This is a genomic window from Dethiothermospora halolimnae (assembly GCF_037577855.1).
Lineage (GTDB): Bacteria > Bacillota > Clostridia > Tissierellales > VENL01 > Dethiothermospora > Dethiothermospora halolimnae.
In genome coordinates this window covers 1-54,212 of record NZ_JBAKFX010000020.1, presented here as the reverse complement: position 1 = coordinate 54,212, position 54,212 = coordinate 1, and the positions used below count along the sequence as shown (strand labels likewise).

At 30.6% G+C, this 54,212-nt stretch carries 87 protein-coding genes and 1 pseudogene (1 of these 88 running past the window's edge); 78 read left to right on the top strand and 10 right to left on the bottom strand.

Features of this window, described 5'->3' with window-relative positions:
* Together V6137_RS10035 and V6137_RS10030 are read right to left on the bottom strand one after the other, a co-directional pair.
* On the bottom strand, positions 1-255 hold the 5' portion of the coding sequence (locus V6137_RS10035; RefSeq protein ID WP_425447791.1) for a calcium/sodium antiporter. Its footprint begins 702 nt before the window's first position; the window shows 255 of its 957 coding nt (coding positions 1-255); the start codon lies at positions 253-255; its stop codon lies beyond the left edge, outside the window.
* A gap of 151 nt (positions 256-406) precedes the next feature.
* Complete coding sequence (locus V6137_RS10030) at positions 407-841, bottom strand: C40 family peptidase (protein WP_425447790.1); 435 nt, start codon at positions 839-841, stop codon at positions 407-409.
* Positions 842-1,316: 475 nt separating this feature from the next.
* Here V6137_RS10030 and V6137_RS10025 point away from each other — a divergent pair, with 475 nt between their 5' ends.
* The 4 genes from V6137_RS10025 to V6137_RS10010 all read left to right on the top strand — a co-directional run bounded on the left by V6137_RS10025 (position 1,317) and on the right by V6137_RS10010 (position 4,151).
* Positions 1,317-1,577: an SHOCT domain-containing protein gene (locus V6137_RS10025; protein WP_425447789.1), complete on the top strand. Its 261-nt coding sequence runs from the start codon at positions 1,317-1,319 to the stop codon at positions 1,575-1,577.
* Between the two features lie 64 nt (positions 1,578-1,641).
* The gene (locus V6137_RS10020; protein ID WP_425447788.1) at positions 1,642-2,319 is read left to right on the top strand and encodes a response regulator transcription factor; all 678 of its coding nucleotides are present in this window, start codon (positions 1,642-1,644) and stop codon (positions 2,317-2,319) included.
* 2 nt (positions 2,320-2,321) lie between these two features.
* Entirely contained in the window at positions 2,322-3,728 is a 1,407-nt protein-coding gene (locus V6137_RS10015; RefSeq protein WP_425447787.1) for a sensor histidine kinase, read from the top strand.
* A 75-nt stretch (positions 3,729-3,803) separates the two neighbouring features.
* On the top strand, positions 3,804-4,151 hold the full coding sequence (locus tag V6137_RS10010) for a DUF2680 domain-containing protein (RefSeq protein WP_425447786.1): 348 nt from the start codon (positions 3,804-3,806) through the stop codon (positions 4,149-4,151).
* A gap of 146 nt (positions 4,152-4,297) precedes the next feature.
* Here V6137_RS10010 and V6137_RS10005 read toward each other — a convergent pair.
* The 5 genes and pseudogenes from V6137_RS10005 to V6137_RS09985 form a co-directional block, all read right to left on the bottom strand.
* Positions 4,298-4,675 (bottom strand): annotated as a pseudogene (locus tag V6137_RS10005) (manganese catalase family protein); the annotation flags it as partial.
* A gap of 60 nt (positions 4,676-4,735) precedes the next feature.
* Positions 4,736-6,295, bottom strand: coding sequence for a recombinase family protein (locus V6137_RS10000; RefSeq protein WP_425447785.1), 1,560 nt, complete (start codon positions 6,293-6,295; stop codon positions 4,736-4,738).
* Between the two features lie 42 nt (positions 6,296-6,337).
* On the bottom strand, positions 6,338-6,481 hold the full coding sequence (locus V6137_RS09995; protein ID WP_425447784.1) for a hypothetical protein: 144 nt from the start codon (positions 6,479-6,481) through the stop codon (positions 6,338-6,340).
* Positions 6,482-6,600: 119 nt separating this feature from the next.
* Positions 6,601-7,752, bottom strand: coding sequence for a hypothetical protein (locus tag V6137_RS09990; RefSeq protein WP_425447783.1), 1,152 nt, complete (start codon positions 7,750-7,752; stop codon positions 6,601-6,603).
* Between the two features lie 439 nt (positions 7,753-8,191).
* Positions 8,192-8,635 (bottom strand): helix-turn-helix domain-containing protein, encoded by a 444-nt coding sequence (locus V6137_RS09985; RefSeq protein WP_425447782.1) that lies wholly within the window; start codon positions 8,633-8,635, stop codon positions 8,192-8,194.
* Positions 8,636-8,778: 143 nt separating this feature from the next.
* Here V6137_RS09985 and V6137_RS09980 point away from each other — a divergent pair, with 143 nt between their 5' ends.
* The 6 genes from V6137_RS09980 (at position 8,779) to V6137_RS09955 (ending at position 11,114) form a co-directional block, all read left to right on the top strand.
* Positions 8,779-9,015 (top strand): helix-turn-helix transcriptional regulator, encoded by a 237-nt coding sequence (locus V6137_RS09980; RefSeq protein WP_425447781.1) that lies wholly within the window; start codon positions 8,779-8,781, stop codon positions 9,013-9,015.
* A 62-nt stretch (positions 9,016-9,077) separates the two neighbouring features.
* A complete protein-coding gene (locus V6137_RS09975; protein WP_425447780.1) occupies positions 9,078-9,224 on the top strand; it encodes a helix-turn-helix domain-containing protein in 147 nt (48 codons plus the stop codon).
* A gap of 75 nt (positions 9,225-9,299) precedes the next feature.
* On the top strand, positions 9,300-9,914 hold the full coding sequence (locus V6137_RS09970; protein WP_425447779.1) for a hypothetical protein: 615 nt from the start codon (positions 9,300-9,302) through the stop codon (positions 9,912-9,914).
* A 1-nt stretch (position 9,915) separates the two neighbouring features.
* The gene (locus V6137_RS09965; RefSeq protein WP_425447778.1) at positions 9,916-10,773 is read left to right on the top strand and encodes a phage antirepressor KilAC domain-containing protein; all 858 of its coding nucleotides are present in this window, start codon (positions 9,916-9,918) and stop codon (positions 10,771-10,773) included.
* A 44-nt stretch (positions 10,774-10,817) separates the two neighbouring features.
* A complete protein-coding gene (locus V6137_RS09960) occupies positions 10,818-10,979 on the top strand; it encodes a hypothetical protein (protein WP_425447777.1) in 162 nt (53 codons plus the stop codon).
* A complete protein-coding gene (locus V6137_RS09955) occupies positions 10,980-11,114 on the top strand; it encodes a hypothetical protein (RefSeq protein WP_425447776.1) in 135 nt (44 codons plus the stop codon).
* Here the strand turns inward: V6137_RS09955 and V6137_RS09950 are convergent.
* Positions 11,098-11,307, bottom strand: coding sequence for a hypothetical protein (locus tag V6137_RS09950; RefSeq protein ID WP_425447775.1), 210 nt, complete (start codon positions 11,305-11,307; stop codon positions 11,098-11,100). The genes V6137_RS09955 and V6137_RS09950 overlap by 17 nt on opposite strands.
* A 106-nt stretch (positions 11,308-11,413) precedes the next feature.
* On the opposite strand from V6137_RS09950, the gene V6137_RS09945 reads away from it, so the two are divergent.
* The 41 genes from V6137_RS09945 to V6137_RS09745 all read left to right on the top strand — a co-directional run bounded on the left by V6137_RS09945 (position 11,414) and on the right by V6137_RS09745 (position 37,464).
* Complete coding sequence (locus tag V6137_RS09945; protein WP_425447774.1) at positions 11,414-11,611, top strand: hypothetical protein; 198 nt, start codon at positions 11,414-11,416, stop codon at positions 11,609-11,611.
* Positions 11,612-11,810: 199 nt separating this feature from the next.
* On the top strand, positions 11,811-12,116 hold the full coding sequence (locus V6137_RS09940) for a hypothetical protein (RefSeq protein WP_425447773.1): 306 nt from the start codon (positions 11,811-11,813) through the stop codon (positions 12,114-12,116).
* Positions 12,106-12,276, top strand: a complete 171-nt coding sequence (locus tag V6137_RS09935; RefSeq protein WP_425447772.1) for a hypothetical protein — start codon at positions 12,106-12,108, stop codon at positions 12,274-12,276. Before V6137_RS09940 ends, V6137_RS09935 begins: the two co-directional genes overlap by 11 nt.
* A gap of 22 nt (positions 12,277-12,298) precedes the next feature.
* Entirely contained in the window at positions 12,299-12,847 is a 549-nt protein-coding gene (locus V6137_RS09930) for a host-nuclease inhibitor Gam family protein (RefSeq protein ID WP_425447771.1), read from the top strand.
* Positions 12,848-12,860: 13 nt separating this feature from the next.
* Entirely contained in the window at positions 12,861-13,487 is a 627-nt protein-coding gene (locus V6137_RS09925; protein ID WP_425447770.1) for an ERF family protein, read from the top strand.
* Positions 13,488-13,697: 210 nt separating this feature from the next.
* Positions 13,698-14,531, top strand: coding sequence for a DnaD domain-containing protein (locus V6137_RS09920; protein ID WP_425447769.1), 834 nt, complete (start codon positions 13,698-13,700; stop codon positions 14,529-14,531).
* 8 nt (positions 14,532-14,539) lie between these two features.
* Complete coding sequence (dnaB, locus tag V6137_RS09915; RefSeq protein ID WP_425447768.1) at positions 14,540-15,811, top strand: replicative DNA helicase; 1,272 nt, start codon at positions 14,540-14,542, stop codon at positions 15,809-15,811.
* Between the two features lie 3 nt (positions 15,812-15,814).
* A complete protein-coding gene (locus tag V6137_RS09910) occupies positions 15,815-15,964 on the top strand; it encodes a hypothetical protein (RefSeq protein WP_425447767.1) in 150 nt (49 codons plus the stop codon).
* Between the two features lie 43 nt (positions 15,965-16,007).
* Positions 16,008-16,391 (top strand): hypothetical protein, encoded by a 384-nt coding sequence (locus tag V6137_RS09905; protein WP_425447766.1) that lies wholly within the window; start codon positions 16,008-16,010, stop codon positions 16,389-16,391.
* 24 nt (positions 16,392-16,415) lie between these two features.
* Positions 16,416-17,129 carry a hypothetical protein gene (locus V6137_RS09900; RefSeq protein WP_425447765.1) on the top strand — a complete coding sequence of 238 codons (714 nt, stop codon included), beginning with the start codon at positions 16,416-16,418 and terminating at the stop codon, positions 17,127-17,129.
* A 122-nt stretch (positions 17,130-17,251) separates the two neighbouring features.
* A complete protein-coding gene (locus V6137_RS09895; protein ID WP_425447764.1) occupies positions 17,252-17,710 on the top strand; it encodes a hypothetical protein in 459 nt (152 codons plus the stop codon).
* A gap of 103 nt (positions 17,711-17,813) precedes the next feature.
* The gene (locus V6137_RS09890; protein WP_425447763.1) at positions 17,814-18,029 is read left to right on the top strand and encodes a hypothetical protein; all 216 of its coding nucleotides are present in this window, start codon (positions 17,814-17,816) and stop codon (positions 18,027-18,029) included.
* Positions 18,023-18,316, top strand: coding sequence for a hypothetical protein (locus V6137_RS09885; RefSeq protein WP_425447762.1), 294 nt, complete (start codon positions 18,023-18,025; stop codon positions 18,314-18,316). Before V6137_RS09890 ends, V6137_RS09885 begins: the two co-directional genes overlap by 7 nt.
* A gap of 89 nt (positions 18,317-18,405) precedes the next feature.
* The gene (locus V6137_RS09880) at positions 18,406-18,768 is read left to right on the top strand and encodes a RusA family crossover junction endodeoxyribonuclease (protein WP_425447761.1); all 363 of its coding nucleotides are present in this window, start codon (positions 18,406-18,408) and stop codon (positions 18,766-18,768) included.
* Positions 18,768-19,424: a putative HNHc nuclease gene (locus V6137_RS09875; RefSeq protein ID WP_425447760.1), complete on the top strand. Its 657-nt coding sequence runs from the start codon at positions 18,768-18,770 to the stop codon at positions 19,422-19,424. Before V6137_RS09880 ends, V6137_RS09875 begins: the two co-directional genes overlap by 1 nt.
* Positions 19,425-19,429: 5 nt before the next feature.
* Positions 19,430-19,765, top strand: a complete 336-nt coding sequence (locus tag V6137_RS09870) for a hypothetical protein (RefSeq protein ID WP_425447759.1) — start codon at positions 19,430-19,432, stop codon at positions 19,763-19,765.
* Positions 19,762-19,932, top strand: a complete 171-nt coding sequence (locus V6137_RS09865; protein WP_425447758.1) for a hypothetical protein — start codon at positions 19,762-19,764, stop codon at positions 19,930-19,932. Before V6137_RS09870 ends, V6137_RS09865 begins: the two co-directional genes overlap by 4 nt.
* A 4-nt stretch (positions 19,933-19,936) precedes the next feature.
* Positions 19,937-20,311, top strand: a complete 375-nt coding sequence (locus tag V6137_RS09860) for a hypothetical protein (protein WP_425447757.1) — start codon at positions 19,937-19,939, stop codon at positions 20,309-20,311.
* A gap of 142 nt (positions 20,312-20,453) precedes the next feature.
* Entirely contained in the window at positions 20,454-20,576 is a 123-nt protein-coding gene (locus V6137_RS09855; protein WP_425447756.1) for a hypothetical protein, read from the top strand.
* Between the two features lie 90 nt (positions 20,577-20,666).
* On the top strand, positions 20,667-20,825 hold the full coding sequence (locus V6137_RS09850) for a hypothetical protein (RefSeq protein ID WP_425447755.1): 159 nt from the start codon (positions 20,667-20,669) through the stop codon (positions 20,823-20,825).
* A gap of 647 nt (positions 20,826-21,472) precedes the next feature.
* The gene (locus tag V6137_RS09845) at positions 21,473-22,048 is read left to right on the top strand and encodes a hypothetical protein (protein WP_425447754.1); all 576 of its coding nucleotides are present in this window, start codon (positions 21,473-21,475) and stop codon (positions 22,046-22,048) included.
* 15 nt (positions 22,049-22,063) lie between these two features.
* Positions 22,064-22,786, top strand: a complete 723-nt coding sequence (gene terS / locus V6137_RS09840) for a phage terminase small subunit (protein WP_425447753.1) — start codon at positions 22,064-22,066, stop codon at positions 22,784-22,786.
* Entirely contained in the window at positions 22,776-24,035 is a 1,260-nt protein-coding gene (locus V6137_RS09835) for a PBSX family phage terminase large subunit (protein WP_425447752.1), read from the top strand. The genes terS and V6137_RS09835 overlap by 11 nt, the downstream gene beginning before the upstream one ends.
* A gap of 11 nt (positions 24,036-24,046) precedes the next feature.
* Positions 24,047-25,432 carry a phage portal protein gene (locus tag V6137_RS09830; protein WP_425447751.1) on the top strand — a complete coding sequence of 462 codons (1,386 nt, stop codon included), beginning with the start codon at positions 24,047-24,049 and terminating at the stop codon, positions 25,430-25,432.
* The gene (locus V6137_RS09825) at positions 25,416-26,717 is read left to right on the top strand and encodes a phage minor head protein (protein WP_425447750.1); all 1,302 of its coding nucleotides are present in this window, start codon (positions 25,416-25,418) and stop codon (positions 26,715-26,717) included. The genes V6137_RS09830 and V6137_RS09825 overlap by 17 nt, the downstream gene beginning before the upstream one ends.
* The gene (locus V6137_RS09820) at positions 26,701-26,955 is read left to right on the top strand and encodes a hypothetical protein (RefSeq protein ID WP_425447749.1); all 255 of its coding nucleotides are present in this window, start codon (positions 26,701-26,703) and stop codon (positions 26,953-26,955) included. Before V6137_RS09825 ends, V6137_RS09820 begins: the two co-directional genes overlap by 17 nt.
* A gap of 66 nt (positions 26,956-27,021) precedes the next feature.
* Positions 27,022-27,720: a DUF4355 domain-containing protein gene (locus V6137_RS09815; protein ID WP_425447748.1), complete on the top strand. Its 699-nt coding sequence runs from the start codon at positions 27,022-27,024 to the stop codon at positions 27,718-27,720.
* Between the two features lie 16 nt (positions 27,721-27,736).
* Positions 27,737-28,831 (top strand): SU10 major capsid protein, encoded by a 1,095-nt coding sequence (locus V6137_RS09810; protein ID WP_425447747.1) that lies wholly within the window; start codon positions 27,737-27,739, stop codon positions 28,829-28,831.
* Positions 28,832-28,892: 61 nt separating this feature from the next.
* On the top strand, positions 28,893-29,168 hold the full coding sequence (locus V6137_RS09805) for a Rho termination factor N-terminal domain-containing protein (RefSeq protein WP_425447746.1): 276 nt from the start codon (positions 28,893-28,895) through the stop codon (positions 29,166-29,168).
* A gap of 1 nt (position 29,169) precedes the next feature.
* A complete protein-coding gene (locus tag V6137_RS09800) occupies positions 29,170-29,472 on the top strand; it encodes a phage head-tail connector protein (protein WP_425447745.1) in 303 nt (100 codons plus the stop codon).
* The gene (locus V6137_RS09795; RefSeq protein ID WP_425447744.1) at positions 29,469-30,083 is read left to right on the top strand and encodes a phage virion morphogenesis protein; all 615 of its coding nucleotides are present in this window, start codon (positions 29,469-29,471) and stop codon (positions 30,081-30,083) included. Before V6137_RS09800 ends, V6137_RS09795 begins: the two co-directional genes overlap by 4 nt.
* Complete coding sequence (locus tag V6137_RS09790) at positions 30,083-30,439, top strand: hypothetical protein (protein WP_425447743.1); 357 nt, start codon at positions 30,083-30,085, stop codon at positions 30,437-30,439. Before V6137_RS09795 ends, V6137_RS09790 begins: the two co-directional genes overlap by 1 nt.
* Complete coding sequence (locus tag V6137_RS09785; RefSeq protein WP_425447742.1) at positions 30,432-30,929, top strand: phage neck terminator protein; 498 nt, start codon at positions 30,432-30,434, stop codon at positions 30,927-30,929. The genes V6137_RS09790 and V6137_RS09785 overlap by 8 nt, the downstream gene beginning before the upstream one ends.
* Positions 30,930-30,933: 4 nt before the next feature.
* Positions 30,934-31,953 carry a DUF3383 family protein gene (locus V6137_RS09780; RefSeq protein ID WP_425447741.1) on the top strand — a complete coding sequence of 340 codons (1,020 nt, stop codon included), beginning with the start codon at positions 30,934-30,936 and terminating at the stop codon, positions 31,951-31,953.
* A 3-nt stretch (positions 31,954-31,956) separates the two neighbouring features.
* Positions 31,957-32,358: a phage structural protein gene (locus V6137_RS09775; protein ID WP_425447740.1), complete on the top strand. Its 402-nt coding sequence runs from the start codon at positions 31,957-31,959 to the stop codon at positions 32,356-32,358.
* A gap of 53 nt (positions 32,359-32,411) precedes the next feature.
* On the top strand, positions 32,412-32,660 hold the full coding sequence (locus tag V6137_RS09770; RefSeq protein WP_425447739.1) for a hypothetical protein: 249 nt from the start codon (positions 32,412-32,414) through the stop codon (positions 32,658-32,660).
* Between the two features lie 165 nt (positions 32,661-32,825).
* On the top strand, positions 32,826-33,425 hold the full coding sequence (locus V6137_RS09765) for a hypothetical protein (RefSeq protein ID WP_425447738.1): 600 nt from the start codon (positions 32,826-32,828) through the stop codon (positions 33,423-33,425).
* Between the two features lie 146 nt (positions 33,426-33,571).
* A complete protein-coding gene (locus V6137_RS09760) occupies positions 33,572-34,678 on the top strand; it encodes a GIY-YIG nuclease family protein (protein WP_425447737.1) in 1,107 nt (368 codons plus the stop codon).
* A 294-nt stretch (positions 34,679-34,972) separates the two neighbouring features.
* On the top strand, positions 34,973-36,427 hold the full coding sequence (locus V6137_RS09755) for a tape measure protein (protein ID WP_425447736.1): 1,455 nt from the start codon (positions 34,973-34,975) through the stop codon (positions 36,425-36,427).
* Between the two features lie 58 nt (positions 36,428-36,485).
* A complete protein-coding gene (locus V6137_RS09750; RefSeq protein WP_425447735.1) occupies positions 36,486-36,833 on the top strand; it encodes an FxLYD domain-containing protein in 348 nt (115 codons plus the stop codon).
* A 16-nt stretch (positions 36,834-36,849) separates the two neighbouring features.
* Positions 36,850-37,464, top strand: coding sequence for a hypothetical protein (locus V6137_RS09745; protein ID WP_425447734.1), 615 nt, complete (start codon positions 36,850-36,852; stop codon positions 37,462-37,464).
* Positions 37,465-37,482: 18 nt separating this feature from the next.
* Here V6137_RS09745 and V6137_RS09740 read toward each other — a convergent pair whose 3' ends face one another.
* On the bottom strand, positions 37,483-37,833 hold the full coding sequence (locus V6137_RS09740; protein ID WP_425447733.1) for a helix-turn-helix domain-containing protein: 351 nt from the start codon (positions 37,831-37,833) through the stop codon (positions 37,483-37,485).
* Between the two features lie 146 nt (positions 37,834-37,979).
* On the opposite strand from V6137_RS09740, the gene V6137_RS09735 reads away from it, so the two are divergent.
* The 20 genes from V6137_RS09735 (at position 37,980) to V6137_RS09640 (ending at position 48,794) form a co-directional block, all read left to right on the top strand.
* Positions 37,980-38,180, top strand: coding sequence for a helix-turn-helix domain-containing protein (locus V6137_RS09735; protein ID WP_425447732.1), 201 nt, complete (start codon positions 37,980-37,982; stop codon positions 38,178-38,180).
* Positions 38,181-38,314: 134 nt separating this feature from the next.
* Complete coding sequence (locus tag V6137_RS09730) at positions 38,315-39,232, top strand: ORF6N domain-containing protein (protein ID WP_425447731.1); 918 nt, start codon at positions 38,315-38,317, stop codon at positions 39,230-39,232.
* A complete protein-coding gene (locus V6137_RS09725) occupies positions 39,229-39,360 on the top strand; it encodes a hypothetical protein (protein ID WP_425447730.1) in 132 nt (43 codons plus the stop codon). Before V6137_RS09730 ends, V6137_RS09725 begins: the two co-directional genes overlap by 4 nt.
* A 97-nt stretch (positions 39,361-39,457) precedes the next feature.
* Complete coding sequence (locus V6137_RS09720) at positions 39,458-40,060, top strand: phage baseplate protein (RefSeq protein ID WP_425447729.1); 603 nt, start codon at positions 39,458-39,460, stop codon at positions 40,058-40,060.
* Between the two features lie 5 nt (positions 40,061-40,065).
* A complete protein-coding gene (locus tag V6137_RS09715) occupies positions 40,066-40,386 on the top strand; it encodes a phage baseplate plug family protein (protein WP_425447728.1) in 321 nt (106 codons plus the stop codon).
* On the top strand, positions 40,383-41,162 hold the full coding sequence (locus tag V6137_RS09710; protein ID WP_425447727.1) for a phage protein: 780 nt from the start codon (positions 40,383-40,385) through the stop codon (positions 41,160-41,162). Before V6137_RS09715 ends, V6137_RS09710 begins: the two co-directional genes overlap by 4 nt.
* 11 nt (positions 41,163-41,173) lie before the next feature.
* Positions 41,174-41,830 (top strand): Gp138 family membrane-puncturing spike protein, encoded by a 657-nt coding sequence (locus tag V6137_RS09705; protein WP_425447726.1) that lies wholly within the window; start codon positions 41,174-41,176, stop codon positions 41,828-41,830.
* The gene (locus V6137_RS09700) at positions 41,827-42,189 is read left to right on the top strand and encodes a contractile injection system sheath initiator (protein WP_425447725.1); all 363 of its coding nucleotides are present in this window, start codon (positions 41,827-41,829) and stop codon (positions 42,187-42,189) included. The genes V6137_RS09705 and V6137_RS09700 overlap by 4 nt, the downstream gene beginning before the upstream one ends.
* Positions 42,182-43,366 carry a baseplate J/gp47 family protein gene (locus V6137_RS09695; protein ID WP_425447724.1) on the top strand — a complete coding sequence of 395 codons (1,185 nt, stop codon included), beginning with the start codon at positions 42,182-42,184 and terminating at the stop codon, positions 43,364-43,366. The genes V6137_RS09700 and V6137_RS09695 overlap by 8 nt, the downstream gene beginning before the upstream one ends.
* Entirely contained in the window at positions 43,363-44,070 is a 708-nt protein-coding gene (locus V6137_RS09690; RefSeq protein ID WP_425447723.1) for a hypothetical protein, read from the top strand. The genes V6137_RS09695 and V6137_RS09690 overlap by 4 nt, the downstream gene beginning before the upstream one ends.
* 8 nt (positions 44,071-44,078) lie before the next feature.
* Complete coding sequence (locus V6137_RS09685) at positions 44,079-44,366, top strand: hypothetical protein (protein WP_425447722.1); 288 nt, start codon at positions 44,079-44,081, stop codon at positions 44,364-44,366.
* 1 nt (position 44,367) lies between these two features.
* The gene (locus tag V6137_RS09680; RefSeq protein WP_425447721.1) at positions 44,368-45,489 is read left to right on the top strand and encodes a hypothetical protein; all 1,122 of its coding nucleotides are present in this window, start codon (positions 44,368-44,370) and stop codon (positions 45,487-45,489) included.
* 15 nt (positions 45,490-45,504) lie between these two features.
* Entirely contained in the window at positions 45,505-45,846 is a 342-nt protein-coding gene (locus V6137_RS09675) for a hypothetical protein (protein ID WP_425447720.1), read from the top strand.
* Complete coding sequence (locus tag V6137_RS09670; protein ID WP_425447719.1) at positions 45,846-46,007, top strand: hypothetical protein; 162 nt, start codon at positions 45,846-45,848, stop codon at positions 46,005-46,007. Before V6137_RS09675 ends, V6137_RS09670 begins: the two co-directional genes overlap by 1 nt.
* A gap of 94 nt (positions 46,008-46,101) precedes the next feature.
* Positions 46,102-46,326, top strand: a complete 225-nt coding sequence (locus V6137_RS09665) for a hemolysin XhlA family protein (protein WP_425447718.1) — start codon at positions 46,102-46,104, stop codon at positions 46,324-46,326.
* 18 nt (positions 46,327-46,344) lie between these two features.
* Positions 46,345-46,668 carry a hypothetical protein gene (locus tag V6137_RS09660; protein WP_425447717.1) on the top strand — a complete coding sequence of 108 codons (324 nt, stop codon included), beginning with the start codon at positions 46,345-46,347 and terminating at the stop codon, positions 46,666-46,668.
* Positions 46,669-46,678: 10 nt separating this feature from the next.
* The gene (locus tag V6137_RS09655; protein WP_425447716.1) at positions 46,679-47,347 is read left to right on the top strand and encodes a M23 family metallopeptidase; all 669 of its coding nucleotides are present in this window, start codon (positions 46,679-46,681) and stop codon (positions 47,345-47,347) included.
* A gap of 20 nt (positions 47,348-47,367) precedes the next feature.
* Positions 47,368-47,658 (top strand): phage holin, LLH family, encoded by a 291-nt coding sequence (locus V6137_RS09650; RefSeq protein ID WP_425447715.1) that lies wholly within the window; start codon positions 47,368-47,370, stop codon positions 47,656-47,658.
* Positions 47,659-47,719: 61 nt separating this feature from the next.
* Complete coding sequence (locus tag V6137_RS09645; protein WP_425447714.1) at positions 47,720-47,965, top strand: DUF5659 domain-containing protein; 246 nt, start codon at positions 47,720-47,722, stop codon at positions 47,963-47,965.
* Positions 47,966-48,038: 73 nt separating this feature from the next.
* Positions 48,039-48,794, top strand: coding sequence for a DNA adenine methylase (locus V6137_RS09640; RefSeq protein WP_425447713.1), 756 nt, complete (start codon positions 48,039-48,041; stop codon positions 48,792-48,794).
* A gap of 258 nt (positions 48,795-49,052) precedes the next feature.
* On the opposite strand, the gene V6137_RS09635 is transcribed toward V6137_RS09640, so the two are convergent.
* Entirely contained in the window at positions 49,053-49,652 is a 600-nt protein-coding gene (locus V6137_RS09635; protein WP_425447712.1) for a hypothetical protein, read from the bottom strand.
* Between the two features lie 179 nt (positions 49,653-49,831).
* On the opposite strand from V6137_RS09635, the gene V6137_RS09630 reads away from it, so the two are divergent.
* The 7 genes from V6137_RS09630 to V6137_RS09600 all read left to right on the top strand — a co-directional run bounded on the left by V6137_RS09630 (position 49,832) and on the right by V6137_RS09600 (position 53,960).
* Positions 49,832-50,266 (top strand): hypothetical protein, encoded by a 435-nt coding sequence (locus V6137_RS09630; protein ID WP_425447711.1) that lies wholly within the window; start codon positions 49,832-49,834, stop codon positions 50,264-50,266.
* A 13-nt stretch (positions 50,267-50,279) separates the two neighbouring features.
* Positions 50,280-50,516: a hypothetical protein gene (locus tag V6137_RS09625; protein ID WP_425447710.1), complete on the top strand. Its 237-nt coding sequence runs from the start codon at positions 50,280-50,282 to the stop codon at positions 50,514-50,516.
* 532 nt (positions 50,517-51,048) lie between these two features.
* Positions 51,049-51,918, top strand: coding sequence for a ParA family protein (locus V6137_RS09620; protein WP_425447709.1), 870 nt, complete (start codon positions 51,049-51,051; stop codon positions 51,916-51,918).
* Positions 51,902-52,297 carry a hypothetical protein gene (locus tag V6137_RS09615; protein WP_425447708.1) on the top strand — a complete coding sequence of 132 codons (396 nt, stop codon included), beginning with the start codon at positions 51,902-51,904 and terminating at the stop codon, positions 52,295-52,297. Before V6137_RS09620 ends, V6137_RS09615 begins: the two co-directional genes overlap by 17 nt.
* A 3-nt stretch (positions 52,298-52,300) precedes the next feature.
* Positions 52,301-53,002 (top strand): hypothetical protein, encoded by a 702-nt coding sequence (locus V6137_RS09610; RefSeq protein WP_425447707.1) that lies wholly within the window; start codon positions 52,301-52,303, stop codon positions 53,000-53,002.
* A gap of 244 nt (positions 53,003-53,246) precedes the next feature.
* Positions 53,247-53,675, top strand: coding sequence for a hypothetical protein (locus tag V6137_RS09605; RefSeq protein WP_425447706.1), 429 nt, complete (start codon positions 53,247-53,249; stop codon positions 53,673-53,675).
* Positions 53,676-53,789: 114 nt separating this feature from the next.
* Positions 53,790-53,960, top strand: a complete 171-nt coding sequence (locus V6137_RS09600; protein ID WP_425447705.1) for a hypothetical protein — start codon at positions 53,790-53,792, stop codon at positions 53,958-53,960.
* Positions 53,961-54,212 lie beyond the last annotated feature (252 nt).

Sequence of the window (54,212 nt, the reverse complement as noted above, 5' to 3'; positions counted from 1 at the left end):
TATCCCTATAACTAAAAGTAAATTAAAAATACAAGAGCCTACTATATTTCCCACAGCTATTTCACTGGAATCCTGTAAAGCAGCATTTATACTTACTGCGGCCTCTGGAGCGCTGGTACCAAAGGCAACTATGGTAAGTCCTATAAGTATGGTAGGGACTTTAAATATTTTAGCTATTGATGATGCACCATCAACAAAGTAATCAGCTCCTTTGATTAATAAGGCAAAACCTACAATTAATATAATATAATCCATTATGATAACTCCTTTTTCTAAAGTTTCCATTTAAGGTCTATTACTTATTTTAACATAAAATATTATTATACTTAATAGCTAATATTATTTTTTTACCGGGTAGTATATATTATATTTTAGCCTTTAAGGAGTTGTTTTATAATGAGATATCTTATTCTATAATTCTCATAGCACCCCTAAACCGTCTTAACCAATGTCTTTCTAATTTGCTAATTAAAAATCCACTTTTGGGAGACATGTGGATAAACTGTCTTTTATTTATCATTATACCTGTATGGGTTATTATATTTCTGCTTACTGCAAAGTAAACCATATCTAAAGGCTGTAGATCTTTTACCTTTACTTCTTTTAGATTCATATTTTTAATAGCTCTTATATATCTATCAGGTTCTTTCTTGTACCAATCTTCTTCTATTGGACGACCGTCATCATTAGGTATATCTACTCCAAATTCTCTATAGAATAAAATAATAAAGCCTAAACAATCTATACCTTCTTCTAAAGACCTACCATTGTGCTTAAATTTAGCGTTCCTATACTTAGGTATTAAGTTTTTGATTTTTTTATTAATGAAATCATTATTCAAGAAAATCACTCCTTATATTTTGTATTAACAATTCTAGTAATAACGTCATAGTATATAGTAGGATGTAGATATCCTACTATACTATATGAAGTGAGGTGTCATTATGGGATACGGTTATGGTGAAGGTATAGGTAGTGAATTATTATTTTTCTTCCTATTACTAGTTATATTATTTGTACCATGTTATTATGGTGGCGGCTGCTAAATCAACATAAAAGCGGCTTAGCCGCTTTTTTGATTTTTAGAAAAGTTAATTTTTTTGTAAAAAAATTAAGTGCTATGCACCCTTCATAGAATAAAGAAGCACCGAAGACACCTTTGTTCCTATAATTCTTCACATTTCCTTCATAATTGTAATATATAATTGTACTGTGATATATTCATATTAACTATAGTAGATGTCTTATTACTACTTTGAAAAAAGTGTTTATTATTTAATAAAAAAGGGGTAAAATAATAAAAAGGAGGAATTTTTATGCATATGTTTGGACGGGGATTTGATTTTTTTAATGGGTTTAATGGTTTTTGGCCATTGATGATATTAGGTGGAATATTAAGAATAGCAGTTATAGGTGTGGTAATTTACTTAGTTTATAGATTAATATCTAAAGAGAATAGTAAAAATCAGCAATATAGAGCTTCCCATAGAGCAGTGGATATACTAAAAGAGAGGTATGCTAAAGGGGAAATAAGTGAAGAAGAATATGAACAAAAAATGAGAAAATTGAGAGAGTAAAAAATCCAGTAAAGTTACTGGATTTTTTACTATATTTATTATATGAAAAATAGAGGTGATAAAAATGAAAAATATCTTAGTTGTAGATGATGAAAAACAGATTGTCAATGTTGTGGCAGCATATTTAGAAAAAGATGGATATAAGGTTTTTACAGCATATGATGGACATGAGGCCCTTGACATATTTTATGAAGAAGATGTAGATTTTGTAATACTAGACTTAATGATGCCTAAGTTATCTGGAGAGGAAGTATGTAAAAAAATAAGGTTAAAATCTGATATTCCTATAATAATGTTAACTGCAAAGGTTGAAGAGGAGGATAGAATAAATGGTCTTGATATAGGAGCAGATGATTATGTTGTAAAGCCCTTTAGTCCTAAAGAACTTTTAGCTAGAATAAGGGCTATAGCTAGAAGAACAAATAAAGAAGATATAAAAGCTACAATTTTAGAAATAAATGATGGAGAGTTGGTTATAGATACTAATAAAATGGAAGTATTTAAAAATGATGAATTGATAGACTTGACTCCAACAGAATTCAAGGTATTATCTATTTTGGCACAAAATGTAGGAAAGGTCTTTTCAAGGGATGAATTAATTACAAAAGCATTAGGTTTTGACTATATAGGCTATGATAGAACCATTGATACCCATGTGAAAAACATACGACATAAAATTAATGATAGGGGAAATTATATAAAAACAGTTTATGGTGTAGGGTATAAATTTATGGAGGATTAAATATGTTTAATAAATTAAGAACAAGAATAATATTGTTGCTATTATTGGTTTCTGTTTTTTCCATATTATTTGTAAGTATAATAACAAATATAACAGTTTTTAATAAGTTTGATACCTATATGAAAAGTGAACAAGAAAATAAAATAGGTCAGATAATTAATTTACTTGAAAACAATTATGAAAGTTGTGATGGATGGACAAATGAAAATTTATATAATATATCATTATCCCCTCTTATAAAAGATTTCGATATTTTAATTAAAGATTCAGATGATAATCCTATTTTTAAATCTTCTATGGAAAGTGATATGATGAGGCACCATAGAAATATGATGAAAATGATGGGCAAGGGAATGGGACAAGGACGCAATAGCAAATTTAATGGGGATGAAGACTATAGAACTAAAAGCTATGATTTAAAAATAGATGGTAAAAAAATCGGAACACTAGAAGTTGGATATATAGGGCCATTTACCATATCTGAAAGGGATATAGAATTTACTAAGGGTATAAATAAATCTATTATTTACGGGGCACTAATATCTATAATTATAGCCATAGTACTTGGAATGTATTTTTCAAAAATAATATCAAAACCCATTATAAAAGTAACTGATGCTGCAAATGATATTACTAAAGGGAATCTGGATACAAAATTGGAAACATCAAATACCATTACTGAGGTAAAAGAACTATCAAATTCTATAAATCATTTATCAGAATCCCTAAAAAATCAACAAATTTTAAGAAAACAATTGACAAGGGATATGGCCCATGAACTAAGAACTCCCCTTTCGGTATTACAAAGTCATATTGAGGCTATTATAGATGGTATATGGGAGCCTAGTAAGGAAAGAATGTATATTTTTAGAGAAGAAATAAATAGGCTTATAAACCTTGTTGAACAGCTAAAATATTTAACGGATATAGAAAATCATAAAATAACATTGGATAAAGGAAATCATAATCTATCTAAAACAATAGAAGACATAGTTAAAAATTTTAAAATTGAGTTTGATAATAAGGGTGTTTCATTAAAAGGGCATATAGAAAAGGATTTATATATTAACTTTGATAAAAATAAAATAAGTCAAGCCCTTATAAACTTAATATCAAATGCATTGAAGTTTACCGACGAGGGTGGAAAGGTTTTAGTAACATTAAAGAAAGATACTAATAATGCAATTATAGAAATAGAAGATACAGGAATTGGCATAAAAAAAGAAGATATTGGTCATATATTCGAAAGACTGTATAGGGGAGACAAATCAAGAAATAGAAAAACTGGCGGTGCTGGTATAGGCTTAACTATCGTTAAAGAAATTATAGAAGCCCATAAAGGAACAATATCGGTGGAAAGTGAAATGGGGAAAGGGAGTATATTTACAATTACAATACCTAATAAATAAAAGTTTTATATCTTCATATTTCCTTCATAATCTATTAGTATAATTAAGTTACAAAATAACAAGGAGGTTTTTTATATGAAGAAAGTATTAAGTGTATCATTATTATTGGTATTGGTATTGTCAGTTGGGACGGTAACCTTTGCTGCAGCAGATGGGGATGCACCTGATTGGTTTAATGACATGTTAGAGTGGAGAAGGGATAGGATTGATGAAGCAGTAGAAAATGGAACTATAACAGAGGAGCAAGCTGAGTACTGGAATGAAAGAATGGAATATATGGAAGAGTATCATAATGAAAATGGCTTTGATTTTCCAGCTGGATGCCATGGTGGATATGGTAGAGGCATGGGAAGAGGTTTTGGAAGGGGAAATGGTCAAGGGTTCGGTCCTGGAATGATGAATGGACAAAACTGGAATAACTAATAATACGAAAAAAATATTACTATGTAGGGCCTGAATATATTCAGGCCTATTTTAGAGCCATATATTATGGGATTACCAAATCCCTGCTCTCTGCACCTTGCACCCTGTACAGAGCAAAGAAGGGATAAAGGCACCTTTGCTCAATATTAATGATATTTCTTTTCTTCCATTCTATCTCGAACTATTTGTAAAGTTTCTCCAAAACGTTGGAAGTGAACTACCTCTCTTTGTCTTAAAAATCTAAGGGCATCTCTAACACCTGGATCATCACTAACTTGTATAAGCTTTTCATATGTTGCCCGTGCCTTCTGTTCAGCTGCCATATCTTCATGTAAATTAGCCACTGGATCTTCTTTTGATTGAATAAATGTAGCGGTCCAAGGAACTCCCGCTGCATTGCTAGGGTATAGGTTTCTGCCATGGGCTACATAATGGGCCTCAAAGGGTGTTCCCTTTATATCTTCAACTGAAGCATTTTTTACTAGTTTCCACACTATAGTACCTATTATCTCCCAGTGGGCTAATTCTTCAGTACCATCATGTTATCAGTAAGTATTGGATATAATATATATAAATTCATAAATCTACCTAGATATCTTTGGATATAGTAGAAGTTCAAAGTCATCTTTCTTTCCATGCCAACGACCATTAACAGTTTTAGTATAAACTACCTTTTCTAATACTTCTTTTAATAGTTTGTTTTTTTTAGCAGGATCTTTAATGTGTTTATATCCTTCTATTACTTTTTCTACTTTAGGAATTATAAGTTTTTTATTTTTTTCCTTTGCAGAAAAATCCTTTAAACTCTTCTTTAAAGTTTCTTTATCATTATTAATAGTATTAATTTTTTCATTCAACACTCTTGACCTTTCAAGAAACTTTTCGGTAGAATATATACCCTGCTCTAAAAGGTCATGTAATTTATTAAATTGTTTTTCTAGAGTCTCTAATTCTTTATCCAGTTCTTTTATAGATTTTTTTATTACATCTACTTCTAGATCACTGTTTTGTTTTTCAGCATTATTAATTTTCATCTTATAATTATCTAACCAATCTTCTAAAGCTGATAAAAGTTTTTCCTCTACTAAATGCAAATGGGAGCTTATATTATTACAAGTAGGGCCGGTACACATTAAAGTATCTGGATAGTCTCCCTTGTGAGGTCTCCTGTTCATTTTCCTACCACACATACCACAAACAATAAGTCCTGCCAGTGGATTTTTAATCTTATATCTAGTTGGAACTGGTAGAGTTGAATTTTTAGCTAGATAGTGTTGAGTTAAATTGAAGGTTTTTTCATCTACTATACCTTCATGTAAACCATCTATTATAATTACATCTTTCTTTTTAGCACGAGGTCTTTCTTTTATTATTTCACCGTCTATTACTTTTTTCTTTACTGGTCTAGCATTCCAACGGATTTTGCCCATATAAACAGGGTTCCCTAAAATACCTCTGATAGTTGAGGTGGTCCAATCTCCACCCTTAGCAGTTGGTACCTTCATATTGTTTAGTTTTCTAGCTATAAGTGATACTCCTATTCTTTTAGACTCACTAGTATACCACTTGTATATTAATCTTACTATATCAGCCTGCTTAGGTATTGGTTCCAGTGTATATCCTTTTTGATTTTTTAGTTTCTTTCTTTTATATCCATAAGGAGCTATAGTTCCTAAATATTTTCCTTCTTTAACAGATTGCATTCTTCCTTGCTGCAATCTTCTATTTATAGTTTTGTATTCTCTTCTAGACATAAACAGTCCAAACTCAAAATATTCTTCATCAAACTCATTAGCAGGATTATAAACTTTCATTGGAGTAATTATTTTAGTGTTAGAATATTTAAAAGTTTGAGCCACAGTTCCTTGGTCTATAGTATCCCCTCTAGCAAGCCTTTCAACTTCTACAACTAATACACCTTCCCACACGCCTTTTTCGACATCAGAAAGTAATTGTTGCATCATAGGTCTAGAGGATATAGTTTCTCCAGATACAATCTCTTTATAAATTTTAGTGATATTTATCTTCATCTTTTTAGCTAATCCGAATAAAATTCTTTCGTGTCTTGCAAGAGTTTCACCTTCTCCATTAGCTTCAGCTTCTATATCAGCTCTTGATTTTCTTAAGTATATGCAATACTGCATTTAAATCCCCCTTTTCAATATTGAGAATATAAACTAATTATATCAGACTAATAAAAAAGCTACCAAAATGGTAACTTTAGAAATGATTTTTTGTACAACTATATATTTTTCTTCTATCCTGCTTACCTTTCCAGAGTTCTGCTTATATCCATCAAATAGAGTATCAAGGTTTTTTCCCATAGTCATTTTTCATTTTGACTACTGTCTTTTTAACATCTTTTACTTCAGTATAATGACTTCAAAAATAATCATGATTTAATTATACCGTATATGTATGAGAGTTATAAACAACATTGTGTATATATTTACAATCGAAGTTTTTTAGAGATATTATTTATTTTTCTCTTTACGCCTATTTTAGGATAATGGTTAACGGCTTGCTTATAATTGTTTATAGCTTGTTCTAAACAATCAAAGTTTTCAAATACTTCTCCTACTTTTCTATAACAAACTGCTTTATGATAATCGCTCATTTCTTTATCTAATGCTTGATTCATAATATCTATGATTTCAGAGTAGTCATCTAAACATAAATTTTCATTATTACTTAACTTCGATAGTTTTTGTAATGCAATGTCTTTTAAATTATATCCATATTTATTGGCTAATGCAGCATTAAGCTTATTGTTCTCATATTTTTCTTGATCTAAAAAAGTTCCGTTAAAGCCATATTTATAAGAAATATCTTCATGTTTAAAATACAATGAGATTGTTTTGTTAGATATGTCAAAACAATAACTATCTGCCAAAGAGGTAACTGGAGAAAAAGATGATAGTATATTTTTATTTAGTAGATCTATTATAAATAACTTATCTCCATCATCGTTATCAGCTCCACATGTTTCAAAACATGCATATTTGCCATCTTGAGATATGCCATTGTTATATAAACCTGCATACACTTTTTTCTCAAAAATTAAAGTACCATTTTCACTAAATACATGAAAAGAATTATATGAACTATCAAAATCTACCCAGTTGTTTACAATAAACACGCCGTTATTTGATACTTTGGCTTTTTGAGGTCGTGACATTTTTTTATGAAATAGAACAGTATTCTCTTTACACGCTACTAACTCACCATTTTTTATAAAAGTCTCATCATCAATACTCTCTAAATGCCCATCTGTAGTGCAAATCATATAATTTTTATTATTTGACAAAAATGGATTGAATCCATAAAAATTAAGCCTGGGTATTGATACGGAACCATAATCTTCTATGATAACTTCACTATCATTACTATTATTTGCATCTTTACTTTTCTTTTTTTCATATAATGCGTTAGCTATCCTGTGTTTTTCTTTTTTACTTAAACTAGAAAAATCTATTTCTTTTCCATTTTTAGTTATAGCGATAGAAAAACCATCATCGTTTGATTTAACGTTTATATCTACATCAGTATTATCACTTACGTTCTTTCTTTTTCTTTTTTTTAAAAAGCTTAACAAACCCATAGTTTCACCCCTTAAATAATATTGTGGTACCTATATGTTTTTATAATAAAATGATATCAAATATTTATCAACAATGTAATAGTTGAGAACTGTCTTATTTTAACTAATTTTGTCAAATAAAAACTGTTTTTGTCATGTTCACTATAGCGAACGGGTTTTATGTTAATATAAAAGCAAGAAAAAGCCATGGCAAAGTAAAAAATGTATAGTTGAAATAAGTACCAAAAAGTAGTATAATAAAAAATAAATCGAACGTTCGTTCGTAAAAAAGTCAAAAAAAAGACCTTCGCCTACATCCAAAAGGGGGACAAGTTTATGAAAAATTTAAAAGATGATATAAAAAGAGACCTCAAGAAAGTACATATTGAGCCAAACTTACTAATAAAAATAATAAATTCAAATAAAAGAAAAGCAACCAGGTGATTACATTTGGTTGCTTTTAATCATTATAAAAATTTTTATACATATCTAATGCTACTTTAAAAGTTTTATATAATTGTTTTCTTTTTTCTGGAGATAATTTTCCAGTCTTTTTTTCTTCCTCTGTTATGTCTCCTGATTCATAAAAGTAATCTAATATTTCGTCTGCAATTTTTTCAACATCTTGTTTATTATTATCTCTATATTTTACCTTTTCTATTACTATATCTTCATAACCTGCTAATTCAAGTAAATTATTTATATTTAAATTATATGCATCGCTTATCATTTTTAAAGTGTCGATAGTTGGTTTAATTGGAGATTCACTTCGAGGATCTTTAGCTTTTTCTATAATAGAAAGGTAGTTATGACTTATACCAATTAATTTCGAAGCATCTCTTAGAGATAAACCCATTTGATTTCTCTTGTCTTTTAATAAATTACCTAGTTTAACTAAGTTCATATAATCACCCTAACTATAATATATATTATAATTGTAATACAGATATTACATATATAAAAGCTTTTTTTAAAAAAAGTTGTATAACATACTTGACTTTGTGTAACACTAATGTTACAATGAAAAGTGTCAAGGAGGTGTTACAAATGGGAAGGAAAATTAACAACATTGTAAAAGAACTTAGAGTGTTAAAAAAATGGAGTCAGGCTACATTGGCAGATGAGGCAAATACAACTAGACAAACTATAATACGAATCGAAAAAGGCGAAAAACCAAGCTTTGATGTTGCTATGGAAATCTCAAAAGCTTTCAATAAACCAGTGAACGAAATTTTTTTTACTGAAGATGTAAAACTTGAATTACAAAAAGAAACAACAGCTTAATAATATTTTCCCCTAAATATATATCAAAAAAACAACAAATAAATTCAATAGAAGGGACGAAAATGAAACTTAAGATAAAAGAGCTAAGAATGGAAAAAGGTTTAACAGTTAGAGAATTGTCTGCATTATCAGAAGTATCAATAGGATATATAAGTGAGTTAGAAAATGGGTTTGGTTCTAAGGAAAATCCATCTTTAGAAGTTATCTGAAGTTTATCTAAAGCTCTAGGGATAGAGTCAGTAAAACTATATGAATGCTAAAAGTTTAAAAAGGGGGAACAAAAGTTGAAACGACATTTATTATTTATGAATGCATATGAAAGAACATTAAAAGATTTTATAGACAATTATACTGAAGGACAAGAAGTTAAGTCTACTTATAAAAAACTTATTGTCCTAGGAGTAAAAGCCATAAAATCTCATAAGCTTAAATTTTATTCAAAAGAAGAAGCTATAGAAACATTTAATTTTATAAGTACAGTATCTAGTTTAATTGGAAGTTTAACTCCTAAAGAATTTGAGAATTTATTTCCAATAGAAAAAGACTATGACGGAGCCAAATATGAAGTTAAAGATTACTTTTATACAAAAGAATATTTAAGGAAATTAGATGAAGATAAACCCATTAGTGAGCAAACTGACACCCAAGAATTTTTATACGAATATCATAACTGGGACATAGGATTATTTGTAGTTAATACAATGTCATGCATGAGTTCGATAAGAGAATTTGAAGGCAAGATGTCACTGATGGAAGAGTTTGCAGAAGATATGGGAATAAAAACATATACATTACACAAAGACGGTAATGGTAAAGAATTTTTATTTGATAAAGAAACTAATAAAACTATTAGAGTTTCAAGACCCAAAAGATTAAAAGTAGTTAAAGGAGGACAATAGAATGAAAGATTTACAAGTTCAAAAAGTTAATTTTTACGGTGGAGAGATTTTAGGAGTAAGAACTGAAGAAGGTAAGGTTTATATGGGAGTAAGGAAAGCATGTATGGATATTGGATTAACTAGAGGTCAAATGAATAATGAAGTTAAGAAAATTCAAGAAGATCTAGTCTTAAATAAAGGTGCACGAAATTTGAGGTACCCTACAAAAGGTGGAGTTCAAGAGGTTTTAGGTATAGAAAAAGAGTTTATACCACTATGGTTAGCAAAGATATCTATTACTCCAAAGATGAAAAAGAAAAGCCCTGAAACAGTTGAAAGATTAGTCAAATATCAGTTGGAGGCTAAAGATGTTTTAGCAAATGCATTTGTGAATAAGAAACTGAATAGCTATATGATTGATGATCCAATAGAAAGAGCTAAAGCATGGATAAAGGAACAGGAAGAAAAGAAACAGCTAGAATTTACTAATAAGAAACAACAGCAAGTTATAGGAGAACTTAAACCTAAGGCAGATTATACAGATAGGATATTGAAGAATAAAGGACTTGTAACTATAACTCAAATAGCTAAAGACTATGGAATGAGTGGAAGAGCAATGAATGATTTACTACATGATTTAAAAGTACAGTTCAAGCAGAGTGATCAATGGCTTTTATATAGCAAATATCATGGTAGAGGATACACCCACTCTAAAACAATAGACATTGTAAGAAGTGATGGCACTCCGGATGTAAAGATGAATACTAAGTGGACTCAAAAAGGAAGATTGTTTTTATACAACTTACTCAAACAACATGGAATATTGCCAATGATTGAAAGAGAATCAATACAAGAAATTGCAGCAACTTCTAAGGCATAGTACAAACAAGTATCAGCATAAGTTTTAGCAGGGGGGATGTGTATATGAAACAAAAAATCGAAGGTAATGTAGTTGAAGAATATATGCTAGGAAATACAAAAATTAAAATATGTGATGATGCATATAGAGATAAGACAAAAGAAGATGTAGAAGAAATTTTAAAAAGGGTTGCAAATATAGTTAGAGATGGAATGGAGGAAGAATAAATGGATTTAGGAAAAAGAGTGAGAGAACTGGAAAAGAGAGTAGCTGAACTGGAAGGGCGAGTTCCAGAACAGCCAAATAAATGTACTGTAGTGTTAGATGGCAAAAAAATCAACAATATCATTCATGGGAGTTAAGCCATTCATGATATTTTCTAAGCAAATTAATAGATGAGACATGACTTATAACTGCAATAGAGTTGATTAAATTATCTACATTGTCTTTATCCAAAGGCAATTTAATGCTTAGCTTAAGGTCGTTAATACTGTCTGCAAGTTGTTGATGATATTCTTCATCAATTAGTTTTAAAAATTCAGCAAAATCTTTCAATGGTATCCCTCCTTTCTATTTACAAAGTTCAACAGAAAGAGAGGTAAACCTTTAAGCAAGTTTCGACAAAAAATAAGAGGTTAACGAAGTTGAAGGGGGTGAAATGTTGAAAAAAGGTAAGAAGGCAATAGAACAGCAGTTGAATATATGTAAAGAAACCTTAGGAGTTATGAAAGACAACTTCTTAGACATTATTGAAGATATGGATAGTATGGAATTTCTAATTGACCAAATTAATGAGATGTATGAATTTTACATGAAGATGTATAGGCAATGGAAGAAACTATATGAGGAGGTGATATAGATGTTTAAATCTGTTACTGGTAAAAAGATGATTGTTTACTATGTAGGCAAGGCAAAGGATATGAAAATATATAGACCAGTACCAAAAGAAAAAGCCTACTTGGGGGCAACCAAATAGGCAATCAGTAAAATATTTTTAAAATACTTAATAACTGTATTATACCCTATAACCTAGGGTTAATACAAGAGGAGGAATTACAGTGCAAATGACAATGAATTATGAGGAGATAGAACCAATATGCCATACCTTTGGTGAAGAGAAGAAAATAGTTATAGGCAGCATGATTATAAGGAATGTAAAGCACTTAGCCATAGAGTTAAATACATGTGGAGAGAGTACTATAAAGAAAATTTGTTTCTTGGATAGAGAAGGTAAGGAAATAGCAAATACAGTTATAAAGTGGATGCATGAGTTAGAGATAAAAACAGATGATGCAGGATTTGTAAAGATTAAGGAACATGATATGTTAGACAGTTTTAGGAAGGTGAGGATAAGTGCAAATTAAATACCAGTGTCCTAAATGTGACAGTTTTTTAGATGTTCAGCTAATTCAGAGTGACGAAGTTACATTGATTAATAGTAAAGGCTATATAGAATTTGAAGATATAGAATGTCCAAATTGTGATCATGTACCGTATTTTACGATTGATGTAGAAGTTAGTTAAAAAAGAAAAGGGAGGATTTAAAATGGAAGAACTAAGATTAAGTGATGAATTTTTAAATGTTGAGGAAGAAGAAAAGGAAACATGGAAGGTTCAAGATGATTTAGCAGCTGATTGGGTGCTAGATAAAATTAGAGAGTCTAAAGCTGAATACAGTAGATTTGAAATGATAGCAAAGGCTAAGATAGAGCAAATAAAAGATAGATTAGAAAAAGAAAAGAAGAAGATGAAAGATGAAGTTGGTTTCTTTGAAAGTAAGTTAAGAGAGTATTTTGAAACAGTTAAGGCTAAGGAAACCAAGACACAGAAATCTTACAATTTACCTAGTGGAAAACTAAAACTGAAGAAGTCCAAAGCAACATTTGATTATAAGAAAGATAAATTATTGGATATGGCTAAGGAACAGAAGTTAGAGGATTTAATAAAAGTTAAGGAAGATTTTGATTGGGCTGAATTTAAGAAACAACTAAAGATAGATGGAGATAAGATTATCAATAAAGAAACTGGAGAAGTTCTTAGTATAGAAGGACTGGGGATAAAACATAAACCGGAAGAATTCAAGGTAGAAGTTTAGGAGGTAGTTTTAAATGAGTATACATGAAAAGCTTATGAATATTCAATCTGAACTTAAAGCTCCAAAGAACCAGTACAATTCATTTGGAAAATACAAGTATAGAAGTTGTGAAGATATTTTAGAAGGTGTTAAGCCACTGTTATTAAAAAATGAGCTTACTTTAACGATAACAGATGAACCACTTATGTTAGGAGATAGATTTTACATTAAGGCTATAGCAACACTTACAGATACAGGTGGTAAAGAAAAAATAGAAGTATCAGCATTTGCAAGAGAAGATGAAAAAAAGAAAGGTATGGACTTAGCACAAGTAACTGGTAGTACATCATCATATGCACGAAAATACGCACTGAATGGTCTATTCTGTATTGATGATACAAAAGATAGTGATGCAACTAACGAACATGATAAAGACGATAATAAACCATCCAAGAACAATGGTAATGGATCCAGTGGAAGAGATAAGAAAATAAAAGAGGTATATTCATTAGCAAAGGAATTAGTTGGATACGATAAAAAGACAATGGACTCTAAGATAAAGGAACGATATGGAGCAACTGAAGTTATGTATTTGAAGAATAAACAATTGGATGAAGTATTGAAAGAGTGGCAAGAGTTTAAAGCTAAGAAGGCAAAATAGGAGCCCTATGCTGCAACATAGGGCCAAGGAGTACATTAAATGTTCAAAATTTTTTACTAAAAAATGATAGACAAGGGAATGGGGTTCCCTTTTAAAAAATCTATGCCTAGACCAAAAGACTCTACTTCCCTTGTCTATTAATAGTATATACCAAACAAATGAAAATTATACCATTTATAATAAAAAAATTAAGAAACAAGGAGTGATAAAGTGGCAGTTTATAGACACGTTCAAATAACATTTTGGCAAGATGCTTTTGTATTAGATCTAACTCCTGAAGAGAAATATTTTTACCTATATTTAATGACTAATTCTAAAACTAGTCAATCTGGAATATACGAACTACCTAAAAAAATAATAAAGATTGAAACTGGTTACAACAGAGAAACAGTAGAAAAGTTAATACAAAGATTTGTTGAATATGGAAAAATTCTTTACAACGATTCTACAAAGGAAATTATGTTATTAAATTGGGTTAAATATAACGGAAGTAATTCTCCAAAAGTTATGTCTAAGATTGAAAAGGAATTAAAAAATATTAAAGACGAAGATTTTGTTAAAAAGTATATAAGCCTATGTATAGAGTATGGATACAGTATCGATACCCTATCTAAACAGTTTTTAGACAGTATGGATATCGAATCGCAAAAAAAAGAAAAAGAAAAAGAAAAAGAAGCAGTAGTAGAAAAAGAAGAAAATGAAAATAAAAAAGAAACAGCTCCAACATTAGAAGAAGAAAAACAAAAAATAATTACTGAGACTCAAAGAATGTTTGGTGGTAATGTTAATACCAAATTAGTTTTAGCATTATGTGAATATCTTCATAAAAAAATGACAGCAACGATAATTTTACAGGCAATTAATAAAGGTAGATTGAAAACGGATAATCAAAAGTCAGCTTTTAGTTATGCAGATAAGACTTTGCTGAACTGGTACAACGAAGGCAAGAGAGATATTAAAGATTTAACAAAAGAAAGAGAAGAGGCAGCTGCTAAAGACAACAACGACACTAATCCTTATACACACTATAAAGTCATAGAGTAGGTGGTATAATGCAAAATTTAAAGCTAGAGCAAACTGTACTAGGGTGTATGATTACAGACTATGAGTGTAGTAGAGAATGTGGCTTATTGCTGGAAGAAGATTTTACAGGTGATCTCCATATAACCATATTAAATGCCATAAAACAAATAGTTCAAGAGAAACAACAGCCTGATTACATGACAATATATCAAACTTTAAACCAAAAGATTGACTTAACTTTTTTAGTTGATTTAACAGAAAATATACCAACTACAGCAAACTTCAAAAACTATGTTAAGCAACTGAAAGATGTAACAGTAAAAAGAAAACTAATAAGATTAGCAGATGAAATTAAAACCAGTGATAAAGCAGGGGAAGAATTATCAGAGTATGTAGAAAGTCAGGTATTTGGAATAAGGGAAAATGTCCAAACTGAAGATTTTACAAATGCCAAGGATGAAATATTGAGTGTAGTTGATGAAGTAGAACAAACCTACATGAACGAAGGGTTAAGTGGAATATCTACTGGATATCCTGCACTAGATAAAATGACGGATGGATTACAAAAGGCGAACTTAATATATTTAGCAGCTAGACCAAGTATGGGGAAAACAGCCTTAGCTTTAAATATATCACAAAATATAGCTAACAATGGTGGTACAGTGGCATTTTACAGTATAGAAATGGCTAAAAATGAGTTGTTAAAAAGGATGTTGTTTTCAGAAGCTATTCTAAGCCAAGAGAAGTTAAAAGAAAAAGACTTGAATGATAATGACTGGCAAAAGATACATGGAGCAGCTAATCAAATATATAGGAGCAATGTCCATATAACAGATAAATCAAGTTTAACAGTACCCCAAATGACAAGTATGGCAAGGAAACTAAAAAGGCAGAAGGGTTTAGATCTAGTGGTTATAGATTACCTTCAACTGCTAAGGAGTAATGAAGGAAATACCAGAAGGGAGCAGGTAGAAACAGTATCAAGAAATTTAAAGGCTATGGCTAAAGAATTAGATGTTCCAGTAATGGTTATATCTTCATTATCAAGAGCCAACGAGTCGAGGTCAGATAAAAGACCAATGTTGAGTGATTTAAGAGAAACAGGACAGATTGAGTATGATGCAGACTTAGTAATATTTATTCATAGAGAAGAATATTACAATCCTACCCCTGAAAATAAAGGTAAGGCAGAAATAATATTCGCTAAACAGAGAAATGGAGCAGTAGGGGTTGCAAGGTTAGGGTTTATAAAGGAATGTACTAGGTTTGTAGACTACAAGAGCATATTAAGGGGGAATTAGTCAATGGATGGAAAAGATGTTCTTAAAAAATTGTATAGGGAGTTTGGTGAGGAACCAAAAGATAATGAAAATATAAAAAGTGTCTCCAATATCATGTATGAAATGGGGACTAAAGAAAAGGAGGTTGATTTAGAGGAAATTCTATTTAAGTAACAGTTGTATTCGTTTAATTCATTAAAAAAGGGAGGAATAAGCAATGTCAAAAATGATTAATCTTGAAAACTTCGCAGGAGGTGCCTTAGCAGAAAAATTTAATAATGGGTTCCAGGAAGTACTGAACAATATATCAGATTTAAATACAGATCATAAAAAGAAAAGAAAGTTAACTGTAGAATTGGAGTTTAAACCAGATGAAGAAAGAGAGTTATCCTTAGTTGATATTAAAGTTAAGACTAAGCTAGCTCCACCAATTCCAGTGGCCACTAAACTATTGATAGATAAAGATGGCAAAGGGAATGTTGTAGCAAGTGAGTATAACAAGCAAATTAAAGGTCAGCAACATATGAAAGTTGATGATACTGGTGAAATAAAAACAAAAGATGAAGAAGTAGACACCGGTGGAATTAAGTTATTAAAATAATAAAAATTTGAGGAGGAATGAAAAATGATAAGTAGAGATTCATTAGAGTTTTTAATGGAAAAAGGTTATGAGGAAGAGGTTTTAGTTGAAACTGAAAAAGGATTATTTTCAAAAACAAGACTTGAGAGAGTACAGTTGCCACAAATTGAGACACTAACTGTTTCAAACTTAACTAGCTTAATAGACTACTGCAAAAACAATATAGACGATTTTAAGGGAGATTTATTAATCCAAGTTGTAAGTCCTAAGGAAGTAAAATTACTAACTCCATTGGATGTAGATAGAAATAGACAGGAGATTATTAGAGCAGTTGCAATATTACCAAACAACGTACATTATGATTCGTTTATAGATACTGAGAGATTTAATATAATGCTTCAATCGGCATTTGTAAATAACAAAGATAAAGAATTGTTGTTAAAATTCACAGGATTAATTCGTGATGAAGCAGTGAAGGACACTGGTGATGATGGAGTTTCGCAGAAGGTTACTATAAAAACAGGAGTTGCAAGTGTGGGAGAAGCTCAAGTACCCAATCCAGTATCATTAGCACCTTATAGAACATTCCCGGAAATAGAGCAACCGGAAAGTAAGTTTATATTTAGAATGAAGTCAGGACCAGTAGCAGCAATATATCAGGCAGATGGTGGAGCATGGAGAAATGAAGCAATGAGAAGTATAAAAGAATACTTAGAAAAAGAACTAAAGGATCTAGACTTTATAAAAGTTATTTCTTAATAAACTATATAGATACTAGGGAATAAACCCCTAGTATCTAATCAAAAATTAGTCTATAAGGTTGTATTTAGTGATTGATAGTTAATCAAAAAATTAGCGACAAACAAAAAGAAGGTGAAAACTTGAAAATTGGATTGATAGATTTTGATGGCAAAATACCGAATTTAGCATTGATGAAACTAAGCACATATTACAAGAGCCATGGGGCAGAAGTATTTTTAAACGAGTTTCCAAAGGGAGTAGATAAAGTCTATTGTTCGGTATTGTTTACATGGAATAAGAATAAGGCAGCTAAATTACAAGAAATGTATAGCAATATTGAGTTTGGGGGAACAGGATGGGACCCTATGATAAGCCTTCCTAAGGAAGTAGAGAATTGTAAGCCAGATTATGAACTTTATACTTACAAAGATATTTATAAAAGAGTACGAGGGATAATGAAAAAGGAAACTAGAATAAAAAAAGCTGAAACTATAGTTAATATGGGGATTGGATTTACAAGTAGAGGTTGTATTAGAAATTGTGAATTTTGTTTTGTTCCCAAGAAAGAGGGAGCATTTAAACAAGTAGGGGAAATATAAGAATTAGCAGAACTTATAGCAGATGAAGCAGTGAGACTTTGGAAAGAGAATACTACCTTGGATATGGTACAAGCAATTAGTAAAGCTAAGGAGGTTATCTTAAATGGCAAGATATCACCACAGTAAAATCAAAGAGTGTCCAATATGTAAAAGCAGAGATTTAGGAATTGTACTAACCTTTTATCAGTATAGGACTAAGAATAGATTAAGAAATGTGAAGTTCTGTAAAAATTGTTTGGTAGAAATAACTATGGAAGAGAATGAACCACTTATACTTAAACCTATATCTGTTATGAGGGAGGTGAAGGCAGAATGTTAATACCAGTATTGAAGAAAAATGAAAGTCTTATGGATATGATAGACAAGCTAAGAGAGGAAGTGAATGAATTAGACCAAGCTATTAATTTATATGAAGCATATGGGACATTAAGAGAACTGGAAAATGTGATAGAAGAAAGCTTTGATGTGCAGCAAGTACTTACTGGAATATTTGACAAGTTGGCCACAGATGAAAAAGTAGATTTAAGAAAAGCAAGCCATGATCATCTAGTCAAAATGATAAATAGAGGTTGGAATGTTAAGAAGATACTTATAGTTGAAGAATAAAGAGCATGCTAAGGGGTATGCTACAGACTTTGGCGAGTGGTCGCATACTCCACAAAGCACACATTGTTATTGTACCATAGGAGGTTATTATGACGGAAATAAAATTAGTTATACCAGAGATACATCCAAGTTTAAATGAATGGGCTTATAAATGGCATTATCGTAAAAGAGCTAAAGAAAAGAAACGTTGGGGAGAAATGGTCCACTGGATAGCTAGACCAAAGAAACCCAAGGAACCAATAGAAAAAGCAGAGATAACAGTAATTTATTACTTTAAAATTAATAGAAGGCATGATTTTGATAATTATATTCCTAAATTCATATTAGATGGTTTGGTGGATGTAGGGATAATTAAAGATGATGATCTTAAGCATTTAAATAATATAAATATAATTCAGAAAGTAGACAGGCAGAACCCAAGGACAGAGGTTGTCATAAAAGAGGTGATTTGATGTTCTATCATACTAAAATCACTGGCATAAAAGAAACTGAAAAAGGAACAGAGTTACTTATAAGCATACCTGGTAAAGGAGTAAAAGAAGAAATACTAAGAAACAGAAATAAAAAAGGGTTACTTACAGCAGAACTTATAGTTGATGATAATAGATCTCCTAGCTCAGAGCAGATAGCAAAATTTTATGCGACTATAGGAGATATAGCAAAACATACTGGCCACGCACCAGAGTTCATTGAAATGTATATCAAATATATGTTTTGTAAAGAAAAAGGACTGGAAACAGTATCTATGTCAAAGAAAAAAGGAACTATGTCATTAGCTAGAGAGCTTATAACTTACTTGATAGAGTTTTGTTTTAGAGAAGATATACCGACATTAGATACTCTTAGAAATAGAAATGATGATATAAATGCATATTTGTATTTATGCCTTAAGTATAGAAAATGTGCAATATGCAATAAAAAGGGACAGATGCATCATTGGCAGGCTATAGGCATGGGAAATAATAGTAAAAAGATTGATGATAGCGACCATGAAAAGATGTGTCTATGTGAGGATCATCACTTATTTGCCAAAGATGCAGTCCACAGAATGGGAAAGAAATCATTTGAAGATAAGTATCACATCTATGGGATTAAATACAAGGAGTGAGGTTGATGTTAGAGAAAATTGAAAAATTATCAAATGACATCAAGAATATGCAAAAAGAAATAAATCTAGTTGAAAAGGAAATGTTAGAAATATTAAATGAGATGAAAATAGATGATGAGGTTTTAAATTATATATATTGGGAAACAGATTTATCACTGAAACAATTAAGTCAGATATCAAACATAGGACAAGCTAAATTATATCAGCATATACAAGATAAGAATGTAACAATCATTTGTCCTAAATGCCAAGTTAAATGGATAGAGAAAGTAAGTAGTAGAAATGAACTAAAGAAGAAAAAGAAAGTTAGGCCATGCCAAAAATGTGGTGGATTAATATGAGATGTAATAAATGCAAAGGAAGGATGGTAGGAGTTGACATAGTAGAAGAAGATAGAACTAAACATCACATGGAAGTTTGCGAGGTGTGTGGGAATATATACGGAAGTAGAAAGATTAAATTAGACTTAGGAAGGTTAAAGGTTAGGACAAGCATAGAAAGGGGTTAGGCATATGACAACAATAATTATATATGGAGATTTAGTTAAAGAGATAGAGACTTTAGAATTAAGAGTTGGGGATCTAGAAAGAGAAGGATATGCTCTAGAGAGATTAAATAGAAATAACGGAATACCATATGACCAATACTTAAATAAGATTAGTGAGATAAATAATAGCATAGCTATATTACAAAGTATTTTAGAAGATAAAAAGAAAACTAGGAGTGCTATCGAGCAGAGGATAAATAATTTTGAGGGATTGGAATATCAAGTCGCATATAAAAAGCTAATTGAGAGAAAAGACTTAATGACAATAGCCGAAGAATTACATATTAGCTATGATTATGCAAAGAAGAAGTCAGCCAAGGTAGGAAAAACGCACTTTTAATGCACTTTTTACTTGAAAAACAGTGATATAATGTTATTAGAGATAAATATAGCTACTCAATCCTAAATCCCCCTTTAATTAATAAGTGATAAGGCAGTCGAGAAATCGGCTGCTTTTTCTATACCCAAAAGAAGGTGAAGATATGAAAATAAGTAAAAAACAATTAGAAAAAATGAAATGTCATAACTGTCCATGGCTTACTAGAGTGGATGCAAGTCATGTGATATGTACTGCAGCAAAGTGTATGAAAACAAAATCTAAATAGATATAGTCATAAATGATAAGAATCAAACATTATTTTTTAAATAGCTTGATTTAGAGTTTTAGCCAAGTTAGGATAATAGGAGGTGAAAGCATGAGAGATAAAAAAGCCATCGAAGAAAGAAACGCTAAATTAATTAATACAATACTAGATTATGCCATAGATAATGGTATGTCATTAGAAGAAATAGATAATTGCATGGAGAAGGTAAGTGAAGTCTATTATTCAGATGGATTAATAAGAAGGAGCTAGGTTGAGGTGTCAGTTCAGCCCAGAGTTTGCTTAGCCTTTATTTATAATCTTTTAATATTATTTTAAAAAGCACATATAATTTATAAAACCCTATAAGGATGTCGGGAGCTCGTGGATAGTTTATTGGTAACCTTCCTCACTATCTATGCGTTGCACCTTCTGTAATACACAAGAGGATTCTTACAGCTTGGCTCATGGTTATCCTCAGCACAACTGTTAGGACTTTCCATGAATTCACCCGATTACCAACTAAAAATTACTTTTTAGTTGGGGCAAAATATTACCAGATGTTTTAATTTTATCTATAGGACTTTCACTCCTTTGTTCACTTAAAGCAGAGCCACAGACGACCATTTTCAACAATGTGTCATTCGCATTGCTGTCATCTAAAGCATTAAACGTTTTATTATTGAACATATTAGCAATTCTATTCAAATTGTTATCGTATTGGCTTTTTATCCAATACTTCTATATGTGACCATATAGTTCAGCATATATCATCATCCTTATAGGGTTATAAAATACAATTAGACATGAATATTAAAATTCCTTTGACTTATTTTGTCATAAAAGTTCTAGTTTGGTCGAAGGAGAAGGGAAACCTCTTTTCTATGGAGAATGTTGGAATAGAAAAAGGGGGATTAATTATGACGAAAGATATATTAACAACAGGAATCTTCACATTAGCTGGAGCAGTATTAGGATATGTCGGTTCGTTGTTTAGTGGATATGTAAGTGGTAAATATTCTTATAAAGGAGCCATGGACGCAGTTACAAAACAGTTAAAATTTGAGAAAAGTCAGATTATAGAAGAAAAAAAGGAGCAAGAAGATATTGCAGTATCTATTATAAAAACTTTCTTAATGAATGAAATTAAAAAGAACTATAGTATATTAAAAAAATCAGATCCTAGTGGAGAATATTTAAAGATACTAAAAAGAGAAAAATTAAGTAATTCTAAACAGTTAGCAAACACATCTTTTGCTTTTATAGATTATAATAAAATAAAATATAATATTATAAAATACAATGTAAAAACTATAAAAGATACGATAGAGGTATATAGGACTTTTGAATATTTACAATCAAATGCTATAAAAAGATATTCTGATTTACCTGAAGATGACAAAGAGTTTTTGAAAAAAGGAATAATAAAATGTGAAAAAATGATAGAGAGCCCCTGTGGCTCTTTTTTTCATACCCAAAACAAACAAAGCATATAGCGACGAGGTGGTGATATGGCAAAAGCAAGAAGTCCAGATAAAAGAGGACTGGCTAAAAAAGATTACTTAGAAGGCATGAAATATAAAGATATAGCTAAAAAATATGATGTGAGCTTAAACACAATCAAATCATGGGTAAAAAGATATGGATGGTCCAAAGAAAAAAAACAGAAGGGTGCACACAAAAAGAAAAAGGGTGCACCCTTAAATAATAAAAATGCAGTTGGCCATGGAGCTCCATCTAAAAATAAAAATGCTGAAAAACATGGATTCTTTTCTAAGTATCTTCCTGATGAAACATTAAGTATAGTTCAGGAGATAAAGGAGAAGGATCCATTAGATATTCTATGGGAAAACATTCAGATACAATATGCAGCAATAATAAGGGCTCAAAAAATTATGTATGTTAAGGATAAGGAAGATACGACCAAGGTAATTAAAAAATCGAAACAGTATGAAAGTGAATTAAGCCAATCATCAGAAATAGAATATGAGTTTCAAATGGCATGGGATAAACAAGCCAATTTCTTAAAAGCTCAATCAAGAGCTATGTCAGAGCTAAGAAGTATGATTAAGAGATATGATGAAATGCTCCAATCAGATTTAGCTACTGAGGAACAGAAATTAAGAATAGAAAAACTGAAAGCAGATATAGAAAAGGTAAGGCAGGACAAAGGTGATAAAAACATTAAAGTTACTATAGTAGACGATATAGAAGGTGAAGCAGATGAAGATTAGCCTTAAAGATATAATTGCACCTTCTTTTTATGGGTTACACAAAGATTTAAAGAAAAATAGATATACACATTATTGGTTAAAAGGTGGTAGGGGTTCCACTAAATCGTCATTTGGCAGTACAGAAATAATATTAGGGATTATGCAGGACCCAAAAGCTAATGCAGTAGCATTAAGAAAAGTAAAAGGTACACTAAAAGATAGTGTATTTGAACAATTTGTATGGGTTATAGACAAACTGGGGGTATCTGAATATTGGCATGCCACTAAAAGTCCATTAGAGATAACTTATTTACCAACAGGTCAAAAAATATTATTCAGAGGAGCAGATAAACCTAAAAAGATAAAGTCAACTAAAGTATCAAAAGGATACATCAAGTATATATGGTATGAAGAGGTTGATGAGTTTAGTGGACCAGAAGAAATACGAACTATAAATCAGTCTCTTATGAGAGGTGGAGAGCAATTTGTGGTATTTTACACTTACAACCCACCTGAGTCTATAAGAAATTGGGTAAACAATGAGGTGCTTACTGAAAGAGAAGATAGAAAAGTTCATCATAGTACATATTTGACCGTTCCTAAAGAATGGTTAGGAGAACAATTCATAATAGAAGCGGAACACCTAAAGAAGGTAAATGAAAAAGCATATAACCATGAATACCTTGGAGAAGTTACAGGAACAGGTGGAGAGATATTTACCAATGTTACTGTTAGAAAAATAACTGATGATGAAATAAGAACATTTGACAAAGTTAGAAGAGGTATTGACTGGGGATATGCAGGAGATCCATTCCATTATACTGTATGCCACTATGATAAGACTAGGAGAAAGCTTTATATCTATTATGAGATACAAAAAGTTGGTTTAAGTAATAGAAAAGCAGCAGCAATGATTAAAAAAGAAAATAAAAATAACACAATGATAACAGCAGATAGTGCTGAACCTAAATCCATAGACGAGATGAAGAATGAACATGGACTTAGAGTTAAAGGAGCTAAGAAAGGACCAGGAAGTATTGAGTATGGAATTAAATTCTTAGCAAAAGAAGTTGAAGAAATAATAATTGATAATGAAAGATGTCCTAATACAGCAAGAGAATTTTTAGGATATGAATTAGAAAAAGATAGTCAAGGAAACTTTAAATCTAATTATCCAGAGAAGGATAATCACTCTATAGATGCCGTTAGGTATGCATTGGAGGATGATATGACTAATAAGAAATTAAAAGCAGTTCAATCACTATATTAGGAGGTGATAGATTGAACAGTACAATGGAAGCAGCTATATTAAAACTTAAGGCTCTAGATGGACAAGTAACAAGTCAGATAATAAAAGACTTAATAGAAAGTCACAAATCTAAAAGAAATAAAATGATAGGTTTATATAAAAGGTATAAAGGCAAAGTTCCTATACTTAATAGAGAACTACCAGAGCATAAAGTTAATAACAAATTAGCCAATGACTATAGGGGAGACATAGTAGATAATATTACAGGATATTTATTTGGAAAACCAGTGACATATCAAATTAATAATAAAAAATATGATGAAACAAAATATGATAAGTACAAACAGGCATTTGATGATTTTCATATTAGAAACAGTATTGATGATCTAGATTCTAAAACAGGAAAGATGGCCAATATATGTGGATATGGTTCAAGGCTTTGCTATATAGACCAGGATGGCTTTGAAAAGGTTATGGACATAAAACCTTGGGAATGTATTTTCATAGAAAATGGTTCAACAGGAGAACCACAATATGCATTAAGGTATTATACTGTTACTGTTTTAGAAAAAGAGGGATACAAGGAAAGGACAAAGGTAGAATGGTATGATAGTGAAAATATAACCTTCTATATTCAAAACAAAGAAGGGGAATATATCTTAGATAATTCAGAATCTGTTAATCCTCTACCTCATATGTTTTCATATATACCTTTAATTAAGTTTCCTGGTAATGATGAAGAACAGGGAGTATTTGAAAAGGTAGAAAATCTCATAGACGCATATGACAAACTTTTATCTGATTCACAAAATGAAGCAGAAGAATTCAGATTAGCTTATATGGTGTTTTATGGAATAGATGTGGAAAAAGAAACAGTAGACAAAGCGAGACAAACAGGAGCATTTGGTATTCCAGATAAGGAAGGTAAGGCAGATTTTCTTACTAAAGAAATAAATGATACCTTCATTGAAAACCACAAAAGAACCCTCAATGGAAACATATATAAGTTTTCAAAAACAGTAGATATGAGTGACGAAAAGTTTTCAGGAAGTGCTATGACTGGTGAAGCTAGAAAGTGGAAGTTATTAGCCTTAGAAAATATATCTATAACTAAAGAAAGGAAGTTCTCAAAGGCCTTAAGACAGATGTTTAAGGTTATTTGCAGTGCATGGAATAAGAAAGGTATAAATTTAAACTATCTAGATATATACTTTACTTTTAATAGAAATATACCTGTAGACCTTCAATATATGGGAGAAGTCGCAGGCAAGTTTAAAGGAACTATAAGCGATAAAACATTATTAAGTTTACTACCATTTATCGATAATCCAGATAAAGAAATTGACCGAATAAAAGAAGAAAGGGCTGATAGAGTTGACCTTGACAAGATAGGTGATAGAAATGTCACTGAAGAATGATTTTCAAAAGCTAAGAAAGGAAATAGATAAAATATCAGCTACACTAGAAAGAGATGTTATATATAACTATAGGGATGCATTAAAAGCTTTAAGAGAAGTTTTATCATTCATGTATGAAAAATATGAAGTAGATGGGAAATTAACTTATCAAGAAATGGCTAAGTATGGTCGTATTGATAAATTAGATAAAGAAATAAACATATTAATTGCTGCACTATATAAAAACAATACTAAGCTAATAAGTAACATATTAGAAGATGTATATAAAACATCATTCAATACCACTAAAAACATAGTAGAGTCAACTACAGAAAAGACTATTAGAGGGATTATAAAAGACGAGGTAATACAAAAGGCTATACAAAGCCCTGTAAGTGGTCTAAGGCTAAATAAAAGACTTGAAAGAAATAGATACAATATTATAGTAGATATCCAGGAAGCTATAGGACAAGGATTAAAGAAAGGTGAAACCTACGGTACTATGGCTAAAAGACTTAAGGATAAACTTGAAGGTGATGTTCCTAAGGCTAGAAGGATAGTAAGGACTGAAACTTCAAGGGTATTTAGTGAGTCAAAGAAGGAAAGTCTAGATAAGGCCAATAACCAAGGTGTAAACATGACCAAAGAATGGATAACTAGTGAGGATGAAGATGTTAGAAGCCAACATAAGAAGATGAGAGATAAAATTATACCTTATGATGAAGATTTTATATTACCAGATGGATCTAAAGGTTTTGCACCACATCAAATAGGAAAGGCTAGGCATGATATAAACTGTAGGTGTGACTGGATTATAGATATAGTTGAAGATGGAAATACTATTAAAAATAATAAATTACCAGTTACAAAAGAGGGAAAAAGTGGTATAATAAAGATGGGAGAAAAAGGTTCAACAGGTGTAATACCAAGAAACAATTATAAAAGAAGAGATGCACATGCTGAATTATATTATGAAGAAATCAGAAAAAGAAAGTCTGACGTTAAAACTATTGCCAAGAATACTGGTTGGAAAGAAAGTGCTATTAAAGAAATCAAAGAACATGTTTTTATGAAAGAACATTTTTTAGATGGAAAAATGAAAAGATTTGATCCAGACTATGATCAAGCACAAGCATGGCAAAGGCTTATAGAAGGTAAGAAAATTAAACATAGTGATTTAGTTTTATTAAAACATGAATATGTTGAATTAACTCAGATGAAATTACATGAATATGATTATGATACTGCACATAAAATAGCTAATAAATATCATGATTGGTGGAGCTTAATTGAAAGTGGTGAATAATATGTGGTGGAAAGTTAAGAAAATATATGAAGATGATAATAAAATAGTGTATGCATATAGCTATGAAAGTCATAAGTTAGATGGTAAAATTGAATGTTATAAAAAGACTCAAGAATTTAAGTGTTTAAAATTATCAGATGAAGATAATGAAAATAGTGTACAAAGGTTTTATACTCACCTTTGGAGACTTATATTTAAAGAAGATGCTCCAGAAGAGAAAATAATAGCTATAGGATAAAAGCACTTACTAAGTAGAAAACAGTAGGTGCTTTTATTATGCAAAATTTTAAGGAGGAATGTAAAAATGAAAAATTTAAATACTGCAACTTTAAGGACAAAGGACTTAAAGGGGCATAAAATGAACATACAATTATTCGCAGAAGGTGGAGAAGGACAAGAGGGTGACGAACAGGATGAAAAAAATAAAATCACATTGGACTCGGTAAAGAAATTTCTTGAAGAAAGTGAAGATGGTCAAAAATGGTTACAAAGCCACACAGATTCAAAGGTTACAAAGGGGATAGAAACCTTTAAAGAAAAGTCATTACCTAGTCTATTAGATGAACAGGTAAATGCTAAGATTAAAGAATTATACCCAGAGGAAACAGAGGAACAAAAGAAACTTAGACAGCTAGAAGATGAGTTGACAAATATTAAAAAAGAGAAAACTAAAGAATCTCTAAAAAATAAAGCTATATCATTGGCTAATGAAAAGGGTCTACCAATTAAATTGGTAGATTTTTTTGTTGGTGCTGATGAAGAGAGTACATTGAAAAATCTTCAATCTCTAGAAGAAGTATATAATGCAGCAGTTCAAAAAGCTGTTGAAGAAAAGTTTAAAAACAATGGAAGAGAACCTGCTCCTTCAAAGGCTAAAACTGATGAAGAAGCAAAGAAAGAACTAGAAACTCTTGCAGAAAAGGCAAGAAATACTGGAAGGGTTGAAGACAGGATGGCTTATGCCAAGGCAAAAAGAGAATATGAACAAAATAAAAACAAATAAACTGGAGGTATGTTAAATGTCTATATTTGATAAAGATTTAATTGGAAAAAAACAGTCGGTGGTTGATGAGATTTTACTACTAAACTCAATGCAAACCCCTTTAATTAGCTTAATTGGATTTTCTAAAGAAGTTAACTCTACTAAACATGAATGGTTTGAAGATGAAATGTATGCTACTGAATCAACTGCTACTGCAGCAAAGACTGATGCGGATACTGAAATAGTAGTAGCCGATATTGAACCATTTAGAATTAATCATGTAATTAGATGTGGTGAAGAATTAATGCTCATTACTGGAATTAATTCTGGTTCAAGGGAACTAACGGTAGTTAGAGGTTATGCATCTACAGATACAACTCCTATTGATTCAGGAAGTAAAATAGAAGTTTTATTTGTGGAAGGAGAAGAGGGAGCAGATGCAAGGAAAGCTAGATATAAGGCAAGGACAGCAAATCAAAATTATACTCAAATATTTGATGATACAATAAAAATTTCTGGTACTGCTGAAGCTGTGGCGCAACATGGAATAGCTGATATATATGAGTATGAGAAGCAAAAGAAACAAGTGGAGTTAGCGCTTCAACTTGAGAAGGCAGCAATAAATGGTGTCAAATATAATAATGGAACCAAGAGAATGATGGGTGGTATTAGATCCTTTATAAAGACTAATGTAATAGATGCTGGCGATTCTGAGATAACAATTGATATGATAAATGATTTGGCCCAAAAGATTTATACCTATGGAGGTTTTAAGTCCGGGGGAAGATATGTAATAATGGTTCCTGCAGTTCAAAAGAGGAAAATATCAAAACTTAAAGATGATAAAATAATCATAGAAAGAAAGGACCAATCAAGGGGTCAAGTAGTAAACTCTATACTTACAGATTTTGGAGAGTTTGATATTTTACTTAATAACAATTTACATGCAGATGAATTACTAATAGATGATATTAATAGAATTAAACTAATGCCACTACAAGGTAGGGAATTTTTCCATAAGTATTTAGGAGAAAAAGGAGACTATACAGAAGGGCAGATAGTTGGAGAATATACACTAGAGTTTCAGCAAGAAAAGGCACATGCTAGAATAAATGGTCTAAAAACAGTCTAGTTATATTAAAGAGCAGGGTTTTCCTGCTCTTTAATAATTAATATTGATAGGAGGTATAAAGATGAAATTTAAATCTAAAAAGTATCTAGAGTTAGGATTTTATGTTGATGGAGAATATAAGCAGTTTGTTAATGGAGTTTATGCAACAACTGATAAAAAGGAAATAGATCTATTACAGCATATGAAGCATGTTGAAGAAATTGAATGTGAAGAAATTGAGATTAACCTAGAAGACATGACAGTAGATGAATTGAAAGATTTAGCAGCAGAAAAAGGAATAAAGCTTAAAAGTAAAATGAATAAGGATGAAATAATTGAAGCTATAGAAGGTGCTTAATATGACAGTAAATGAAGTAAAAACATTATTAAGGATAAAAGATGATAGTTTAGATACATACATTGAAATCACATTACCTCTGATTAAAGAATTGGTCCTCAAATACACTAATCAAACTGAAATAAAAGAAGGTATGAAGTTAGCTATAGCCAAATGGATTGACAGTATGAAAGAGGATAATAGAGTTCAATCTGAAAGCTTGTCAGATATGTCTATAAGTTATTTTGACCTTAACAACAGTAATGGTATGCCATCAGAGGTTAAAGCTATTCTAAAGCCATATAGGAGAGTGAAATTTATATGAGAGTTAATATAGAAGATGAGAATAATATTCCAAGGCTATTAGAAGCCTTAGAAGAATTATCTAGGAAATCTATTCAAATAGGAATATTTGGAGAAGACGATAGTCAAATACTCATGATAGCTAGAGTTAATGAATTTGGAGCACATATAGAACCTAAAAGTGCTAAATATTTAACTATACCATTAAACAAAAAAGCTAGAGAAAAGAGTCCAAGGGATTTTAGTGACTTATTTCCTATTAAAGCAAACGGAGGTTTGTATTTAGTTAAAAAGAAAGGGAAGAAAAATCTAGAATTTTATTATTGGTTAGCTGAAAGTGTAGACATACCTGAAAGGTCATTCATTCGTGGAGGATATGATGAGTATAGAAATAAAATAGAGCGAAAAGGTGAAATATTACTAAAAAAAGTTTTAAGTTTTAAAATAACAGTAGACAAATTTTTTGAAACTTTAGGAGAATATATAGTAGGTAGAATAGTAAAATACATGACAGATTTAAAGGCCCCTCCAAAATCGAGTGTCACACTATCTACAGATAAAAGAAAAACTAATCCATTAATCAAAACTGGAAGACTTAAAAGTAGTATAACTTACAAGGTGGTGGAGATATAATGTTTAATTTTAAAGGCTTAATTGACAAATATTCATCACCTTTAATTATATATGAGGGGACAGATGGTTACAGAGATTGGGATAATGGAGGGGTATGGGTAGAAGGCGGAAAGAGGCCAGTCGAAGTACAAGGTGCCATAGTTCCACTAAATACCGAGGACTTAAAGTTTGATGATGGGGGAACTTATACCACAGATGATAGGAAGTTATACATCCATAGAAACTTAGATATAGGTGAGGAAGTAAAGGATGCAATAGATGGTAAGACATATCAAGTTCACAGAGAAAAAGACTATAGTAGATTTGCAAATGGATTGAATATTTATTTCTTAAAAAGAGCTGATAACAATGATTAATATAAAGGATATAAGAAACTTTATAGTAAAAGAACTTGTTAATCATATAGGTAAACCCGTAATACCCTCTAACAATATAGGAAAGAAACCACCATACCCATATATCCTTTACAAGTTTACAACACCTTATAATAGCCAAAACAACAGTATAGAAATAGATGAAACCATTCCGAGTTTAGGGACAAAGTTTAAATATGACATAAAAACCACTAGGATAGAACAACCAAGTATAACCATATCTTTTACAGCAGTTAGCAAGGATGAAATGGAGTCAATAGATTTGGCCATGCAACTAAAGGATTGGTTTAGGCTTAAAGGTTATTATCTACTAAAGAGAAATAATCTCATAGTTAAGTCTATAGAGGCTTTCGGTAACAGAGATAGCTTAATAGTAGGTGATTATGAAAGGAAAGTTGGATTTGATGTAATCCTTAGGACAGTTGATGAAACAAGCATAATAGTAGAAACTATTGAACAGTTAGGAGAGTGATTAAATGAGTTATATTAAAGATGTTGTTGTTAATATATCGAGGGAAACACAAGCATTAACCCAGAAAGGTTTTGGACTACCTCTTATATTAGCAACTAATGTAGATCATGAATATAAAGAGTACTTAGATTTACAAAGTGTATCTGATGATTTCAAAGAAGATACGGAAGCCTACAAAATGGCCAATAGAATATTTGCACAAACTCCAAGACCAGAGAAGATAGCAATATATGGAGTAGCTTATGATAGCACAGCAGGAGACCCTAAAATTCTAACTGCTGCACTTAATGATTTAGCAGAAAAGAATAATGATTGGTATTTCCTTTTATGCGAAGAAAAAGAAGATACTGAAATAACAGCTTTATCTGGTTGGATAGATGCACAGAAGAAGTTATATTTTGCTGATACTGATAATTTAAGTTTAGCAGCAACATTAGAAAGTGAAAGGACTATAATATGTGTTCATACTAAACCAGAAGAATATATGGCTTGTGGTTGGGTTGGAAAATGTGGTCCTAAGGACCCTGGTTCTCTTACATGGAAATTTAAAAATATTAATGGAGTAACCGAGGCTGATTTAGGGGTTACAGAAATAACTCAATTACACAAAGATGGTGGAAATACTTATGTTAGAAAGTTAGGTATGTTACAGACCAGTGAAGGTAAGGTATCATCTGGTGAATATATAGATGTTATGAGAAGTCAAGATTTTATAGAGGCTAGAATGACAGAGGAAGTATCTAGACTTCTTTATACCAAAGATAAAATACCTTACAGTAACAAAGGTATATCTATGGTAGTGGATGCCATGACAACTGTATTAAAGCAAGCCACAGAACAGGGTATAATCCTTACAGATGAAAATGATAGAGGAGTATATTCTATAAATGTACCAACTAGAGGTACTATTCCAATTAATGATGTGGCTAATAGAAAATTAAATGGTGTAGAATGGTGTGCAACCTTAGCAGGTGCAATACATGAAATAACTATAAATGGTGTTCTTACTTACGAGGAGGTGTAGAATATGAGAAGTTATGACCCAAAGGATGTAAATGTTATTGTAGGTGGAGTTGCTCTTACTGGATTTGCAGAAGGTAGCTTTGTATCTGTAGAGAGAATGGAAGATACCTTCACAGAGTATGTTGGAGCTCAAGGGGATGTCGCTATGAGTGAAACATCAAATGAAACTGGAGAAATTACAGTTACTTTAGAGTCTACAAGCCCATCTGTAGCATATCTTAATGATTTAGCTACTAGAAAAGGGAAAAATGCTATTATTCCAGCTAGTGTCGTGGATTTAAATGATAATAAAGTCACAGCAGGAGGTACAGAGTGTAGAGTAAGGAAACCAGCTACCTATGAGGCATCAAATGAGATAACTGAAAGAGAGTTTGTAATATTTGTTAGTAAATTAGAATTTAACTAAAGAGCATCCGAAAGGGTGCTTTTTCTATACTAAAAATTAGGAGGAATGTGAAAATGAAAAAAGGTAAAGTAGAAGTTAATGGAAAGGAATATGAATTGCAGTCGTTACCATATAAAAAGTATTTAGAGTTATTGGACCAGTGTAACAACAAATACGGAGTGTTACAACAAGCTGCATATGCAGAGAAACTATATAAGTATTGTGTAATAAATCCTAAAGTAACAAGTTCAGACTTTGACGAAGATTTTAAGGCAGGGTTACAGTTAGTCGAGGAAATCGAACGATTTCTCGGAATGCAATAAAAGCGAGTCTTATTTTAAAAGAAAGGCTAAGGAAAATATATGGCTTTGGGAATTAGTATTTGTAGGTGGAATGGCATACAAAGAAGTATGTAAAATGACAGAAGAAGAAATCCTTGAAGCTAGAGAAGGACTCAAATTATGTAAGCCTAAAAAGAAGGTGAAATAATGGCTGATTTAAGAAATTTAACATTCGGAGTAAATTTTGACATAAATGATAGAGGGCTTAGAAGGACTAATGACTCTGTAGATAGAATGAGCAGTAACTTCCGTGATGGCTCTACAGCTGCCGAGAGGTTTTCAAACAGAATAGGTGGAGCCAACTCTGTAATGAATAGATTTGGGAGGACTACGAATAATGTTACAAACAGAAGTTTAGGTACATTTGGAAATACATTAAGCAGAGTTACTAAGATAGCAGCAGGATATCTAGGGATTAGAGCAGTAGCAGGAGGAATAAAATCAGTTGGAAGTGCTGGGCTTGAAGGTGCTGCTGATTTAGAACAATATAGAAATACTTTAAACAGAGTTATGGGTTCACAAGAAGAGGCAGCGAAAACATTCCAGTGGGCCATTAAATTTGCAAATAAAACTCCTTTTAGCACTGAAAGCATTGTAGAAGCTAGTGTAAAGTTAGAAAGTTATGGTATGTCAGCTAAGAAGAATATAGGAATTATAGGTGACATGTCCAGTGTGATGGGAAAATCCATAGACCAAGGGGTAGAAGCTATTGCCGACGCTCAAAATATTTTAGCGATAGCTTCATAACTTTGTCGAAATAGGGTATAATATATATGTAGGATAGTTATGGATTAGCTACCCATAATGACAAGAAGGAAATCCGAGTCTTCTTCCTACATTAATAAAAACTTAATACTCGGATAAAAGAAAGCACTATCGGAGGTGTACTTGTTATGGCTAAAAAACTTAGCTTAGAAGAAGTTAAGGAACTTGCTATTTCCAAAGGTTACAAGCCATTGTTCAAGGATTACAAAAATAACAAGCAAAAGCTATTACTGGAAACTAAAGAAGGTTATAAAGTTTTAGGATGCTATGATAAAATGGCCCATAGAAACGCTAAGCCTAGTGCTTTTGGAAATGGAAATCCATATACTATAGAAAATATTAAGTTGTGGCTAAAAAGAAACAATAAACCTTTTAAATTAATATCAACAGAATATAAAAATAATAGTGAAAAATTAACCTTGTCTTGTCCGATACATGGAGAGTTTAGAATGTCATGGACAGTAGTTCAAAGGGGTTCTAATTGCCCAAAATGTGCTATTGGAAAATTGAAAAAAGATAGAAAGTTAAAAATTGAAGATGTCAAATCAGAGTTTATAAAAAGAGGTTTTAAGCCTTTGTTTGATAAATATAACAACAATAAAGAAGTATTAAAATATAAGGATCGAAAAGGTTATAAGTATCAGACTTCAGTTTGTAATTTAAGATATGGAAAAGAACAGCATAAATTTTCGCCAAATAACCCTTACTCTTATGAGAATATATTGTTATGGTTTTCGAAAAACCAACCCAATTATAAATTTACATCAAAAGAATTTATAGGCACTCATGAAAAATATAATTTTGAATGTCATAAAGGGCATAGATTTAATATGACACTAAAAGATTTTATTCATGGCGAGCAAAGATGTCCTATATGTGCTAGAAAATTAAAACATGGAGATGGTGGGTATAATACCACTAAGGCTGAAAGAAATAAGAAAGAGTGGCTTAAATTAAAAGTAAAAGTATATATAATTGAGTGCTGGAACTACGAAGAGCATTTTTATAAAATAGGTATAACTAGAAATTTACTAAAAAAAAGATTTAGTGGGGAAATAATGCCTTATGATTATAAAATATTAGACACTGTAAATACAAACTTATATGATGCTATTTACTTGGAAAAGGAGTTACATGAAAAGAATAGAAAATTCCAGTATAAACCTAAAATTTGGTTCAGAGGTCACACAGAATGTTTTTCAAAATTATACAACAAAGAATTAGAAGTACCCTAGGTGATTAGGGTGCTTTTTTAATATCTAATTCTCCTAACGATTTGGGCGTCGTTAAATCGGGCAAAATCGGTGAAGGCTGAAATGCTAATACCGAGGTAACTGTTTAGATATCGAAAGGCTAAACAGCACCGTAACGCATAGAAGGTGAATAAATATAATCCTTCCAAGAGTGTCCGACACTGGTATTATGTAGTGATATATAATACTAAAAATATATGCTGACCTTATGCGAATATAAAGTATAAGAACATAGGGATAAAAAGCCTTATGGGTAACATATAGCAAATGGGAGAAATGGAAAGATTAAAAGAATTTGGTATTAAAAAACAAAATATAGTAGAATGGGCCAACAAAAACATGGCTAAGGCTCAAATAGTTAATAATAAAGGACAAATAACTAACCAAGAAAAATTCAATAAAGCCTTATTGGGACTTATGAAGGATAGATTTGCCGGTGGAATGGAAATGCAAGCAAACTCATTCAAAGGGGTTATGTCCACTGTAAAAGGTGTATTTAGTAACTCTTTAGCTAGAATGATGGGAATATCAGCCACTGGAGAAGTTCGAGTCGGTAGCATGTTCGATACTATAAAAGGGAAAGTTAAAGGATTATCTAAAACATTAATAAAATGGTCCGAAAATGGAACTATCCAAAGATGGGGAGATATAGCAACTAATGTATTTAATCGAGTAGCTGGATTTATAGAAAATCCTGTAGTGCCAGTTATGAAAGACTTTGGAGGATTTGTAGCCTTTGAGTTAGTACCTAGACTGGCCAGTATAGGCTCTACTGTTACCGACATAGTTATAACTGCATTTGGTGGAATGGGAGATGAATCGACTGGGTTAAAAACAACTTTAGGCGATTTAGTGACTGGTGGATTGGATTTAGTAAATAATGGACTAAATTGGGTAGTAGATCATAAAGATACAGTTGTAGGTGCATTAAAAGGATTAGGTAAAGCTTATTTGGGTTATCGTGCTATATTGTTCGCAGTATCTATAATGCAAGGAATACAGACTGCTGCACAATGGGCATCTGTTATCGCAAGCGGAGCTCATACATTAGCTATAGTAGGTCTATATACGGCTGATTTTATTTTAGCAGGAGCAACCAAAGTAGCAACTGCTGCAACGTGGTTATTTAATACTGCACTAACTGCCAATCCAATAGGATTAGTAGTAACTTTGGTAGCAGGGTTGGTACTTGGCTTGGTTGCACTTTACAAGAAAAGTGATACTGCTAGAAATGCCATGCAATCATTTTTCGGAGGAATGAAAGCAGGGGCAAAAAGTGCTATAAACTTCATACTTAGTGGAATAAATAAATTGATAAGTGGCTTAAATAAAATAAACATTAAATTTCCTAAGTGGCTACCTAAAGTCGGTGGTAAAGAATTTGGAATAAATATACCTCAAATACCTATGTTGGCTAAAGGTACTAATTTCTTCGGTGGAGGTCAAGCTATAGTTGGAGAGAGAGGCCCCGAACTTGTAACAATGCCTAGAGGGGCTAAGGTTCTACCGAACAAACAAACTAAATCTAAATTAACAGAAAGTATATCTAGTGAAGAATATAGAGAGGATGTAAATTTTGCTCCAACTATAAATATAAAAGTAGAAGGAGTAAGTGAGAATAGTAGTATAGAAGAAACTATAAAAAATGTTATAGATGGAGAATTGACTCCAATACTAGAAAACTACTTCAATAGACTAAGAAAGAAAAGACCAGCTCTAACAGAAAGATAAAATCTTCATGTAATTCTTTCTATAATTTGGTATAATATATTATTAAGGAGGGGATTACATGAAGAAATTATTAATATTATTACTTACAGTTTCGTTGCTATTAGGAATAGTAGGGTGTTCGTCTGACCCCGAAGAAAACATAACTTTTGACAAGGTTACAATTAAACAAGATAAAGGAATGACTAAAGCTTTAGGAGAAGTAACAAATGACAACAGTAAAGATTATTCTTTTTTCTACACAATAACTTTATATGATAAAGATGAAAACATATTAGGCACATTAACTGGAAGTGAACCAAAATTAAAAGAGGGAGAAACTAAAACATTTGAAACATCGACAAATGAAACTTTCCCCAAATATGAAAGCTATAAAATACAAATAGACACCATAGTAAAAGCATATTAGGTTTTGGGGTGACAGGATGAATATTCTAAAGAAAATAATATCTAATAAAAGAAGAGAGATAAAATTTAGAGATAAAGAAATTAACTATAAAGTTAGTCTAAGTTATAAAGGATTGACAAAGAACTACCACTTTGAAGATGAAATTAAAAAATTCATTTTAAAATCTATAGGGAATAAGAAATATAACAGTATGAATAAGAAATATCCTCAAAACTCTAATGAAGATATAGTTATAGAGATATTAAATAATAAAAGCAAAAAATTTATTAAATGTGATGATGGTGAGGCTTATAGAAAAAATAAATTCGATAGCTATCTATTCTTAAAAACAATAGAAAGATATTATAAATCGATTGAGGAATTACTTGAATTAAACTATTATAAAATTGCTAAAAAACATAAACTAAATGAAATTTTATTCGATGGAGATGATGATGAGGAAATTGAATACTTATTTGAAGATGAAGTTCAAGATATAGAGAGTTTGAGGTTAGAATTAGGGTTAAATTTAGAGAAAGTAAAAAATATCTTTTTGAGAGTAAGTAATAGAATTAATAAATTTAAACTAGAGTTAAGCCCTAATGATGCTTGGGAAATATTGATTAAAGAAATTGAAAAATATAAAGAATAGACCACTTGTTTAAGTGGTCTATTCTTTTGTAATTATATTTATAATTTTTTTTATATCATTTGGTGATAAACCTTTGTCTTTAAACTCTTTTAGCACAGTTACATATTCAACACCTAGATCTATTAACTCCTTTGGTAATTTTTGACCTTCTAATTTAACTAAGTTAGGGTCATCTGTTCTGCCTAAGAGAAAATCTATGGAAACATTAAAATAATCGGCTATTTTTTCTAAGGTTTTAAAATCAGGTTCTCTTCTATTAGTTTCATATGCTGATATAGATTGATGGGAGATGTTTAAAATATCAGCAAGTTGCTTTTGATTTAGACCAGCATTACTTCTTAAGCATTTTAGCATGAAACCAAAATTCATACAATCACCACCTTTTTATATTATCTATATTTTTATTATATTTTATCATTTTTCTTGTAAAAGTAGAATAAAGTGTTGACATTCTACATAATGTATTTTATAATAAGAGTATATTCTACTAAATGTAGAATAAAGGGGGTGATTATATGGATTTTGATGTAGATAAAATTAAAATAGAAAGAGCAAAACAGTGTTTAACGCTAAAACAGTTAGCTAAAAAGTCAAAATTGAATAGGGATACATTGAGTAGAATTGAAAATAATAGAACAAATCCTAGATTGATTACTATTGCGAAGATAGCGAAAGCTCTAGGAAAGGAACTGGAACATTTTCAAAAAACAAAATGAGCCCTTTACTACCATCGCCAAATGTTTAGTAAAAGGCTCAATCAAAGTTGGATTTTATAAAAAACCTATATATGCATTATATCCAACTTTGGTGAGATTAGTCAACTAATTAAAAACTAAAGGAGGAACTTATTATGAACAAAGAATTAAAGTTATTAGGAAGAACAAAAGTATGCGGAGAAGAAATACCTAAGATAGCTGGTGGTTTCGGAGATAAAAAGAAATGCATGTTAGCTAGCACAATTGCAAAACTACATAATAAGAAAGTAAAAGCAGTCAATGAAGATATAAGAAATAATATTCAATACTTTAGAACTGGAATAGATATAATAGATTTAAGGCATACATCTTTTGCTTACGATTTAGTCGAAAGCGGATTCATGACTCAAAATGCTTTAAATGCTACTAAAAATTTATGGTTATTATCGGAACGAGGATATGCTAAAGTAATTAAGGTATTTGATGACGAATTATCGTGGAGGAAATATGATAAAATACTAGATGAATATTTTGAAGTTAAGGAAGAAGTAGAGAAAACTGGAGCATACATAACAGACAAGGCAGACCCCGAAATGTTAAGAAATAAAGCTGATGAAATAGAAAAATTAAAGATAGCAAGTGATAGTGCTAAGTTTATGAGTGGACTATTAGAAGAAGCAGGAATGGACAGTAAGATTAAGTTATTAACTGCTAAGAAATTTTATCAAACAGCAGGGATTGATTTACCTATAGAAATAGAGGAAGAAACTAAATTTTATGATACAAAGCAAATAGCCAAAGAATTAAAGATAGAAACTAAAAGTGGTAAACCTGCATACCATGCAGTAAGCCAAATAGTTAAAATGTTAGACTTATCAGAGGCTGAACAACAGGCAGTATGGGAAAGTAATGGTTCGTGGCAAGGTACAGTTGTCAAATATAGAGAAAATGTAATAGGGAAGGTTAAAGAATGGTTAGAAGAAAATAGTTATCCATCTAAAATAAGCTACACCACTAAAAATGGTAAAGAAAAGAATTACCATGTAGTATATAGTGAGGTGGATGTAGCATGAAAATGTTAAAAGAACAGATAGTAGATTTATTAAAAGAAAAAAATGTCACTTTTGATGATAGAAACGTTATAATTGATAATTTGAAAGCATTAGACAAAAAACAAGATATGAAAATAGTATCTGAATAAACATTAACCCCCTAACTTTAGGGGGTTTTATAATACAAGATAAGGTGGTGGGCATATGCTGGTGTTAAGGTAAGAATAAAAAGAAAGAGGTGATAAAATGCCAAAAGCAACGTTAGGAGATATAGAGTTTTCCGTTGTTAGTAAGGAAAATAAAAATTTAAAAGTAAATGCAACAGAAAAACCAGTTGAAAAAGGACAGGATATATCCGACCATGTTAAAAAGAAACCTACTATCTTAACTCTAGATGGAATTATTGTAGGGGAAAATGCACAAATCAACATGGAGCAACTGGAAAAATACCAACAAGAAGGAGAAGTCCTTACCTATGTAGGTAGAAACATACTAGATAATGTTGTAATAGAAAGTTTCACAGAGATTACAGATAGCAGTATAGCTAATGGATTTAAGTTTAACATGACAATAAAACAGATAAGGATAGCAGAGAGCCAAACAGTAGAAATACAACAGCCAGTGGTGAAAAGACAAACTAAGCCAGTAACCAATAAAGGTAGACAGCAACCTACAGAAACTACTGGAATAGATTATATAGAGGCTGAAACAGATTTCATTGAAAGGTTAAAAAGCAATAATGACCCTGTTCCTTTCCTTACACCAGAGCAGAAGGCAGTTAAAAATATTAAAGAAGGAAATTACATTGATGTAAGTGCTATAGATATTTATAAAAGTATAAGTGGGTGATTAATATGAAATACATTGATATAGATAAAGAATCAATCCCATATAAATTTGATATGCAATTGAAGAATGAAACATATACCTTTGAAGTTTTTTATAACTCCATAGGAGATTACTTTACAATGGATCTATATAAAAATGAGAAACCTATAGTCTTAGGAGAAAAAGTTATATATGGTAGGCCTTTATTCTCTACTTATCAAGCATTAGATATACCTAAGGTACTTGTATATCCTTATGACTTTTCAGAAGGTGAGAAAAGTGTAGGGTATGATAACTTTAACGATAGAGTATTCTTATATTTAGTAGATACGGAGTTGTTGATATGAAACTATGGAAACAGAAGGTTGAACTAATAGCTGCAGGACAAAGTTTTTCTAATAATGATTTTGAAATAGACTTTAAAGTTGACTTTGATACCGACCCCGAACCCAATGTATCTGAAATTAAAATATATAACCTTTCAAATTCCACTATAAGCAATATTAAAAAAGAAGGCAATGTAATACTCAATGCAGGATATAAAGGTGATATAGGTACTATTCTATTAGGTACAATAGAAGAAATAAAGGGCAAGTGGAATGGTGTTGATAAAGAAACTAAATTAATGGTAGGGGAAGGGTCAAAACAGTGGTATAAAACCTATATAGAAAAGTCATATATGCCAGGTATAACAAGTCAAGCAGTTATAAATGATTTGGCCAATACTTTTGGATTAGAGCTAGGAGATTTACAATTAGAAAACAATGTAACTTACTCTAGAGGGATAACAGTATCTGGAATGTTACAAAATGCTTTAAGGCAAGTTGTAAAAGACACAGGAAGTAAGTTCTATATATCCAATGGAAAGATATACATTAGACCTAAGAAAAAAGGTACATTTACAGGGTTTCTATTAAATAGTGATACTGGACTTGTAGATACACCACAGAAGATAGAACAGGAAGGTAAGGAAGGCTATAAGGTTAAAATGCTATTAAACCATAAAATAAATGTGGATAGCATACTCCAAATAGAGAGTAGAACAGCGAATGGTAACTTTAGAGTAGTTAAAGGAACACATAAAGGAGACTTTATAACAGAAGTAGAGGTGGTCCCACTATAGGAGGTGATAGATTGAGTAATGCAATAAATTTTTTAGATGAAATGATGGAAGAAAGATTATCAGATGTCCATACTTGTATGTTGGCCAAGATAGAGGAATATGACCCAGTAACAATGAAAGCTAAAGTACAACCACTGTTTAAAAGGAAATATAAGAACCAAGACCCAAAGGAATTACAGCCTATATCGGAAGTTCCAGTTATGCATTTAAAAGCAGGAAACTTTATTATTAGACCACCATATCAAAAGAATGATGTGGTTCTTTTAGTTTTTGGGGAAAGGGCAATTGATAATACTATGTTAACTGGAGATAAAGAGGACCCACAACATACTCGAAAACATTCTATTTCAGATGCTATTGTAATTGGTGGTATAATGCCATTTAATAAAACACTTCCAAGTGAACATGGTGAAGATTTACTTATATCTAAAAGTGACCTATCCTCTAAAGTGGTAATAAAAAAGAACAATGATATTATTATACACACTGATGGGAAAGTAAAACTAGGGGATGAAGGAGCATTTGAAGGAGTGCCTAAAGGATTAACATTAAAGGAATGGCTAGACAATCACACACATCCTATTAGCTGGACTGACCCTGCAGGAAGTGGCACAAGTGGGAAACCTAGTCCTAGTCCTAACCCAAGTGAGAAGGTGAAAACAGTATGAAAACATTTAAAATTAAAGATAATGACCTATCCTTTGATGGAAGTAATAACATAGAAATAGTTGAAGGTAAAGATGAAGAAGTACAAAGTGTAGAAAGAGTTCTAACTACCAACACTGGAGAATGGTTTTTAAATGAGTTACATGGATTAGCCTATAAGTGGCTCCAAAGAAAGCAATATAACGGATACAGAATAAGAACAGAAGTGGCTAAAGCCATTTTACAAGAGGATAGGGTTAAGGAAATTAAGGAGTTAATAGTTGATATAGATAGACCTAGAAGAAAATTAAAAATAGACTTTGAAGTACTAATGAAATCAGGAAACACCTTAACTAGAAATGAGGTGATAGATATTGGCTAAATTTGGAGTAACTGAAAAAGGATTTAAGAGAAAGCAGTATGCAAATATAATTTCTGATATGGAAACAAATGCAAAACAGTTATTTGGGGATAATATAAACCTTAGCCCAAGAAGCCCATTAGGACTATTTTTAAAAGTCGTTGCATGGGAATTAAGTCAATCATGGCAGGTCGCAGAAGATACTTACCATTCGGGATTTGTTGATACATCAGAAAATAATAGTCTAGATGGTACAGTAAAATATGCTGCAGTTAACAGGAAAAGAGCAAATCCTGCAACAGTAGAACAACAGAAGTTCATTGGAGAGGTTGGGACAAAGATACCATTAGGATTTAAAGTTGCTAGGAAGGATGGATTTACCTACCAAACTACAGAAGTAGGAGAAATAGACGATACAGGAGAGGTTATAATACCACTTATAGCAACTACAGAAGGGCAAGCAGGAAACACACCAACTGGAACGATTACAGAAGTCGTTAATCCTATATCTGGACTAAGTTCTACCACTAACCTTACTGATGCAGAGAATGGAACAAATAGAGAAGAAGATTATGAACTAAGAGATAGATATTATAGATCTTTAGCACAAGGTGGAAGTTCTACAGCGGAGTCTATACAAGCTGAATTACTTGATATAACAGATGTTATTGATGTAATAGTAGAAGAAAATGATACAACAGTTGAAATTAATGGAATACCACCAAAGAGTGTAGCACCATTTGTATTTGGTGGAGTTGATGAAGAAATAGCAAAGGCAATATTAAGAGTAAAAGCAGGAGGTATTCAGTCGTATGGAGATATAGTGATACCAACAGATGATAGTAGAGGGGTTACACATCAAATAGGTTTTACAAGACCAACAGAGATTGGTGTATACGTTAATGTAAGCCTTGTAACAGATAACGACTTCCCTGTAGATGGAGATGAGGAAGTTAGAACAGAAATAATTAAATACATTGGTGGAGTTGATAAAGATAACACTAATTATAATGGCTTAGGACTAGGATATGACGTCATATGGTCCAAGATAATAGCAAAGATACAAGGCAATATAGATGGTATAGAAGATTTAACAGTTGAGTTATCAACAGATAATACTAATTTCAATCAATCTAATGTATCTATAGACACTAGAGAGGTGGCAACTACCGATTATAACAAGGTTGTGGTATCGTGATTTTAGAAAAAATGTTAAATAGGCTTACGGACAACTATAGAAAAGATAAAGACAGTAATATATATAAGTTATTTGCTATAATTGCTCCTGAAATAGAGGAATTAAATCAAGCCATAAAAGACATAAAAACAGTTAAAGATGTAGATACAGCAACAGGTTATCACTTAGATAGAATAGGTAGTAATGTTAAAGAGTATCGAGGTAACAAGAATGATGATAAGTATAGACAGTTTATAAAGACTAAGATAAAAGCTAATTTATCTAAAGGTGATATAGAAACACTAAATGAAGTTGCAGAGGTTGTAATTGGGGATAACTTCATATCTTTAACAGAGTTATGGAATAATCCTCTTTATGATAATGAACAGGCGGCATTGTTACTTAACTTCGAACCTAACAATCTTACTATTCCATTTGAATTAGAAAGAGTTGCTGCAGGTGGAGTTAGATTATATTCCCAGGCTCAACAAATGCTAATTGATGTAGGAATAAGTGAAACATTTAGAACTAGTGACATTTTAAGCCCTATTTGTGGAACATTTAACTGTGGTAGTAGACCACTTTATAAAGGTTATCTGACATCATTTGAACAGTACAATCCTTTTGATGATGTAGGAATAGAAGAAGGTTATATGTTTGTAGATGTAAAACATAAAATAGTTGGTACATTCAAAGTTAAGCAAAAAAGCTTGTACAAGAGGTAGGTGATTAGATGTTAACAACAGATGGAAAAAATGAAATTGCCAAAGCCATAGACAGTATAATTGACAATATTCAATATGAGCAGGATGGAGTAGTTAAGTCAAAAAAAGTTTCAACAGTAGTCCAAGGTGAAAAAATAAATATTACAATAACATTAGATGATACAGAGAACGGAGAGTTTAAAAATTTCAAGATACTTTCCAGTGATGGAGTTATAATTTCGGAAAGAAACAACATATTCACTAAAACACAAGGTACTTTGGCAGTTTATTTTGAGTTTAATATAAAGGAGGTATAAGATGGGTTTTAAAACTAATTTTTTAGATGATATAGTCCAATATCCCAATCGTTATGTAGTAACTGATAATGGAGATGGAACTAAAACAATAACTCCATCCCCAGGAATAGTTACACAAGCAGGAACAGCTATAACATCTACTAGAATGAATGCGATACAAAATGAAGTAGTTTTCTATATAGAAGATACTAGGACAGTGGAAAATGAATATATAGCAGAATTAGAAGGCTTAGACAATTATTATAAAGGCTTAAAAATAGCTTGTAAGTTTAATTCTACTAATGCTGGACCATGTACTATAAACATTAATTCTCTAGGTGCTAAAGCGATAAAAAAGGATGTAAGCACAGATTTAGAAAGTGGTAATATTAAAGCTAATCAAATTGGAGTTATGATATATGATGGAACAAATTTTCAATTAGTAAGTGGTAAGAGCATATCTGCTAGTAATTTAAGTTATGATAATTCGATTAGTGGCTTGGATGCTATAAATGTTCAAGATGCGATAGATGAACTTTTTACAAATGTCAGTGATGGAAAAAATTTAATCGCTACCGCCATTACTGACGTAGATGACAGTTTAAATCCAAGTGGTAGTGATACATTTAGTCAATTAGCAGGGAGCATAAGAAATATTAGTACAGGGAAGAAACATTTTAGAACTACAATGTCAAAAAAACAGTTAATTAATTATGTATATGTAGGAGATTACACCAACCTTTCGGGTTATAAATATGAAAATTATAATATACGTTTTTCATTCCCAGGAATCGACTTTATTCCTAATTTTCTAATAATAGAAGGAATGAAAAATAACACTGACCATAATATTATTGTACTGAAAAAAAGTTATCCTTACACTGGCAGTAGCAGTTACTATATAGATGCAATATTACCAACATTAGATTTTTGTTTAACTACAACTGTCGAGGATACCGATAAAAGTATTAATGGTAGAAGTAGTTTTGGAGAGGTTTATTGGGGGAATAACTTTGTAGAAATACGTGGTAAAGGAGTAGATAGTTATCTAGGGTTAATATCAGTGTATCAACCTTCTGGCAAAACAAGAACTCCAACACCATATGTGGGCGATACTATTGTTACAATTGATGCATATGAATAAAAGGAGATGATTTTTGTGGAATATGGCATTAGGTTAATTTATGATAAAAACACAGGAAAAATATTAAATGGAACTTTTAGTGAAATGGAAGGCAACGTTAAAGAAGGGTTAAGACCAAATAAAATTGATTACTTGGATTTACCTTTTGGTTATAACGATAATAATTTTAAACAAGCTCAAAAGTATCGTGTAGATATTACTAAAAATAAAAATACAACAGAACTAAAAAACTTAATAATAATAGATGAATTTATGCAATATCAAGAGACAGAAAAAGAAAAGTTAAGAAAAGAAAATCAAGAATTAGAAAATCAGTTGCTACTACAAGAAGACGAAAAAATAGGAGGTATTTTATAATGAATGTTAATCCAATTATTGTTAGAATTTTAGCAGAAAGAATTATCAATAAAGGGCTAAATCCAAAGACGGGAGAAATTTTAGTTCTAGACGACGTAAAAAATGAAGAGTACAGGAAAGCAGTAGAAGATTATATTTTGGAACATAGTGATGTAATCTAACCAAGGCTTTAACGTAGCACCTTAGAAGGGTGTATTTTTTATGCCCTTCTTTATTTATTGGAGGGATACAGTGAATAGCTACTGGAGGTGACATATGGAGAGTAAAGTGCTAAATGAATTATTAGAAAGAGTAGTTAGAATTGAAACTAAAATAGACGGATACAACAACTTGAGGGAAAAATTAGATAAAACAAGTAGTACTGCAAATAACAATAAAGAAGATATAAAAGAAATTAAAGATACTAATAAGTGGTTGTTTAGAACCTTTATAGGTGCTATAATTGCAAGTTTTATAGCATCTTTTTTAATGTGGAAGTAATCGAATAGGAGTGATAATGTGGAAGAACTTAAAAATATTAGTGAGGAGCAACTACTTAAGGAACTTGAAAGAAGAAAGAATAAACCAAAACCAAAGAAAAAAGCAGAGTTTTCTAAAAAGATATTCTTCGGTATAAGCATTGGTATGGTAACACTTATTCTTTTTACAATGTTTATGGTCTATAAAACCCAAAACTTAAATCCTCTAAGTTACATTCTTACAGGAGCCTTTGGTGCTTTCACCACTGCAATTGGATTTTATTATCACAAGGCTAGGAAAGAAAATGAAATTAAAATTTCTAGAGGAGTTAATCTAGACAATGATTATATAGATATGATGTAGGAGGTGGAACATGTTATTTCCCGTTAGAAAAGAAGATTTAAATAAATGCCGATATACTTCTCCATATGGTCCAAGGTGGGGAAGGTTACATGCCGGTGCAGATATAGGTATGCCGGTAGGTACACCACTAATAGCTTTGGACAATGGAAAAGTTATATATTCCAAATTAAACGGTGGTGGAGTTACTAAAGGATATGGCTATTATATAGTCGTACAATATGATAATGGTTTATATTCTTTATATGGACATTTAAAAGAGCTATCTAAGTATAGAGTAGGGGATAGGGTTAATAAGGGTCAAATAATAGCTTATAGTGGAAATACAGGTAATACTACTGGACCCCATGTCCATGTGGAGATACACGAAAATGAATTTATGTTTAGAAGTCAAGTTGCAAGAAAGGGATATGATAGTGCAGTGGATCCAGTGAAATATTATCCAAGACTTAAAGGCTATCTTGATAAAAATTTAAGTACTTTAGTTATCTCTGAAAAGGAGGATGATATTGTGGAGTTTCAACATGGATGGCAAAAAGAATTATTAATCAAAACTATAAAGAATTTAAAAAGTAAAGGTGTATTAAATAATGCTGATATGTGGCTAGATAAAGCTAAGAATAACACTTTAACAAATGCAGAGTTAAGTTTGTTAGCTTTAGTCATGGCAGATAGAGACTAAAAATTAGGAGGTAATTGTTTATGGATAGTAAATTATTTATGGAAATAGCTTTAGGTGTTATTACGATATTGGGAGCTATATTCACTTGTGTATTAGTACCTTACTTAAAAGAAAAGAGGGCTTACAAGTGGGTTGTAAAAGCGGTATATGCAGCTGAACAAATTTTCAAAGGTAGTGGTTTAGGAGAAAAGAAAAAAGAATATGTTTTAGAGTTCTTGGAGGATAAAGGTATAAAGATAAATGAAGATCAACTAGATATTCTTATAGAAGCAGCAGTTGGCAAATTAAACTTATCTAAAGTAGAAGGCTAGGAGATTATCTTAGTTTTTTCTGATTTATAACATCAATACTTAGACACAGGAGATGATAGCAATGAATTTAGAAGTAATCACAGATAAAGATTTAATAGTATTTTTAGTAGCAAAAGGATTTAAGATTAAAAGAGTAAGAAAAGATAGAAGAGGAAATAGAAGTCTACTATATTTTGAAAAGAGTAGGCAATTAGAAAAGGCTATATTAGATTTTGTTAACAAGACAGAAATGATCAATATTAATGAGTATCAAGCAGCAGAGAGAAGGGTGAAAACTCTTCTTTCTATGCAAAAGACTAATAGATAGGCATATGATAAACTACTTTCAACTGCAGCTATCATCTTTCAACTAATTAAAAATTGTTGAAGGAGTGATAGTTATGATGAAACCACCTATTAGTAGGATGGGCGGAAAATCTAAATTAAGAAAACAAATTATTGAGTTAATACCGGAGCATACTTGTTATTGTGAACCTTTTTTCGGTGCTGGGTGGGTATACTTTGGAAAGAATCCATCTAAAGTTGAAGCCATAAATGATATAGATGGAGAATTAGTCAACCTATTTAAAATGATTAAGTATCATGCTGAAGAGGTCCAAAGGTTACTTAAGTATGAAGTTTGTTCTAGAGAAGTTTTTGTCCAATATAAAAATATAGATATATCACAAATGACTGATGTCCAAAGAGCAGTGAGATTTATATATTTATTATCTCAAAGTTTTGCAAGTAAAGGAAACCATTTTGGAATCAAAGTCAAGGGGAAGCCATCACAAAAAATATTTACTACTGAGCATTTAGCAGAAGTTAAAAAAAGGCTAAGCAACACTTTTATAGAGAATTTAAGTTTTGAAAAAGTATTTGAGAAATATGATAGGCAGCATACATTTTTCTTCTGTGACCCTCCTTATTTTAAAACTGCTGGATATTCTAATCAGTTTGAAGAAAAGGATTATATAAAGTTAAGAGATGAATTAAGCAATATAAAAGGTAAGTTTTTATTAACTATAAATGACCATCCGCAAGTTAGAGAATGGTACAAAGATTTTAATATGATAGAAACAAAGGTAGGGTATTCGGTTAGTAAATCTAAAAAAGGCAGGAAAAAATATGGAGAATTGATGATAAAAAATTACTAGGGATTAATTTCCCTAGTCTTTTTTTATTTTTTGAAAAGTTATAGAAAAAAAGACTTTTAAAATCGATTATACAGCAGTGATTTCAAAGTCTTAGACCTATTAGTTGATGAAGAATAAAAACCTCTATATTCTTAAATATAAGCCTTACAAAGAAATAACGCAAAAAAGCAGCTTAAACTAGCATTTTAAACCTATCTAAGCTACTTTTTACGTTAAATTTGAAGTTAGCATAAGTTATTTTTAAAAATCATTATTTAACTAGTTAAAAAGAAAATTTTTAATACCGTTTACTGCTTTTTTAACCCCCTTACTTACATCAGGTTTATATTTATTATGTACATCCTCATATTTATCTACAAAACCTTTTTCTTTTGGTTTAGATCTTTCTAAAACCTCTCTAGTAGCTCTTTCTATATATCTATCGGCATTTGTTTTTGCTCTGCTATAATACCTATTTATAGCTTCAGTTGTTGTTCCATGAACAATATCTGTCGTAGCTGTAGCTATACCACCTACGATTACAGTAGGAGCAGCACCTTTGCTATTACGCACTTTTTTTAATGCTTCCTTAGTTCTTTTTACTTTATTGTTATTTAGAACATCTTTTACTATTTTCACATCTTTTGCAGCTGATAATACTTTTTTGCCAGTATATGCTTCTGCCGCAATTATACTACCACCTATAAAAGTAGCTGCTCTACGATGATTTTTAGAAAATCTATCCACTTCTTCTTTAGCTTCTTTAGTTCTTCTTTCAATGTCTCGTTTAGATTTTTTATTTAGTTCTTCAACTGCTTTTCTCATATCCACATTATTTGTACTTCCACTCTCGTATCTAGTAATTCTTTCAATACTCATATCCAAATCCTCCATATATTTATTTTTTTGGTTGAAATTTTACAACTCTTATTGTATTATATAGTGTATGGTTAAAAAAATCTACATTTTTTTCATTTTTCACCTTAATTTAGACTTTTACCACAATATATAAATTAAATTTAACAGTAAGTATTTTAAGCTTAATAAGGAGGATATTTATGAATTTATCAGTTTTAGATATAAAAATTATTAAAGAGTTTAGATATAATTCTTTTGAATCTTATGATGATGAATTAGTTTTTTATGATACTGATAGATATGTATTTTTTTTGTTTAATCAGAATATTAATTTTGATATAGGTGTGATATTTTTTAATCCAGATACAAATTATTATGATAATCAGATTTTAAATTCAGAAATACTAGAATCTGTGAAAAAAGAAACAGGTTTTTTTTCATATGCTTATCCCTTAACTTATCTTTTTGATAATTATAATAGTAAGTGGAATGTAATTATATATAGATGGCCATCTAAAGAAATAATTAAAAGTTTTGATATAGTTATAAAAAAAAATAAGTTATATTCTAAAAACAAAAAACTGTCTGATAAGACTCCTAACTCATCTTCAGTTTATATTGATAAATTTATTTAGAAAGGATGTTTTTATGGATTATATATATATATTTCTAACAAATATTGCTGCTATAATTTTACTTATTTTATTAGAAAAAATCAAAATATTAAATAAACATATGTTTCTGTACAATTCCTTAATTTTTATAACTATAGTAACATTATCTACAAGTATAGAGAGTAAAACTTTAAGAATAATAAATATTCCTATATTAATTATTGTTACTCTTATAACTGATCATTTTCTCAATAAACCTAAAAGAAAATAACAGCTGTAAACTACCATCGAGACAAGCAACGGAGGTTTTACGTATTAAAGATAAAAGAAGTAGGTATAGAAATACACCTGTTTTACAAATGAATTTGGAAGGTGCAATTTTAAAAGAATATAAAAACTTTAATTGTGCATCCAAAGGAACATCCATTAGCTTAAGTTCAATTAGTCAATGCTTAAACGGCAAAATTAAAACAGCTGGAGGGTTTAAGTGGAGTTATGAGAAAGAAGTCTAGATTATTTTCTAGGCTTTTTTTAATGCGTTAAAGTATTCTTTAATATAAACTATTTAAAATAATATTTATCAAGCAGAAAAGATTATTAAGATATGAATATAAAGAAATTAATTTTATAAATAAAATACAAGTTGAAACTTAAGGTTGGGATTTGAATCATAGTCTTTTTTAGTTTTAGAAGGAATTCGAGATAGTGTGTAGAATGTTAATATATAATCGTCGAAACTAAATAAATAAATGAATCATAAAATTTATTGTATTAAATATATATAGTGATAGGAGGACTTCAATATGAATAAAAATGTTATATCTTTTTTAAATATGAAGGGAGGAGTTGGAAAAACAACTTTATGTAAAGAAATGTCTTTTTTTCTATCTAGTGCAAGCAAAAAGAAAGTTCTAGTAATAGATATAGATCCTCAATCTAATTGTACTCAGTCCGTATTTGAAAAATATAATACAATTAAAATAGATAAAAATGGTATTATTAAAGAAAGACTAAATGTTCCATCTATTAATAACATATTCTCTACATCAAATGGTAATTTACAGAATGTAGATTTAGAAAGTGTTATATATAAACCTACAGAATATCTTCATATAATTCCTGGAGAACTTGATACTATATTCATGGAAAGAGAAACTGGGACAGGTTCTTCTGAACAGAAGTTAATAAACTTTATCGATGAATTTAAACTAAAGGAAATATACGACTATATTTTTATAGATTGTCCTCCAACATACTCTTTTTATACAGTATCAGCGTTACTGGCATCTGACTTTTATTTTGTGCCTTTAAAACCTGATGCTTATTCATTATTAGGTTTAGACTTATTGGAAAGAGTTGTATCAGATTTAAGGAAAAGCTATAGAACAAATTTTACTAATAAACCAATTAAAAACTTAGGTGTAGTTTTTACAATGCTTGGTGGATATGCTTTTAAAGGATATGAACGTAACAAAATTCAAATAGAAGAATCTTTCAAAGAAAATGATATATATTTTTTTAATAACATTTTTCCTAGATTTGATAAATTGTCTACAGGAAAATTAGAAACATTTATTCTAGACAGAGATGACAATGATTTAATTGGAAAATTAGAACTAATTTGTGACGAATTCGAAGAGAGGGTGAGACATTTAAATGAAGGAAAGAGCTAAAGTTAGAAACAAAATGAAAAAGCTACAAGAAATAGATAGTGTTGAATTAATAAGATATGAATTATATGCAATTATAACTACACTGTTACTATCAAAAAAAGAATTTAGTAAAAATAAAGATATTAAAATTTTTTTAGACTTATTAGAAATTGAATTTAAAGAATATGTTATGAGAAGTCGTACACTTATATTATCAAGGATGTTAAGAGAGGTTGAAAAAGCAGATGAAAAAACTTTGGAATTTTATAAAAATACATTAGGTGAGTTGTATCTTAAAGAAAATAAAAATGATTGTGAATCTTCAACAGATGATAATAAATCAGAGAAAAATAATTATATGAATCAAATATTAAAGAAATACTCACGGAATAGAGGGTAAAATATGATAAACAAAAAAGATGAATATAGAAATTTTGTTTCGAAGCATTTCCCTTATTCAGGATTAAATAATAGCGATTATGGAAGTATAATTTATTCTAGAGTATGTGAAAACAATTTAGTCACAGATATTTATAAAAAATACATTGAAAAACAAGAAAATGATACAAAAATTTATTGTAATATACGATTTTTAGAGGCTTATAAAATAGGAGTTAATAAAATATTGTTGTATGTTCCGTTAAATGACTATGCAAGCATTAATTTTTGTATGAGGAATATAATAGAAAACCTATTGAAGTTTATATATTCCATATATTTTAACTGCGACTTTACAACAATCAATAAATTAAGTTTTAGAAAAATTAAAGACAATTTTAAAGATTTAAAAACTACTAAATTTATAGATAAAGATATAATAGACCTATTCCTAAGTTATTATGGACATTTTTCTAACTCTATTCATGATAAACACAGTGTAACAGAAAAAAATTTAGTATTTTTAGAAGAAATTATTACTAAGAATAAAGTTGATTTAGAAAAATTAGATGAACAAATATTAAATATATTAAATAATTATCAAGTACTAATTTGTAACATTTTTAAGATCAGTAGAAAAAATTTATCTGTAGCTGAATCTTTAAGACTAAAAAATGCTTTAAGTAATAAACGTTTAGAAAAAGTAATGGGACATTTTTATGGATAATAGAAATAGTATATAATATTTTATATTAAATATTAATAATAGATTTTAATGCAATGTTACTAAAATGCAAGTTAGTGAAAGGCTATGGGTTAATAATCTTGAATCCATGGCTTTTTTTATTATTTAAATAAATATTTTATAAAAGAGGTTTTTAAGAAAAAATGTAGAATTTAAGATTTATATGGAATATGTGGTATATTTATTAAAGAGGTATTTATAAAAAGAGAAAAAGGGGGGGGATCTAATGATTTATTGTTTTCCAGATGAATGTAAACGAGAATACAATCTTAAAGATATAAAAAAGGGAATGACAAATGAAATTAAAGTAATTACATCAGACAGTGAAATGGAAATTCTAAATGTTGACAGTATTAAGTTTAGAAAACATTCAGATCATGAGCACGAATTTAGTTTTGTAGTGGATGGGAAATACTATTACAGATTTAGAAAAAAAGGAATAATAGAAATCAAAGAAAGTTTAATGACAATTTATATAGTGGATAATGAAAAAATGGAGAAAAAATATGAGGATAGCCTTAAGAGTGTAAAGAAGCAGTATTTAATTACAAAAATTATGGAAGAACTGCCTAAGCGGTTTACTAAAGAAGACTTAAAAAGAAAAACTATTAATCAACTGGAACAGATTATGCAAAAAGTAGAATCATTTAACTAGCGAGTTTATAAGAATAGGAAAAAATCCTATTCTTTTTTATTTTTTTGTCTAATTATGTTTAAAAATACTTGAAAATGTATTCCTAATGGACTACAATAATATTGGGAGGTGATAATGCTGAAAAAAGATGCAATAATACCTAGAACTAGAGTTTCACAAAAGACAAGAGATTTAGCAGAACAAAGAGCAGAAGAATTAGGATTAGGTTTATCAGAATATATTAGATTTTTAGTTCAAAAGGATATTGATGAATATTTAAAAATTAAAAATGATAACAAAAAATAAAAGGAAGCCGGTCACTTTGGCGAGGGACCCGACTTCCTATCAACTTAAACTACACCTAAGGGGCATAGCTCCCTTATATTATAACAGAAAAACTGTGCCCCTTACAACAGAAGGGGGAAATGTAACACGGGAATCGCATGAAGATTTATTCAAACCAAAACTTTCATCCGAAAATTTTTAAAAGCGACTAGCGTCGTATAAATATGAGATAAGATGTTAACTAATTTTGAAAAGAAGTATAATGTCTAACCT

Bases quoted from the DNA above. Each gene is read 5' to 3' on its own strand.
- V6137_RS10025 (WP_425447789.1), top strand. From the start codon at position 1,317: ATGCATATGTTTGGACGGGGATTTGATTTTTTTAATGGGTTTAATGGT.
- V6137_RS10020 (WP_425447788.1), top strand. From the start codon at position 1,642: ATGAAAAATATCTTAGTTGTAGATGATGAAAAACAGATTGTCAATGTT.
- V6137_RS10015 (WP_425447787.1), top strand. From the start codon at position 2,322: ATGTTTAATAAATTAAGAACAAGAATAATATTGTTGCTATTATTGGTT.
- V6137_RS10010 (WP_425447786.1), top strand. From the start codon at position 3,804: ATGAAGAAAGTATTAAGTGTATCATTATTATTGGTATTGGTATTGTCA.
- V6137_RS10000 (WP_425447785.1), bottom strand. From the start codon at position 6,295: ATGCAGTATTGCATATACTTAAGAAAATCAAGAGCTGATATAGAAGCT.
- V6137_RS09995 (WP_425447784.1), bottom strand. From the start codon at position 6,481: ATGACTATGGGAAAAAACCTTGATACTCTATTTGATGGATATAAGCAG.
- V6137_RS09990 (WP_425447783.1), bottom strand. From the start codon at position 7,752: ATGGGTTTGTTAAGCTTTTTAAAAAAAAGAAAAAGAAAGAACGTAAGT.
- V6137_RS09985 (WP_425447782.1), bottom strand. From the start codon at position 8,635: ATGAACTTAGTTAAACTAGGTAATTTATTAAAAGACAAGAGAAATCAA.
- V6137_RS09980 (WP_425447781.1), top strand. From the start codon at position 8,779: ATGGGAAGGAAAATTAACAACATTGTAAAAGAACTTAGAGTGTTAAAA.
- V6137_RS09975 (WP_425447780.1), top strand. From the start codon at position 9,078: ATGAAACTTAAGATAAAAGAGCTAAGAATGGAAAAAGGTTTAACAGTT.
- V6137_RS09965 (WP_425447778.1), top strand. From the start codon at position 9,916: ATGAAAGATTTACAAGTTCAAAAAGTTAATTTTTACGGTGGAGAGATT.
- V6137_RS09960 (WP_425447777.1), top strand. From the start codon at position 10,818: ATGAAACAAAAAATCGAAGGTAATGTAGTTGAAGAATATATGCTAGGA.
- V6137_RS09955 (WP_425447776.1), top strand. From the start codon at position 10,980: ATGGATTTAGGAAAAAGAGTGAGAGAACTGGAAAAGAGAGTAGCTGAA.
- V6137_RS09930 (WP_425447771.1), top strand. From the start codon at position 12,299: ATGGAAGAACTAAGATTAAGTGATGAATTTTTAAATGTTGAGGAAGAA.
- V6137_RS09925 (WP_425447770.1), top strand. From the start codon at position 12,861: ATGAGTATACATGAAAAGCTTATGAATATTCAATCTGAACTTAAAGCT.
- dnaB (WP_425447768.1), top strand. From the start codon at position 14,540: ATGCAAAATTTAAAGCTAGAGCAAACTGTACTAGGGTGTATGATTACA.
- V6137_RS09910 (WP_425447767.1), top strand. From the start codon at position 15,815: ATGGATGGAAAAGATGTTCTTAAAAAATTGTATAGGGAGTTTGGTGAG.
- V6137_RS09905 (WP_425447766.1), top strand. From the start codon at position 16,008: ATGTCAAAAATGATTAATCTTGAAAACTTCGCAGGAGGTGCCTTAGCA.
- V6137_RS09900 (WP_425447765.1), top strand. From the start codon at position 16,416: ATGATAAGTAGAGATTCATTAGAGTTTTTAATGGAAAAAGGTTATGAG.
- V6137_RS09890 (WP_425447763.1), top strand. From the start codon at position 17,814: ATGGCAAGATATCACCACAGTAAAATCAAAGAGTGTCCAATATGTAAA.
- V6137_RS09885 (WP_425447762.1), top strand. From the start codon at position 18,023: ATGTTAATACCAGTATTGAAGAAAAATGAAAGTCTTATGGATATGATA.
- V6137_RS09880 (WP_425447761.1), top strand. From the start codon at position 18,406: ATGACGGAAATAAAATTAGTTATACCAGAGATACATCCAAGTTTAAAT.
- V6137_RS09875 (WP_425447760.1), top strand. From the start codon at position 18,768: ATGTTCTATCATACTAAAATCACTGGCATAAAAGAAACTGAAAAAGGA.
- V6137_RS09870 (WP_425447759.1), top strand. From the start codon at position 19,430: ATGTTAGAGAAAATTGAAAAATTATCAAATGACATCAAGAATATGCAA.
- V6137_RS09865 (WP_425447758.1), top strand. From the start codon at position 19,762: ATGAGATGTAATAAATGCAAAGGAAGGATGGTAGGAGTTGACATAGTA.
- V6137_RS09860 (WP_425447757.1), top strand. From the start codon at position 19,937: ATGACAACAATAATTATATATGGAGATTTAGTTAAAGAGATAGAGACT.
- V6137_RS09855 (WP_425447756.1), top strand. From the start codon at position 20,454: ATGAAAATAAGTAAAAAACAATTAGAAAAAATGAAATGTCATAACTGT.
- V6137_RS09850 (WP_425447755.1), top strand. From the start codon at position 20,667: ATGAGAGATAAAAAAGCCATCGAAGAAAGAAACGCTAAATTAATTAAT.
- V6137_RS09845 (WP_425447754.1), top strand. From the start codon at position 21,473: ATGACGAAAGATATATTAACAACAGGAATCTTCACATTAGCTGGAGCA.
- terS (WP_425447753.1), top strand. From the start codon at position 22,064: ATGGCAAAAGCAAGAAGTCCAGATAAAAGAGGACTGGCTAAAAAAGAT.
- V6137_RS09835 (WP_425447752.1), top strand. From the start codon at position 22,776: ATGAAGATTAGCCTTAAAGATATAATTGCACCTTCTTTTTATGGGTTA.
- V6137_RS09825 (WP_425447750.1), top strand. From the start codon at position 25,416: ATGTCACTGAAGAATGATTTTCAAAAGCTAAGAAAGGAAATAGATAAA.
- V6137_RS09815 (WP_425447748.1), top strand. From the start codon at position 27,022: ATGAAAAATTTAAATACTGCAACTTTAAGGACAAAGGACTTAAAGGGG.
- V6137_RS09810 (WP_425447747.1), top strand. From the start codon at position 27,737: ATGTCTATATTTGATAAAGATTTAATTGGAAAAAAACAGTCGGTGGTT.
- V6137_RS09805 (WP_425447746.1), top strand. From the start codon at position 28,893: ATGAAATTTAAATCTAAAAAGTATCTAGAGTTAGGATTTTATGTTGAT.
- V6137_RS09800 (WP_425447745.1), top strand. From the start codon at position 29,170: ATGACAGTAAATGAAGTAAAAACATTATTAAGGATAAAAGATGATAGT.
- V6137_RS09795 (WP_425447744.1), top strand. From the start codon at position 29,469: ATGAGAGTTAATATAGAAGATGAGAATAATATTCCAAGGCTATTAGAA.
- V6137_RS09790 (WP_425447743.1), top strand. From the start codon at position 30,083: ATGTTTAATTTTAAAGGCTTAATTGACAAATATTCATCACCTTTAATT.
- V6137_RS09785 (WP_425447742.1), top strand. From the start codon at position 30,432: ATGATTAATATAAAGGATATAAGAAACTTTATAGTAAAAGAACTTGTT.
- V6137_RS09780 (WP_425447741.1), top strand. From the start codon at position 30,934: ATGAGTTATATTAAAGATGTTGTTGTTAATATATCGAGGGAAACACAA.
- V6137_RS09775 (WP_425447740.1), top strand. From the start codon at position 31,957: ATGAGAAGTTATGACCCAAAGGATGTAAATGTTATTGTAGGTGGAGTT.
- V6137_RS09770 (WP_425447739.1), top strand. From the start codon at position 32,412: ATGAAAAAAGGTAAAGTAGAAGTTAATGGAAAGGAATATGAATTGCAG.
- V6137_RS09765 (WP_425447738.1), top strand. From the start codon at position 32,826: ATGGCTGATTTAAGAAATTTAACATTCGGAGTAAATTTTGACATAAAT.
- V6137_RS09760 (WP_425447737.1), top strand. From the start codon at position 33,572: ATGGCTAAAAAACTTAGCTTAGAAGAAGTTAAGGAACTTGCTATTTCC.
- V6137_RS09755 (WP_425447736.1), top strand. From the start codon at position 34,973: ATGGAAAGATTAAAAGAATTTGGTATTAAAAAACAAAATATAGTAGAA.
- V6137_RS09750 (WP_425447735.1), top strand. From the start codon at position 36,486: ATGAAGAAATTATTAATATTATTACTTACAGTTTCGTTGCTATTAGGA.
- V6137_RS09745 (WP_425447734.1), top strand. From the start codon at position 36,850: ATGAATATTCTAAAGAAAATAATATCTAATAAAAGAAGAGAGATAAAA.
- V6137_RS09740 (WP_425447733.1), bottom strand. From the start codon at position 37,833: ATGAATTTTGGTTTCATGCTAAAATGCTTAAGAAGTAATGCTGGTCTA.
- V6137_RS09735 (WP_425447732.1), top strand. From the start codon at position 37,980: ATGGATTTTGATGTAGATAAAATTAAAATAGAAAGAGCAAAACAGTGT.
- V6137_RS09730 (WP_425447731.1), top strand. From the start codon at position 38,315: ATGAACAAAGAATTAAAGTTATTAGGAAGAACAAAAGTATGCGGAGAA.
- V6137_RS09725 (WP_425447730.1), top strand. From the start codon at position 39,229: ATGAAAATGTTAAAAGAACAGATAGTAGATTTATTAAAAGAAAAAAAT.
- V6137_RS09720 (WP_425447729.1), top strand. From the start codon at position 39,458: ATGCCAAAAGCAACGTTAGGAGATATAGAGTTTTCCGTTGTTAGTAAG.
- V6137_RS09715 (WP_425447728.1), top strand. From the start codon at position 40,066: ATGAAATACATTGATATAGATAAAGAATCAATCCCATATAAATTTGAT.
- V6137_RS09710 (WP_425447727.1), top strand. From the start codon at position 40,383: ATGAAACTATGGAAACAGAAGGTTGAACTAATAGCTGCAGGACAAAGT.
- V6137_RS09700 (WP_425447725.1), top strand. From the start codon at position 41,827: ATGAAAACATTTAAAATTAAAGATAATGACCTATCCTTTGATGGAAGT.
- V6137_RS09685 (WP_425447722.1), top strand. From the start codon at position 44,079: ATGTTAACAACAGATGGAAAAAATGAAATTGCCAAAGCCATAGACAGT.
- V6137_RS09680 (WP_425447721.1), top strand. From the start codon at position 44,368: ATGGGTTTTAAAACTAATTTTTTAGATGATATAGTCCAATATCCCAAT.
- V6137_RS09670 (WP_425447719.1), top strand. From the start codon at position 45,846: ATGAATGTTAATCCAATTATTGTTAGAATTTTAGCAGAAAGAATTATC.
- V6137_RS09665 (WP_425447718.1), top strand. From the start codon at position 46,102: ATGGAGAGTAAAGTGCTAAATGAATTATTAGAAAGAGTAGTTAGAATT.
- V6137_RS09655 (WP_425447716.1), top strand. From the start codon at position 46,679: ATGTTATTTCCCGTTAGAAAAGAAGATTTAAATAAATGCCGATATACT.
- V6137_RS09650 (WP_425447715.1), top strand. From the start codon at position 47,368: ATGGATAGTAAATTATTTATGGAAATAGCTTTAGGTGTTATTACGATA.
- V6137_RS09645 (WP_425447714.1), top strand. From the start codon at position 47,720: ATGAATTTAGAAGTAATCACAGATAAAGATTTAATAGTATTTTTAGTA.
- V6137_RS09640 (WP_425447713.1), top strand. From the start codon at position 48,039: ATGATGAAACCACCTATTAGTAGGATGGGCGGAAAATCTAAATTAAGA.
- V6137_RS09635 (WP_425447712.1), bottom strand. From the start codon at position 49,652: ATGAGTATTGAAAGAATTACTAGATACGAGAGTGGAAGTACAAATAAT.
- V6137_RS09630 (WP_425447711.1), top strand. From the start codon at position 49,832: ATGAATTTATCAGTTTTAGATATAAAAATTATTAAAGAGTTTAGATAT.
- V6137_RS09625 (WP_425447710.1), top strand. From the start codon at position 50,280: ATGGATTATATATATATATTTCTAACAAATATTGCTGCTATAATTTTA.
- V6137_RS09620 (WP_425447709.1), top strand. From the start codon at position 51,049: ATGAATAAAAATGTTATATCTTTTTTAAATATGAAGGGAGGAGTTGGA.
- V6137_RS09615 (WP_425447708.1), top strand. From the start codon at position 51,902: ATGAAGGAAAGAGCTAAAGTTAGAAACAAAATGAAAAAGCTACAAGAA.
- V6137_RS09610 (WP_425447707.1), top strand. From the start codon at position 52,301: ATGATAAACAAAAAAGATGAATATAGAAATTTTGTTTCGAAGCATTTC.
- V6137_RS09605 (WP_425447706.1), top strand. From the start codon at position 53,247: ATGATTTATTGTTTTCCAGATGAATGTAAACGAGAATACAATCTTAAA.
- V6137_RS09600 (WP_425447705.1), top strand. From the start codon at position 53,790: ATGCTGAAAAAAGATGCAATAATACCTAGAACTAGAGTTTCACAAAAG.